General features: G+C 69.1%; 33 protein-coding genes and 1 pseudogene. 10 read left to right on the forward strand and 24 right to left on the reverse strand.

Going from position 1 to position 44,217, the window contains the following annotated elements; all coding sequences use genetic code 11:
- Window positions 1–475: 475 nt before the first annotated feature.
- Complete coding sequence (locus AAHA49_RS16805; protein ID WP_342039065.1) at window positions 476–1,480, forward strand: epimerase; 1,005 nt, start codon at window positions 476–478, stop codon at window positions 1,478–1,480.
- A gap of 128 nt (window positions 1,481–1,608) precedes the next feature.
- Here the strand turns inward: AAHA49_RS16805 and AAHA49_RS16810 are convergent, their stop codons facing one another.
- Entirely contained in the window at window positions 1,609–2,142 is a 534-nt protein-coding gene (locus AAHA49_RS16810; RefSeq protein ID WP_342039066.1) for a MarR family winged helix-turn-helix transcriptional regulator, read from the reverse strand.
- Between the two features lie 178 nt (window positions 2,143–2,320).
- On the opposite strand from AAHA49_RS16810, the gene AAHA49_RS16815 reads away from it, so the two are divergent.
- Window positions 2,321–2,953: a hypothetical protein gene (locus AAHA49_RS16815; protein WP_342039067.1), complete on the forward strand. Its 633-nt coding sequence runs from the start codon at window positions 2,321–2,323 to the stop codon at window positions 2,951–2,953.
- Window positions 2,954–2,972: 19 nt separating this feature from the next.
- Here the strand turns inward: AAHA49_RS16815 and trhO are convergent, their stop codons facing one another.
- Window positions 2,973–3,881, reverse strand: coding sequence for an oxygen-dependent tRNA uridine(34) hydroxylase TrhO (trhO, locus tag AAHA49_RS16820; RefSeq protein ID WP_342039068.1), 909 nt, complete (start codon window positions 3,879–3,881; stop codon window positions 2,973–2,975).
- 234 nt (window positions 3,882–4,115) lie between these two features.
- On the opposite strand from trhO, the gene purL reads away from it, so the two are divergent.
- Window positions 4,116–6,482, forward strand: coding sequence for a phosphoribosylformylglycinamidine synthase subunit PurL (gene purL, locus AAHA49_RS16825; protein ID WP_342039069.1), 2,367 nt, complete (start codon window positions 4,116–4,118; stop codon window positions 6,480–6,482).
- Window positions 6,483–6,563: 81 nt separating this feature from the next.
- Here the strand turns inward: purL and AAHA49_RS16830 are convergent, their stop codons facing one another.
- Together AAHA49_RS16830 and AAHA49_RS16835 are read right to left on the reverse strand one after the other, a co-directional pair.
- Complete coding sequence (locus AAHA49_RS16830; protein ID WP_342039070.1) at window positions 6,564–6,926, reverse strand: hypothetical protein; 363 nt, start codon at window positions 6,924–6,926, stop codon at window positions 6,564–6,566.
- Window positions 6,927–7,066: 140 nt separating this feature from the next.
- Window positions 7,067–8,233: a hypothetical protein gene (locus AAHA49_RS16835; RefSeq protein WP_342039071.1), complete on the reverse strand. Its 1,167-nt coding sequence runs from the start codon at window positions 8,231–8,233 to the stop codon at window positions 7,067–7,069.
- Window positions 8,234–8,544: 311 nt separating this feature from the next.
- Here AAHA49_RS16835 and AAHA49_RS16840 point away from each other — a divergent pair, with 311 nt between their 5' ends.
- A complete protein-coding gene (locus tag AAHA49_RS16840) occupies window positions 8,545–9,774 on the forward strand; it encodes a cobalamin-independent methionine synthase II family protein (RefSeq protein WP_342039072.1) in 1,230 nt (409 codons plus the stop codon).
- Window positions 9,775–9,802: 28 nt separating this feature from the next.
- Here AAHA49_RS16840 and AAHA49_RS16845 read toward each other — a convergent pair whose 3' ends face one another.
- Both AAHA49_RS16845 and betC read right to left on the reverse strand, forming a co-directional pair.
- Entirely contained in the window at window positions 9,803–11,203 is a 1,401-nt protein-coding gene (locus AAHA49_RS16845) for a TIGR01777 family oxidoreductase (RefSeq protein ID WP_342039073.1), read from the reverse strand.
- A 150-nt stretch (window positions 11,204–11,353) separates the two neighbouring features.
- Window positions 11,354–12,976, reverse strand: coding sequence for a choline-sulfatase (betC, locus tag AAHA49_RS16850; RefSeq protein WP_342039074.1), 1,623 nt, complete (start codon window positions 12,974–12,976; stop codon window positions 11,354–11,356).
- A gap of 154 nt (window positions 12,977–13,130) precedes the next feature.
- On the opposite strand from betC, the gene AAHA49_RS16855 reads away from it, so the two are divergent.
- Window positions 13,131–14,081, forward strand: coding sequence for a formylglycine-generating enzyme family protein (locus tag AAHA49_RS16855; RefSeq protein WP_342039075.1), 951 nt, complete (start codon window positions 13,131–13,133; stop codon window positions 14,079–14,081).
- On the opposite strand, the gene AAHA49_RS16860 is transcribed toward AAHA49_RS16855, so the two are convergent.
- The 5 genes and pseudogenes from AAHA49_RS16860 to AAHA49_RS16880 all read right to left on the reverse strand — a co-directional run bounded on the left by AAHA49_RS16860 (window position 14,040) and on the right by AAHA49_RS16880 (window position 22,259).
- The gene (locus tag AAHA49_RS16860) at window positions 14,040–16,244 is read right to left on the reverse strand and encodes a BCCT family transporter (RefSeq protein WP_342039076.1); all 2,205 of its coding nucleotides are present in this window, start codon (window positions 16,242–16,244) and stop codon (window positions 14,040–14,042) included. The genes AAHA49_RS16855 and AAHA49_RS16860 overlap by 42 nt on opposite strands.
- Before the next feature lie 566 nt (window positions 16,245–16,810).
- Entirely contained in the window at window positions 16,811–17,602 is a 792-nt protein-coding gene (locus AAHA49_RS16865; protein WP_342039077.1) for an ABC transporter ATP-binding protein, read from the reverse strand.
- Between the two features lie 3 nt (window positions 17,603–17,605).
- The gene (locus AAHA49_RS16870) at window positions 17,606–18,598 is read right to left on the reverse strand and encodes an ABC transporter permease (RefSeq protein WP_342039078.1); all 993 of its coding nucleotides are present in this window, start codon (window positions 18,596–18,598) and stop codon (window positions 17,606–17,608) included.
- A 162-nt stretch (window positions 18,599–18,760) separates the two neighbouring features.
- Window positions 18,761–19,744, reverse strand: coding sequence for an ABC transporter substrate-binding protein (locus AAHA49_RS16875; RefSeq protein WP_342039079.1), 984 nt, complete (start codon window positions 19,742–19,744; stop codon window positions 18,761–18,763).
- Between the two features lie 261 nt (window positions 19,745–20,005).
- A pseudogene (locus AAHA49_RS16880) lies at window positions 20,006–22,259 on the reverse strand (S9 family peptidase).
- 633 nt (window positions 22,260–22,892) lie between these two features.
- Here AAHA49_RS16880 and AAHA49_RS16885 point away from each other — a divergent pair.
- The 3 genes from AAHA49_RS16885 to AAHA49_RS16895 are packed head-to-tail and all read left to right on the forward strand — an operon-like array spanning window position 22,893 to window position 26,261.
- On the forward strand, window positions 22,893–24,056 hold the full coding sequence (locus tag AAHA49_RS16885) for a Bug family tripartite tricarboxylate transporter substrate binding protein (protein ID WP_236586904.1): 1,164 nt from the start codon (window positions 22,893–22,895) through the stop codon (window positions 24,054–24,056).
- Window positions 24,053–24,730: a tripartite tricarboxylate transporter TctB family protein gene (locus AAHA49_RS16890; protein ID WP_201671612.1), complete on the forward strand. Its 678-nt coding sequence runs from the start codon at window positions 24,053–24,055 to the stop codon at window positions 24,728–24,730. The genes AAHA49_RS16885 and AAHA49_RS16890 overlap by 4 nt, the downstream gene beginning before the upstream one ends.
- Before the next feature lies 1 nt (window position 24,731).
- Entirely contained in the window at window positions 24,732–26,261 is a 1,530-nt protein-coding gene (locus AAHA49_RS16895) for a tripartite tricarboxylate transporter permease (RefSeq protein ID WP_201671621.1), read from the forward strand.
- An 84-nt stretch (window positions 26,262–26,345) separates the two neighbouring features.
- Here AAHA49_RS16895 and AAHA49_RS16900 read toward each other — a convergent pair whose 3' ends face one another.
- Entirely contained in the window at window positions 26,346–27,899 is a 1,554-nt protein-coding gene (locus AAHA49_RS16900; protein WP_201671623.1) for an MFS transporter, read from the reverse strand.
- A 100-nt stretch (window positions 27,900–27,999) separates the two neighbouring features.
- Between AAHA49_RS16900 and AAHA49_RS16905 the strand changes: the two genes are divergently transcribed.
- Window positions 28,000–28,521: a TetR/AcrR family transcriptional regulator gene (locus AAHA49_RS16905; protein ID WP_342039080.1), complete on the forward strand. Its 522-nt coding sequence runs from the start codon at window positions 28,000–28,002 to the stop codon at window positions 28,519–28,521.
- A 204-nt stretch (window positions 28,522–28,725) separates the two neighbouring features.
- Here the strand turns inward: AAHA49_RS16905 and AAHA49_RS16910 are convergent, their stop codons facing one another.
- Window positions 28,726–30,546 carry a flavin-containing monooxygenase gene (locus AAHA49_RS16910; protein ID WP_201671625.1) on the reverse strand — a complete coding sequence of 607 codons (1,821 nt, stop codon included), beginning with the start codon at window positions 30,544–30,546 and terminating at the stop codon, window positions 28,726–28,728.
- 183 nt (window positions 30,547–30,729) lie between these two features.
- Here AAHA49_RS16910 and AAHA49_RS16915 point away from each other — a divergent pair, with 183 nt between their 5' ends.
- Window positions 30,730–31,917: a helix-turn-helix domain-containing protein gene (locus AAHA49_RS16915; RefSeq protein ID WP_342039081.1), complete on the forward strand. Its 1,188-nt coding sequence runs from the start codon at window positions 30,730–30,732 to the stop codon at window positions 31,915–31,917.
- Here AAHA49_RS16915 and AAHA49_RS16920 read toward each other — a convergent pair.
- The 11 genes from AAHA49_RS16920 to AAHA49_RS16970 form a co-directional block, all read right to left on the reverse strand.
- Window positions 31,893–32,360, reverse strand: coding sequence for a VOC family protein (locus AAHA49_RS16920; protein ID WP_201671635.1), 468 nt, complete (start codon window positions 32,358–32,360; stop codon window positions 31,893–31,895). The genes AAHA49_RS16915 and AAHA49_RS16920 overlap by 25 nt on opposite strands.
- Window positions 32,361–32,371: 11 nt before the next feature.
- Window positions 32,372–33,304 carry an AraC family transcriptional regulator gene (locus AAHA49_RS16925; RefSeq protein ID WP_236586907.1) on the reverse strand — a complete coding sequence of 311 codons (933 nt, stop codon included), beginning with the start codon at window positions 33,302–33,304 and terminating at the stop codon, window positions 32,372–32,374.
- Between the two features lie 102 nt (window positions 33,305–33,406).
- The gene (locus AAHA49_RS16930) at window positions 33,407–34,993 is read right to left on the reverse strand and encodes an ATP-binding cassette domain-containing protein (RefSeq protein ID WP_342039082.1); all 1,587 of its coding nucleotides are present in this window, start codon (window positions 34,991–34,993) and stop codon (window positions 33,407–33,409) included.
- Window positions 34,990–36,942, reverse strand: a complete 1,953-nt coding sequence (locus AAHA49_RS16935; RefSeq protein WP_342039083.1) for an ATP-binding cassette domain-containing protein — start codon at window positions 36,940–36,942, stop codon at window positions 34,990–34,992. Before AAHA49_RS16935 ends, AAHA49_RS16930 begins: the two co-directional genes overlap by 4 nt.
- Entirely contained in the window at window positions 36,932–37,324 is a 393-nt protein-coding gene (locus AAHA49_RS16940; RefSeq protein WP_342039084.1) for a hypothetical protein, read from the reverse strand. Before AAHA49_RS16940 ends, AAHA49_RS16935 begins: the two co-directional genes overlap by 11 nt.
- Window positions 37,321–38,385 (reverse strand): cytochrome d ubiquinol oxidase subunit II, encoded by a 1,065-nt coding sequence (locus tag AAHA49_RS16945; protein ID WP_342039085.1) that lies wholly within the window; start codon window positions 38,383–38,385, stop codon window positions 37,321–37,323. Before AAHA49_RS16945 ends, AAHA49_RS16940 begins: the two co-directional genes overlap by 4 nt.
- Window positions 38,382–39,899, reverse strand: a complete 1,518-nt coding sequence (locus AAHA49_RS16950; RefSeq protein WP_342039086.1) for a cytochrome ubiquinol oxidase subunit I — start codon at window positions 39,897–39,899, stop codon at window positions 38,382–38,384. The genes AAHA49_RS16945 and AAHA49_RS16950 overlap by 4 nt, the downstream gene beginning before the upstream one ends.
- A gap of 37 nt (window positions 39,900–39,936) precedes the next feature.
- The gene (locus tag AAHA49_RS16955) at window positions 39,937–40,680 is read right to left on the reverse strand and encodes an SDR family oxidoreductase (protein ID WP_259823862.1); all 744 of its coding nucleotides are present in this window, start codon (window positions 40,678–40,680) and stop codon (window positions 39,937–39,939) included.
- The gene (nhaA, locus tag AAHA49_RS16960) at window positions 40,677–42,590 is read right to left on the reverse strand and encodes a Na+/H+ antiporter NhaA (RefSeq protein WP_342039087.1); all 1,914 of its coding nucleotides are present in this window, start codon (window positions 42,588–42,590) and stop codon (window positions 40,677–40,679) included. The genes AAHA49_RS16955 and nhaA overlap by 4 nt, the downstream gene beginning before the upstream one ends.
- Before the next feature lies 1 nt (window position 42,591).
- Window positions 42,592–43,359 (reverse strand): SDR family oxidoreductase, encoded by a 768-nt coding sequence (locus tag AAHA49_RS16965; protein ID WP_342039088.1) that lies wholly within the window; start codon window positions 43,357–43,359, stop codon window positions 42,592–42,594.
- A gap of 108 nt (window positions 43,360–43,467) precedes the next feature.
- A complete protein-coding gene (locus AAHA49_RS16970) occupies window positions 43,468–44,112 on the reverse strand; it encodes a hydrolase (RefSeq protein WP_009380295.1) in 645 nt (214 codons plus the stop codon).
- Between the last annotated feature and the right edge of the window lie 105 nt (window positions 44,113–44,217).

Consider the following 44,217-nt stretch of genomic DNA (forward strand, 5'->3'; position numbering starts at 1 on the left):
AATTTCTGGCATCACATTGTTCAAACAAACACGCTATTGGATTCTCAAACCACAAACACACACCCACACCACACACAACCAGACGTCATGCACTCGGTGGGGGCATCCACAGGATTGCGTCCACCCGATCCACACTCCCGAACGTCCCGCTCAAACACTGTTTGTGCTGGTGACACCCGGTGGAAACACCCCTTTGTCGTAGTGTTCCCGGTGAGGCGAACGAGATATAACTCTAGACCACCCGAACCCGTCCACGCAACCCGGAAACCAACCAGAACACCGTGACAACCACCACACACGCCGGAGGGCCCGAACGGTCCCCCTGAGAAGAGCCGAATCCGCTGGCTCTGAGCACCCGGGCGAGACCCCGAAGTCGGAGCAGGACTGCCGGTCCAGCGAACCACAGGGCGAGACCCACGCGTCCGGTTCCACTGCGCAGCCGAGGATCCCTTCGACCTGGCGCTAGCGTGGTGCTATGAGCGACTCATCGAAACCACTGGTCCACTCTCCCCTCGCCGTCATCGCCGGCGCCTCGGGATTCATCGGCCGCTCACTCATCGGCCCGCTCGAGGAGTGGGGCTACCGGGTGCGCACGATCGGTCGCGGCGCCTCCGCCGATACCGGATGGGACGACCCGAAAAGCATCAAGGCCGCAATCGACGGCGCCGATCTTCTCATCAACCTCGCCGGGCGCAGCGTCGGGTGTCGGTACACCGATCGGAACCGGCAGGAGATCTGGGACTCCCGCATCCTCACGACCCGAGCACTCCACGACGCGGTCTCCGCCGCCTCGGCGCCGCCTCGGCTGTGGATCAACGCGAGCACGGCGACGATCTACCGGCATGCGACGGATCGTCCCCAGACCGAGTCGACCGGCGAGATCGGGGAGGGCTTCTCCGTCGACGTGGCCACGGGCTGGGAACGCGAGTTCTTCCGCGGTGAGCTGCCGCGCACGCGCCGAGTCGCCGCCCGAATGGCGATCGTGCTCGGCGACGGGGCCGCTCTCAACATGCTCGCGATGGCCGCTCGCTTCGGCGCGGGCGGCCCGCAGCTCGAAGGACGATGGTTCGGACACCGTCGATACCGGGGCATCGGCCCGACCCCGACAGGACCGACTGTCTGGCACGGTCATGCCCCGGCCCACGGTCGCCAGCGATTCAGCTGGATCCACATCGACGACCTCGTCCGCGCGGTCCGGTTCATCGACACGCATCCGGAGATCACCGGCCCCGTCAACCTCTCCAACCCCGGAGTCTCAGACAATGCGACCCTTATGGCCGCACTGCGCCGCGCCGTGCGGATGCCGATCGGCATTCCTGCGCCGAGGTGGCTGCTCGAGACCGGCATGCTCGTGCTCCGACAGGAGTCGGAGCTCGTGCTCAAGAGCCGGTGGGTGCTGCCGGAGCGGCTCGAGGCCGCAGGGTTCGACTTCCGTTGGACCGATGTGCGGGCAGCTGTGAAGAGTCTCCTGCGCCGATGATGCGCTGACGCCGGACATCCGGCACAGATCGGGCTGCGGGCGGTATCCCTCTGCGACCATGCACTCACTGGTCACCGATTGTCCCAGTCGCCTTACCCACCGGCCACTGCCTTTGCCGGCCACCGCGCTCACGCGTCACCCAGCGTCTGCTTCCCCTCGGTCGGCGATTCTCCGGCGGCTTCATTCCGCGCCGACGCCGCATCCCATTCGGCGGGCTCACTGACGAGGATCTGTCCGAGGGTCGCCCGCAGCTCGGCCACCGTCTCGGCGCCGAGGCGGTCATCGAGCCAGGCGTCGAATCGGGTGATCACCGACTCGGCGATCTCGACCCCCTGCCGCCCGGAGTCCGTCAGCCGCACGAGCCGGGCACGCCCGTCAGTGGGGTCGGGGACGACCTCCACGTAGCCGAGCTTCTCGAGATGACGGACCTGCTCCCCCATCGCCTGCTTCGTCATGCTCGTCCGCCTGGCGAGCTCGGAGGACCTCGTTCCCTCCGGGTCGATGACGAGGAACAGCGGCGCATGCGCTGACCGGATCCCCGCCAGTCCCGCCCGCGCGAGGGCATCGTCGAGACCGCCGAGGAGGTGCTGCGCCGTCGACGAGAGTAGCGAACCGAGCGGCAGCGGTCGCTCCCGCAGAGGATTGGTAAAGTCCTTGACCATTTCGTTCGGGCCTCCTATCCTGAAATCAGTCAACCACCTTACCATTCGGGTGTCGGGCGCCAGCTCGGACCGTGGGCACCAGTCCGGTCGCCGGTCACCGGGTCGGGTTTCGGGTACAAAGCCAGGCGTCGCAACGCCAGCCGCCAGGCCACGAAGTACGGGAGTGAACATGGAGCACATGGACAGGTATCGCCTCATCGGCGGTCTCATCTGGACCGCACTCGGCGTCATCGTCGCCGGCGTCGGCGTGCTGCAGGGCGTGACGGTCGGCCCGATCGTCACGGCCCTCACCGCGCTCACCGTCATCGCGGGCGTGGCAGCTCTGACGCGCAGCCGGTGGGCGCGCTGGATCGCGGGTCGCCTCCTGGGCGCGGTCGTCGGGATCGAACTGCTGCTCTCTGTCGCCGATCGCTTCGGACTCCTCGGAGCGCCCGGCGCCCCCGGAGTCTCATGGGGATCGTGGCCGGAGTTCCTCGCCTATATCGGGGTGCTGCTGCCGTGGGCTCCGGGTTCCCTCGTCACCGCCGCCGGGGTGGTCGTGACGATCGCCGAGGCGGCACTCGGCACCCTGCTCATCATCGGTCCGCTGTGGCGCTGGGTCGGCAAACTCGCGGCCGCCCTGCTTCTCTGCTTCCTCATCGCGATGCTGCCGAGTGTCGGCTTCGCCGAGGTGGTCCGCTACGGTGTCGTCCTCCAGATCGGCGCCGTCCTCATCGTCTCGGCGCGCGGCTCCTGGCCCGGACGGGCACGCGCGGCCCGGAAGGACGAGGCCGGTCGGTGGGGACTGAGCGACGAGAGGGCGGCAGCATGATCTGCCGACGAAGGCACGATCAGCCGGCGGCCGCCTCGGCGAGGACGGGCTGCTCGGTGCACTCGAGGCATGCGGGCTGACGGCCGGCGGCGGTGCACTCAGTGCACCGGAGATACTGCTTCCGGCATTCGAGGTTCGCGCAGTTGACGAACTCGGGGGTGGCGGTCCCGCAGGAGATGCAGTGGCCGATCGATTCGGCGCCCTCGCCGAATTCGACGTGCATGCGCTTGTCGAAGACGTAGAGGGAGCCGTCCCAGTAGCCGGTGTTGCCGAAGGTCTCGCCGTAGCGGACGATGCCGCCGTCGAGCTGGTAGACCTCGGAGAAGCCGCGGTTCTTCATGAGCACGGAGAGCACTTCGCAGCGGATGCCGCCGGTGCAGTATGTGACGACGGGCTTGTCCTTGAGGTCGTCGTACTTGCCGGACTCGATCTCGGCGATGAAGTCGCGCGTCGTGTCCGTGTCCGGGACGATCGCGTCCCGGAACTTCCCGATCTGGGCCTCCATCGCGTTGCGGCCGTCGAAGAAGACGACGTCGTCGCGTTCGTCCATGAGCTTGTGCAGTGCACCCGGCTTGAGGTGCACTCCCCCGCCCTGGACGCCGTCGGCGGTCACCGTGATCTCGTCATCGGTGCCGAAGGTGACGAGTTCGGGGCGGACCTTGACGCTCAGCCGCGGAAAGTCATCGCCCTGCCCGTTCGACCATTTGATGTCGGCTCCCCGGAACGGCGCGTACGACTTCGTCGCCCGCACGTACGCCTTGACCTCGCGGATGTCCCCGCCGAGCGTCGCGTTGATCCCGTCCTTGGACACGATGACGCGGCCGGTGAGCCCGAGGCTCTCGGCGAGCGTGTGCTGCCACAGCCGGATCGCTTCGGGATCGGGCAGCGGAGTGAAGACGTAGAACAGGACGATCTTGGGAGTTGCCATGGCCCCCAGTCTAATTTGCCGACCGTTCCCGGCACTAAACGCAGACCTCGACGACGGCCCCACCTCGCCGAGGCGGACCTCCGTCCCAGTTCACGTGGACTCCGCTCCCGGCCTGGTCGGATCCGGCCGCGCCGCCTGGGAGGCCTGCGCCAGGGGCGCGGGCGCGCGGCGTTGCGCGGCCCGGATAAGATGGACCCCGAGCTCCGTGTCGTAGGAAAGGGCCACCCAGAGGACATGTCTGAAAACCTCATCTCCGCGAAATCCGAGTCTGCTCGCGCGGACGATGTCCAGGAGGTCGATCAGACCTCGAAGAAGGTCAAGGAGACGGTCGAGTTCGCCACCGCGAACCCCGATGTCGACCAGCCGTTCGCCGAACTCGGTCTCAAAGCCGACGAATACGCCCGGATCAGGGAGATCCTGGGACGGCGCCCCACCTCGGCGGAATTGGCGATGTACTCGGTCATGTGGTCCGAGCACTGCTCGTACAAGTCCTCGAAGGTCCACCTGTCGAAGTTCGGCGACTACGTCACCGATGAGATGAAGAAGCACCTGCTCGTCGGCATCGGCGAGAACGCCGGCGTCGTCGACATCGGCGACGGCTGGGCGGTGACCTTCAAGGTCGAATCGCACAACCACCCGAGCTACGTCGAACCCCACCAGGGGGCTGCGACCGGTGTGGGTGGCATCGTCCGCGACATCATCTCGATGGGCGCGCGTCCCGTGGCCGTGATGGACCAGCTGCGCTTCGGCGCCGTCGACCACCCCGACACCTCCCGCGTCGTCCACGGCGTCGTCTCAGGCATCAGCCAGTACGGCAACTCACTGGGTCTGCCCAACATCGGCGGCGAAACCGTCTTCGACTCCGTCTATCAGGGAAACCCCCTGGTCAACGCGCTTGCCGTGGGTGTCCTCCGGCATGAGGACATCCGCCTGGCCAATGCCTCGGGCAAGGGCAACAAGGTCGTCCTCTTCGGTGCGCGCACCGGCGGCGACGGCATCGGCGGGGCCTCGATCCTCGCCTCGGAGTCCTTCGACGACACGAAGCCCTCGAAGCGCCCCGCCGTCCAGGTCGGCGACCCGTTCGCGGAGAAGGTGCTCATCGAATGCTGCCTCGAGCTCTTCGGTGCCGGCGTCGTCGAAGGCATCCAGGACCTCGGTGCCGCGGGCATCAGCTGCGCGACCTCGGAGCTCGCCTCGAACGGCGACGGCGGCATGCACATTGCCCTCGACGACGTGCTGCTGCGCGATGACACGCTCACGCCCGAGGAGATCCTCATGTCTGAGTCGCAGGAGCGGATGATGGCCGTCGTCCGCCCCGACCGCCTCGAGGAGTTCATGTCCATCGTCGACAAGTGGGACGTCGAGACCTCCGTCCTCGGCGAGGTCACCGACACCGGTCGCCTCATCATCGAGTGGCACGACGACGTCATCGTCGACGTTCCCCCGCGCTCGGTCGCCCACGACGGGCCCGTCTATCAGCGTCCGATGACCGAACCCTCATGGACCGCCGAGGTGGCCGCGAACACCGTGCAGGCCGCCGACCTCAAGCGCCCGGCCACCGATGAGGAGCTCAAGGCGACGATGGTCGAGCTCGCCGCCTCACCGAACCTTGCGGCGAAGGACTGGATCACCGATCAGTACGACCGCTACGTCCAGGGCAACACCGCTCAGGCGTTCCCCGACGACGCCGGTGTCATCCGCGTCGATGAGGAGACCGGCCTCGGCGTGGCCATCGCCACCGACGCCAACGGCCGCTACGGCTACCTCGACCCCGCCCGGGGTGCGCAGCTGGCTCTCGCCGAGGCGTACCGCAACGTCGCCACGGCCGGCGCGATCCCGCGCGCAGTCACCGACTGCCTCAACTTCGGCTCCCCCGAGGACCCGGAGATCATGTGGCAGTTCGCCGCGGCCGTCGAAGGCCTCGCCGAGGCGTGCCAGGACCTCGGCATCCCCGTGACCGGCGGCAACGTGTCCCTGTACAACCAGACCGGCGGGGTGGCGATCCACCCGACCCCGGTCGTCGGTGTGCTCGGCGTCTTCGACGACGTCGCCCGCCGCACCCCGGCCGGTTGGACGGAGCCGGGTCAGACGATCTACCTGCTCGGCACCACGGAGGACGAGCTCGACGGTTCGGCGTGGGCCGACGTCACTGCCGGCCACCTCGGCGGGGTGCCCCCGAAGTACCGGCCGGAGACCGAGCGGGAGCTTGCGGAGATCCTCATCAACTCCTCGCGCGACGGCATGGTCGACGCCGCCCACGACCTCTCCGAGGGCGGTCTCTCCCAGGCCCTCGTCGAGGCGAGCCTGCGGTTCGGCACGGGAGCCCGCATCTGGCTCGACGAACTGTGCGAACGCGACGGCATCGACGTGTTCACCGCCCTGTTCTCCGAATCGACGGCGCGCGCGATCGTCGCCGTGCCGCGGTCGGAGGAGGTCCGGTTCAAGGACATGTGCACGGCGCGGAACTTCCCGTTCATCCGCATCGGCATGACCGACACGGGCGACGGATCACCCGAGCTCGAGGTCGTCGATCACTTCTCGATCGGCCTCGACGAGCTGCGCACCGCCCACGAGGAGACCCTGCCGAAGCACTTCGGCTGACACATCGCCCACCCAGCATCGGGCCCCGCAGATCCGTCGGACTGCGGGGCTCGGTCGTTTGTGGTGTCGGCTTCACTGTCGTCAGACGCGACCTTGCCCGGATGACCGTCCCGGCGTCACGACTCGTCGCCTGCCGAGCAGCAGGATACCGAGGCCGTAGTAGCCGGCACCCATGAGGATGAAGACCGCGGGCCACAAAGGCGCGATCCGGAACGCGGAGACGACCGCGGCCACCGCGGCGGCACCGATGAGCACGGCAACGACCCAGCGATGCCACGGGCGCTGGGGACTGGCGTCATCATTGCCGCGGACGCAGAGAGCGATCGGCAGGACGGCGAGAACGGCAGCGAGGATGAGCGCTGGGATCGACATCCAGAAAGCGCCGACTCCGATGACTGCGGACCCGACGACTCCGCAGACCAGTCCGACGATCCGATCTCTCATAGGTCCTCTCCCCACAGAACTGTGCTGCTATCCGGCACACACTCGGCTTCTTCGATGGTCACTACGGTAGCAGTGGTGACACTGAGTACGACAATGAAGCAAGCCTGGGACGTGCGTCGTCGGCCAGTGGCAGAGGCCGGTCAGTGGCGGGGGCGGCGCGGGGGCTGGAAGTCGGAGGGCCCAGCCTGTGTGGAGTGCGGACCCTGCTGTCCGGAGTTCTGCGGAGGACGGAACTGTTCGGAGCCGAATGCAGGTGATTGAGAATTGCCGTACTGCGGCGGCGCGTATCCGGGCTGAGATGCGCCCGGCTGGCTGCCACCGTAATGGGCCTGCACGTGGCCGGGCTGACTGTTCGGTGGTTGAGCGCCGAAGGTCTGCTGGTCAAAGGCCTGGCCCACGGGACCGTAGGCCTGCGGATTGCCGAGTCCAGGACCGGCCTGCACCCCCTGTGCGTGTCCGACCTGCCGTGATTCGCCGAAAGTCGGCTGCGCGACGACGGGAGCCGCCCCACCGCGGAGACCGCCGAGGAGGTGGAGGAGTCCCAGCGCACCGAAGATGAGAACCAGGGATGTCCCCTGGAGCAGCCCGGAACCGATCCAATAGGGTGCTCCCGAGGTGAAGGCGACCATCTGACCGAGCGAAGTGACCAGCGGGACGATGAGTCCGCAGCCGGCCGCCACAAGCAGGACCCACCAACGCCGATTCCGCGCGATGCACCACCCGACCAGCTTCGATGCGACGATGACCGCGGAGAACACTCCGAAGACCAACGAGGTCAGCCACACGCCGGAGTCGTACCGATAGGTCGCCTCACTGAGGAGCCTCGAGAGCAGCGGCGAAACGACCATGGAGACAATGCCGGCGAAGACGTAGATCCCACCGCCGATCAGTCGTCTGGCCCAGTTCGTGTTCCGGGCGAAGACGAAGGCTGCCGCGGCGAGAAGAAGGGCCAGGATCCCCGCGAACACACCGATGAACGAGTACACAGACATGTACTCGAAGGCCGACGTGCTCATGAGGATCGGCATGACGATGAGCGACGGCAGGCTGAGGACGATGATCCCTCCCCACAGGAGGAAGCGCGAGAGCCACCCGGGAGTGTTCGGCTGCACCGCACCGACACCGGAGGCCACCGAAACCGCCGGACCGGACGCGGCGATCTGCGGCTGCGGGTAACCGGCCGGTTGGCTCCACCGGCCGGAATCCACGGTGGGCTGAGCCGGACCGTCAGCGGGCTGATTCCAGCCGCCGTCGGGCTGACTCCACGGACCGCCGGGCTGAGTGTCGTACGGGCGCTGATCGCTCATGGCCTCACTCTATGCGTTCGGTGGGGACTCCACGCGGTCGACAGCGGACTTTCCCCGCCGCAGTCTGATTTCCGCAGCCCATCCAGAGCCTCGCACAGAGATCCACGGGCAGGACCCTCCCGGTCCAGCTCTCCTCACCAGACCGTGACCCCTGATGACGACGAGCGACTGCCCGCCGGCTGACGTGTGATTGCCTGAGATCGACCACTCGGCGCCGTTGACTACCCGGCCTCGCTGACCACCCGGTGCCACCGACCGCGCGCCCGGCAACCGACCGCGCCCGGCAACCGACCGAGAGAAGGAGTCCCTCCATGACCACGATCCGCACCTCGCACGCAGGCTCCCTTCCCCGCACACCCGAACTGCTTGAGGCGAACACGGCCAAGCAGGCCCAGACCACCGCCCGTCTCGCAGGTCAGACCGTGACCGATGCCGACGCCCAGCGCTACGACGAGCTCCTGACCGCAAGCGTCGTCGACCTTGTGCAGCGGCAGCGCGACCTCGGGATCTCGATCCCCAACGACGGCGAATACGGACATGCGATGGCCGCGGACTTCGACTACGGCGCGTGGTGGCACTACTCGTTCGCCCGCACCGACGGACTCGAACTCGACGAGGTCGACAAATGGGACGCCCCGCCCGTGCGCTCGGCACCCGGCGCGATCCGCCTCACCAGCTTCGGCGACCGGCGTGACCGCAACCTCTTCGCGGGGGTCTACGCCGATGAGAACGCCGGCACGGACACCGGCGTCCAACCCCAGTTCCCCAAGGCCACCGGCCCGATCAGCTACATCGGCCACGATCAGGTCGCCCGCGACATCGCCAATCTCAAGGCCGGGCTGACGGCCGCCGGCTACGACGAGTCCGCCGGCTACATCAATTCCCTCTCACCCGGTTCTGCCTCGCGCATCGCGAACGAGCACTACGCCACCGAGGAGGAGTTCATCTGGGCGTGGGCCGATGTCCTCCGTGAGGAGTACCTCGCCATCACCGAGGCGGGGCTGACCGTCCAGATCGACGACCCCTCGCTCGCGGAGAACTTCGATCAGATCAATCCCGAACCCAGCTTCGCCGACTACAGGGCCTTCACCCAGATCCGCATCGACGCCCTCAACCACGCCCTGCGCGGCATCGACCCCGCTCAGGTCCGCATCCACACATGCTGGGGATCCTGGCACGGACCTCACGTCACCGACCTGCCGTTCGCCGAGATCGTCGACCAGGTTCTTAACATCAACGCCTCGGGCATCACCTTCGAAGCCGCGAACGCCCGGCATGAGCACGAGTGGCGGATCTGGGAGGACACCGCACTGCCCGAAGGCAAGCACCTCATCCCTGGCATCGTCTCCCATGCGACGAACGTCGTCGAACACCCCGAACTCGTCGCCGAGCGCATCGGGCGCTTCGCCAAGCTCGTCGGCCCTGACAACGTCGTCGCCTCGACCGACTGCGGTCTCGGCGGACGCGTCCATCCGGAGATCGCCGTCGCGAAGTTGCAGTCCCTCGCCGAGGGTGCCGCGCTTGCGTCAGCGCGGTTCTGAGGCCGTGGGCTCAGACTGAGCCCAGCCCTCACGCCCCGGTGCCGAGCTCCTCGACGAGGCAGTCGTTCAGCGTCGGGTGGGCGAACTGGTATCCGGTGTCCTCGAGCTTCGTCGGCAGGACCTTCTGGTCGGCGAGCGCGAGTTCCCGGGCCCCGTCACGTCCGAGGACGAGTTCGGTGACGAATCCGGGCGTCGGGATCCGGGCCGGTCGGTGGAGGTGGGAGGCGAGCGCCTCGGCGAATTCCTTCTGCGTGACGAGCTCCGGACCGACCGCATTGACGGGACCCCGCACATAGTCGGTGAGCGCCGCATGAACGTAGGACCGGGCGAGGTCGTCGAGGGACACCCAGGCCAGCCCCTGCTCCCCGCTGCCCAGACGCCCGCCGGCCCCGGCGAGATAGAGCGGGGCCTGCACCTTGAGGAACCCGCCGAGCGTCGTCAGCGCAATGCCCGAACGGATCGAGACCCACCGGATGCCGGCGTCCTCGACCCGGGCGGCAGCGGCCTCCCAGTCGCGGCAGAGTTCGGCGAGGAATCCGTCCCCGAAGGGCCCGGACTCATCGACCGGCTCCTCGGCGTTCGCGCCGTATGCGCCGACGGCGGAGGCGCAGACGAAGACCTCCGGCCGCTTCGCCTCGGGCAGGGCGCACATCGTCTCGGCGAGCAGCGTCGTCGAGTCGATCCGGGACGACCGGATCTCCTCCTTCGCCTTCTTCGTGAATCGGGTGGCGATCGACTTCCCGCCGAGGTGGATGACCGCATCCGCCCACGCGAGCTGCTGCGGGTTGAGGATCCCGACCTCGGGATCCCAGTGCACTTCGTACGGGAACTTCGGCGCCCGGCGCACGAGCAGTCGGACGAAGTGACCGGCCGTCGAGAACAGGGCGGCGACCTGCCGGCCGACGAGTCCGCTGCCGCCGGCGATGAGGATGTGCTTGCCCTTGCCCATCCGCAGCAGCGGCGCGCTCATCCGCTCGAGGAACGCGAAGTCCATGAGCAGGCGACGCTGACGGGCCTCGAACGTCGCTTCGAGGTAGTGGCTGATGCCGCGGTCGATCGTCTCGAAGCCCTGCGGGGTCATCGAGAATTCGATCGTGTCGGAGATCTGCGAGCCCCCGGCCTCCGAGGTGAATTCGTGGGTGTGCTTCCACTGGCTCAGCGGCCCCTTGCGGAGTTCGTCGACGAAGGAGAACCGCGACGGTCCCTCCGAATGGACGGCGGTGAAGGGACGGCGGACGAGTCCGTAGCTGCCGGGCAGGCTGGCCTTGACCTCGGCGATCGAGCCCGGGGCGAGCGGAGGATAGCTCTCCTGGACGATCTCCTGCGCCCAGTGGGGCGAGACCCGCGTGAGCGCTCCCGGCTGAGCGTGCCAATCGTATGCGGTCTCTGCGGCGAGCGGGACTTCCGAGGTCCACTCGAACTTGGTCATGACATCCCTCCTGTCCTTCCGATCTTGCCACTCGAAGCTTGAAGTGTGATCCACAACTCGCCCAATGCTCGGTGAATACGCACCGAGGCGGTCGCCCGCCGACTGTCGACCGCCTCGGTCCCCATGGTGCCGAGCACCGGAGCCCGGAGCTCACCCGGTCAGGTCGGGGATCTTCCCGAATCGGAACGCCGCCCAGAAGTCCCCACGGACGTACCCGTTGTCGACGGTGGGCTCGAAGTCCCAGTGCCGGACGTGCCCGACCCGGAGGGCCTCGGCGACGAGTCGTCGGCTGCGCTGGGAGGCGAGCACGTGGTCCTCGATGCCGCCGAGGTCGTACCGGGATTCGATCTCCGCGCGCAGCCGCGCGGCGACGTCCGCGTACGCGGGATCCCCGGCCCGGTTGCGCAGCTCGTCGGGATCGGCGTCGAGGTCGAAGAGCAGGTCGGGATCACCCGGGCACACGGTGAGCTTGAGAGGCCCGCGCACGATCGTCACCTGCGGGCGGTACGTGCCCTCGGCGAAATACTCGATGACGATGTCCCGGCCCTCGGGCCCCTGCTCCCCCACCATCTCGCGTCTGGCCGATTCGAGGAGGGAGAGTCCCGAGAGACCCCGATCGGCGCCGGCGATCGGCACCCGCGGCACGGCCGCGACGTCGCCTTCGGTCGTGGCCTGCTCGGCACCGCGGGAATCGGCGTGGTGCGCGGCCCTACCGGCACCGGCGATCTCGAGCAGAGTCGGCGCGAGGTCAAGCAGGGAGACCGGGTTCGCATACCGGCCGGGGGCGACCACCTCGACGGGGCCGGCCATGATGAGCGGAACGCGGGAGGACTGCTCATAGGGCGACATCTTGTACCACAGCCCCTTCTCCCCGAGCATGTCCCCGTGATCACTGGTGACGATGACGACGGTGTTCGCGGCGAGATCGAGATCCCGCAGCCGGTCCATGATCGCCCCGACGTGATCGTCGATCGAGGCCACCGCCGCATAGTACGCGCGGCGGGCCCTGCGCACGTCCGCGCTCGTCGGTTCGGCGACGTCGAGACCGCTCATCGTCCGCAGCCGGTGGGTGTGCGGGTCGGCGGCGATGTCGGGCACCTGGGGATGCGCCGGACCGGGGATGTCCACCTCGGCGAACCGGTCCCAGTGCTCCCGGGGCGGTTCGTACGGGTCGTGCGGGTGGATGAACGTGGTGACCATGAGGAACGGCTGGTCCTCACCGGCGGCCTGGTTCGCTCGCTTCCGATCGCCCAGGTGACGCAGGGTCCGGAAGATCACCTCGTCGTCGAAGTCCTGCTGGACATTCGCCCTCGCCGCACCCGCGGTGAAGACCGGATCGGCTGCGTGATACCACTGAAGCCGGTCGTGAAGCGGCCGCTGCCAGTCGGGGACCATGTCGAGGTCGGCCGGGTAGACATCGGTCGTCAGCCGCTCCTCGAAGCCGTGGTGCTGGTCGGGGCCGATGAAGTGCATGCGGCCGATGAGGGCCGTGTGATAGCCGAGTGCCCGCAGTCGGTGGGCGAAGGTCGGCACCGAGGCAGCGAAGTCGTCGCCGTTGTCGAGGCAGTCAATCTCCGAGGGCAGGCGCCCGGTCATCATCGACGCCCGCGAGGGGGCGCACAGTGGGGTGGTGCAGTAGGCGCGGTCGAAGACGGCGCCGGATTCTGCGAGTTCGTCGATGTGCGGGGTCAGGGCGGCGGCGTCGCCGTAGGCGCCGAGCGCCTGGGCCGCCATCTGGTCGGCTTGGATGACGACGATGTTCGGGGGTTGCATATGCTGGTCACGTCCTTGCAGGAGGGCGCGACCGTCGTCGGGCGCGCCGGAGTCTACGTGGGTGGGGTGGGGAATGGGATCATGCTGCGGTCCCTCGCGGACATCGCCGACCGAGCCCGGCCGGCAGACGCCGACCCCAGCCGAGGTGGGTGTTGTGGGAGAAGAATCCGCCGCCGAGGTGGCTGTGCCGGGCCGGGAACCGTCCCGTTCCGCGGCCGGTCGGCAGGGCGGTGCGGATTGCCGGAACACGAAGCTCATCGCCGCCCTCGCTGAGCACGCGCCGGCCGATCTGGCCATGGTCGGCCTGCCGGGCGGGGTGTTCCGGATGGGCAGTGAGGACGCGCTCGCCTACCCGGAGGAGGGTCCTGTCCGCGAGGTGGAAGTCGACGCCTTCGCGATCGCTCCGACGACGGTCACGGTCGCCGAGTTCGCCGTGTTCGTCGCCTCCACCGGGTACCGCAGCGAGGCGGAGGTCTTCGGTGACTCGCTCGTCTTCGCGGGCCTCCTCGCCGAGGCGGTCCGTGCGCAGTCCCCGGCCGTGGCCCAGACCCCGTGGTGGCGTCAGGTCGCAGGCGCGACATGGCTGCACCCTCGTGGGGCCGGCGCCGAGGCGGGACGTGAGGACGGTCATGGGCCCATCGTCGCACTCCCCGACCATCCCGTCACGCATGTGACGCGACATGACGCGGAGGCTTATGCCGCGTGGGTGGGCGCGCGCCTGCCGACCGAAGCCGAATGGGAGTACGCCGCCCGCGGCGGACTCGACCAGCAGCCCTACCCGTGGGGAGGCGTGCGCGAACCGGGCGGCGTGCCGCGGATGAAGACCTTCGTCGGCGACTTCCCCGAGGCCCCCACCGAACCTGTCGGCACCGTCCCCGCCGACGCCTATCCGGCCAACGGCTTCGGACTGCACACCATGACGGGAAACGTGTGGGAATGGACGAGCGGGGTGTTCGCACCGGACGATGACCGCGCGGTCCTGCGCGGCGGTTCGCACATGTGCCACGCCTCCTACTGCCTGCGGTACCGCACCTCGGCGCGCACCGCAGTCACCCCGGAGACCTCACTCGGTCACACGGGATTTCGCCTCGCCGTCGACGTCTGAGCTCAACGGTCCGGTCGCGGACTCAGCGTCCGAGTCCGACCCGGCGGCCGCCTCGGCGGGGTCGGAGCCGGACCCGGGAGCCGCCTCGGCGGGATCGTCCTCCGTCTCCGGAGTCCACCCGTCCTCCCATTCTCCGGTGCCGTAGTCGTAGCCGACGGGCTCGCCGTCCTCATCCGTGCGCTGGTACCAGTCGGTGTAGACCTCGTCCCCGGAGTCGATGTCGCCGTTCGCCCCGCCGCCGGGTTCGGTCGGCACGACGTGGAGGGCGAAGTCGTCACCGTAGGTCTCCGCGCCGGCGACGACGGCGTTGTCGACGGCGTTCTGCGCGTACCTGCGGCGCAGGGCCATCGGATCGGTGCGCAGCTCCCTCACCCACGCGACGATGATGACGACCATGACGAGGGCGAAGGGGACGGCGGTGACGATGACGAGCTGCTGCAGGCCTTCGAGCGCGCTCGCATCACCGAGGAGGAGCATGACGACGGCGATGCCGGACATGACCAGACCCCAGAACACGACGACCCACTTCCGGGGCTCCTGATCGCCGCGGCTGGTGAGCATGCCCATGACCACGGAGGCGGAGTCCGCCGAGGTGATGAAGAAGATCGCGAGGACGACGATCGCGACCGCCGGCAGCCACCCGACGAAGGGCAGGTTGTCGATGAGGGTGAAGAACACCTCGGGGGCCGCCATCGTCTCGGTGAAGCCGGCCGCACCCTCTCGGTACATCCAGATCGAGGTGCCGCCCATGATCCCATAGGCGACGAAGAGCAGGGTCGAGGGGATGAAGATCGTGCCGAGGATGAACTGCCGGATCGAACGGCCGCGGGAGATGCGGGCGATGAACGTGCCGACGAACGGCGACCACGAGATCCACCACGCCCAGTAGTAGACGGTCCACACCGACTGGAACTCCTGTGTCTCCTGCCCCCACGACAGGGACCGGCCCATGAGGTCGAAGAACGAACCGAGGTACTCCATGAGCGCCGAGGGCAGGAGATTGAGCAGGAACAGGGTGGGGCCGAGGAAGAGGACGAGGGCGACGATGCCGATCGTGAGCACGATGTTGATCGACGAGAGGTAGCGGATGCCGCGGGAGACCCCGGAGACGGCGGAGATGATGAAGCCGATCGTGAGCACGCAGATGATGAGGACGAGCATCGTGTTCGTCATCGGGCCGATGCCGGAGACGATCGAGACGCCGGTGCCGATCTGCATCGCGGCGATCCCGAGGGCCGCGGCGGAGCCGAAGAGGGTCGCGACGATCGCGAAGATGTCGACGAGCTTGCCGGCGAAGCCCTCCGTCTGACGCTGGCCGAAGAGGGTGCGGAAAATCGAGGAGAGCAGCAGGGACCGGCCCCGCCGGTAGGCGGCGTAGGCGATCGCGCCGCCGACGAGGGCGTACATCGCCCACGCGTGGAAGCCCCAGTGGTAGTACGTCTGGGCCATCGCCCCGTGGAGGGCCTCGGTCGTCTCGGGGTCGTTCGTCAGCGGCGGCGGGGTGATGAAGTAGGTGAGCGGTTCGGAGGGTCCGAAGAAGAGGACGCCGATGCCGATGCCCGCGGCGAAGAGCATCGCCACCCATGCGAAGGTGCTGAACTCGGCCTTCTCCCCGTCCTTGCCCAGCGGGATCCGCCCGTACGGGGAGAACGCGAGGATGAGGAGGGAGACGAGGACGACGATGGCGACGAGGTTGAAGAACCAGCCGACGTTGAGCGTCGACCAGTCGAAGGCGGTCTTCGCCACCGAGGCGACGCTGCCGGGATCGGTGATGCCCCAGATGACGAACGCCACCGTCAGAGACCCGGCGATCGCGAAGATCACTGTGTCGAGGGAGTAGCGTCGCCGCTGCTCGTCGATGGCGATGCCGGGGACGAGGATCGGGTGGATGTCGTGCGGGTACTGGGCGTTCGGGCCCTCGGGAGCCGGGTCGGCTGCCTCGTTGGGGCGCTTGGGGCGGGCATAGTCAAGGGCGCCGAGGCGTTTGCCGGTGCCCTTGCCCACCCGTTTCGCATCGTTGCCCACGCGTTTCGCATCGGCCTTGAGCCGGTCGCGGGCTGCCCGGCGCGCGGTGGTGTGCTCGGGCGGGGTGCCGTTAACGGTGGTGGGCGGGGTGTCGCTTCCCGGGGTGTGCGGGGTGTCGTTCGCCGAGTCATCGGACATGACGAAGGGCCTTTCTCAGTCGTCGTTCTCTCGTGGTTCGTGCGCGTGTGGCCTGTGCGAGTTCGGTCTGCGCGCGGCCGCTCTCTGCGTGTGCGGTCTGTGCGCGTGTGGCCTGTGCGAGTTCGGTCTGCGCGCGTGTGGTCGGTGCGCGCGCCTTCACGGACCGGTCGACGGCGGCGACGAATACGGCTGTCCGGCGCACCGTGTCCGACCTGCGCGCCAAGTCCGCCGGGGGCACCTGCTCGGCCCGGCACACCTGGTCTGACGGAGGTCACGTGCGGGGTTCAGAACGTCCCGCCGCTCGGATCGACTGCCTTCGGGGTCGCCGGTTGACGACAGTGCGACTTGGCATCTCCGAAGCGGCTCATGGTCTGTGAGGCTAACAGCATCGCCGAGGCTTCTCAAAGGCGCGCTGACGCATTCGGTCGCATCCGGGGCTCGACCCCGCAAAAGAGACGGCCGGTCCGCGAGATCGCGGACCGGCCGTTCCAGTGCCCGGCTCCGGCGGGCAGCGCATGCAGCTGCGCCAGGTGTTCAGTCGGGCATCGTGCTCTGTCGGGCAGCCCTCAGTTGAGCAGCGCCCGGTCTCCGAGCGAGGCCCCCTTGAGCTTCGAGAACTCCCCGAGGAGGGTCTCGACGGTGAGGGTCTTCTTCGCCTCGGCGTCGGCTTCGTAGATGATGCGTCCCTCGTGCATCATGATCAGCCGGTTGCCCAGCGCGATCGCCTGCTCCATGTTGTGGGTGACCATGAGCGTGGTCAGCCCGTCGGCGGCGACGATCTTCTCCGTCAGCTCCGTCACCAGTGCTGCCCGCTGCGGGTCGAGGGCGGCCGTGTGCTCGTCGAGGAGGAGGATCCGCGGCTGGGTGAACCCGGCCATGAGCAGGCTCAGCGCCTGCCGCTGACCGCCCGAGAGCAGCCCGACCTTCGTCTTCAGCCGGTTCTCGAGTCCGAGTTCGAGCGTTTCGAGTTCCGCACGGAACTTCTTCCGCCTCGCCGAGGTGGTCCCCCGCCCCAGCCCGCGCCGACGTCCGCGCTTGAGGGCGAGCGAGAGGTTCTGTTCGATCGTCAGGTCCGGTGCGGTGCCGGCCATCGGGTCCTGGAACACCCGCCCGAGGTAGGCGGCACGATGGTACTCGCGCTTCTTCGACACCTCGGCGCCGTCGATGGTGATCGACCCGGAGTCGATGGGCAGGCGCCCGGAGATCGTGTTGAGCAGGGTCGACTTGCCGGCGCCGTTCGAGCCGATGACGGTGACGAAATCGGATTCGGAGAGGGTGAGCGAGAGCCCTTGGAGGGCTTTGCGCTCATTGACGGTGCCGGGGAAGAACGTCTTCGAGATCGTGTCGATGGTCAGCATCGCTCAGCCCTCCTTGACCGTCGAGGCAGTACCCGCCGTACCCTGGCCGGTGGCGGCCGGTGCCCCGTGGAGGGCGGCCGGATCATCAGTGGTGCCCGGCGGCAGCTTCGCCGGGGCCCGGTTGCCCCGGGAGCCGAACGACGGGATCCGTTTGAGGAAGCCCCACCTCGGCAGGAGAAGGGCGATGATGACGAGGAGCGCGGTGGTCAGCTTCATGTCATCGGTGTTCAGTCCCGCCCGCAGCGCGAGGAAGATGATGATCCGGTAGATGACGGATCCGAGGATCGCGCCGAGGCTGGACATGAAGATGTTCCGGTTGCCGAAGATCGCCTGCCCGAGGATGACCGAGGCGAGGCCGACGAGGATGAGGCCGATGCCCATGCTGATGTCGGCGAAGCCCTGGTACTGCGCGATGAGCGCCCCGCACAGGGCGACGAGCCCGTTGGACAGGGCGAGTGTGAGCATCGTCGTGTTGTCGGTGTTGACGCCGAGGCTGCGGATCATCTCGCGGTTGTTGCCGGTGGCCTGGATGGCCAATCCGAGATCGGTGGTGAGGAACCAGTCGACGAGGAACTTGAGCACGAGGACGAAGGCGATGAGGATCGCGATCGACACCCAGGTGCCCAGCCACATGTTCTCCCGCAGCGGGGTGAAGACGGTGTCCTCACGCAGCAGGGAGAGGTTCGCGGCCCCCATGATCCGCAGGTTGATCGACCACAGGCCGATCATCGTGAGGATGCCGGCGAGGAGACCGTCGATGCCGCCCTTGGTGTGGAGGAGGCCGGTGATGAAACCGGCGACGAGGCCCGCGCCGATTGCGGCGAGGGTGGCGAGGAACGGGTTGACCCCGGCGATGATGAGGGAGGCCGCGGTGGCCCCGCCGGTGGTGAAGCTTCCGTCGACGGTGAGGTCGGGGAAGTTGAGGACCTTGAAGGTGAGGTAGACGCCCAAGGCCATGGCTGCGTAGATGAGCCCGAGCTCCAGTGCTCCGTACATTGCTGTCCGATCGTGTCGTCAGGGGCGGGTGCCGGCAGGTGAACCGGGTCCGCCCCGAGTGGTGGTGCCGTGTCAGCCGGGGTTCCGGCACCGCCGCACGGCACGGCGGAAGACGCCGGCGGACCCGCGGAGACCTGGGGTCCCCGCGGGTCCGCCGCGGTCTCACTCGATGACTTTGTCGGCCTCGTCGACGAGCTTCTGCGGGATCTCGACACCCTGCTTCTTCGCCGCCGCCGGGTTGACGACGAGTTCGAGGGTGTCACTGGTCTCGACGGGAAGGTCGGCGGGCTTGGCCCCGTCCTGGAGGATCTTCAGCGCCATCTTCCCGGTCTGCTCACCGAGCTTCGTGTAGTCGATGCCGCGGGTGATCGCCGCACCCTGCTCGACCTGTCCGGCCTCCGAACCGACGAGCAGCGCCTGGTTCTTCTCCGCGGCCTGGACCATCGTCGTCACAGCGGAGACGACGTTGTTGTCGGTGGGCACGTAGTAGGCGTCGACCTTGCCGAGGGAGTCCACGGCCTGACCGAGCTCGCCCGAGTTCGCGATCGTCGCTTCCTTGATCTCGAGGCCCATGCCCTTCGCGGCCTCCTTCGCGAGGTCGACCTGGACCTGCGAGTTGACCTCACCGGAGCTGTAGACGATGCCGACGGTCTTCGCGTCCGGCTTGACGTCCTTGACCAGCTGCAGCTGATCGGCGACGGGGTTGAGGTCCGAGGTGCCGGTGACGTTGCCGCCGGGCGCCTCGTTCGACTGGACGAGACCGGCTTCGACCGGATCGGTCACAGCGGTGAAGAGGACCGGCTTGTCGGTGATCGCCTGCGCCGCTGCCTGCGCGGCGGGGGTGGCGACGGCGAGCACGAGGTCGAGGTCGGAGCTGGCGAAGTTCTGTGCGATCGACGTCGCGTTTGCCTGTTCGCCGTTGGCGTTCTGCTCATCCCAGTCGACTTCGACTCCTGCGTCCTCGAACGACTTCTTGAAGCCGGAGGTCGCGGCGTCGAGCGCCGGGTGCTGGACGAGCTGGGAGATGCCGATGCTGTAGGAGTCCCCTCCGCCCTCACCTCCGCCGCTGTCACCGCCGGCACACGCGGACACCGCAGCCATCGAGCCGACGGCGACGATCGCGACAGCCAGTTGCTTGAGACGCATACTTCTCCCCTTTGAAAAATTCGGTCCGGCACCTGCGGACCGCAACGAACCCATGCGCGTCCTCGATCGTCTCCGTCGTCGGCGACGATCAAGGCATCAGCCGTCCCCACCCGGACTTCGCCCTCTCCGATGAGGGCGAAGTCCGGGTGGGGACGACTGCCATAGTGACCACTCTATTCGGCACCTGAGGCGCCAGTGGCCCGAATCACGCTTTGGGGACGTTTCGTCAGCAGATCGTTATCTGCCGAGCCGAACGTCCGCTCAGGGCTCGATGACGACGTCGGAACGTCCCAGAACCCCGAGCATCCACGCGAAGTCGAAGGCCGTCTCCTTCCACGCGTCGTAGCGCCCCGACGCGCCGCCGTGCCCGGCGGCCATCTCGGTCCGCAGGATCACGTCGGCGCCGACCTCGCGCAGACGGGCCACCCATTTGGCCGGCTCGACGTAGAGGACGCGGGTGTCGTTGAGTGAGGTCACGGCGAGGATCTTCGGGTGGGCCGCCTCGGCGACGTTCTCATAGGGGGTGTAGGAGCGCATGTACTCATACACCTCGGGGTCGTGGAGCGGGTCGCCCCACTCCTCCCATTCGATGACGGTGAGCGGAAGCTCGGGCATGAGGATCGAGGTGAGCGCATCGACGAAGGGCACGTGCGCGCTCACACCGGCGAAGAGCTCGGGGGCCATGTTGACGATCGCGCCCATAAGAAGGCCGCCGGCGGACCCACCGGTGGCGACGAGTTGCTCCGGGGTCGTCCATCCCGCCTCGACGAGGTGGCGTGCGACCGCGATGAAGTCGGTGAAGGTGGTCACCTTCGCCGTCGTCTTGCCCTCGTCGTACCAGTGCCGGCCCATCTCCCCGCCGCCGCGGACGTGGGCGATCGCGTAGACGACCCCGCGGTCGAGCAGCGAGAGCCGGGCGACGGAGAAGTACGGGTCGACACTGATCTCGTACGATCCGTAGCCGTAGAGGATGAGCGGCGCCGAGGCGGTCGGCAGACCCTCCTCGTCGACGTCGACGAGGTCGGTGCGGTAGACCAGCGAGACGGGGATGCGGGTGCCGTCGGAGGCACTCGCCCACACGAGGCTCTCCCCGTAGGCGCCGAGGTCGACGGAGCCGAGCACGGGCTGGCGCTTGAGGACCGTGTCGGTGCCGGTGGCGACATCGTGCTGGTAGACGACGGCCGGGGTCGACATCGAGGTGAAGGTCAGGCGCACGGTCGGCTGGTCGAACTCGGGGTTGGGCCCGAATCCGAGGGTGCCCGTCTCCCTGTCGAAGGGCAGCTCGACAAGCGGCGCGTACGGGACCGTCGGGTCGCCGGTGAGACGGACGATGCCGACTCGGGCGAAGCCGCCTCGGCGATAGGAGATGACGACGAAGTCGGCGAACGCGTCGACCTCCTCGATGCGCAGCCCGGAGACGTCGGCGAGCACCCGCCGTCCGGTCGTCGTCGGATCCGCACCGGTGCCCGCGGGTTCGTCAACGGCATCGACGGTCTCGGTCGCGTCCCCGGTCGGATCGGCGGCCGGGACGTCGACGATGTCGAAGTCGGCGCGGTCGCGGTTGTGGGTGATGAGGAAGCGGTCCTCGCCCGAGACGACGGCGTGTTCGACGGAGTACTCGACCCCGTCGACCCGGGGCCAGATCTCCTGCGGGGCCGCCTCGAGGTCGTCGCCGCGCAGCCGCCAGTACCCGGTCGTCGTCTTCGAGCCGGTGACGATGAAGAGGTAGCGCTCGGACCGGGAGAAGCCGACGCCGACGAAGAACCGCTCGTCGGGTTCGTGGAAGATGCAGACGTCTTCGGCGCCGCTCGCCGCAGGGGCGGCGGTCGGGTCGGTCGCTGAGGCGTCACAGGCGACGGCGCCGGCGCCGTGGCCNGCCTGTGACCGTGTGGCGCCAGACCTTCTCCGGACGCCATGCCTCGTCGACGGTCGTGTAGAAGACGAACCGGCCGCTCGGGTCGAGCGTCGCGCCGGCGAACGTGTTCTCGATCCGGTCTGGCAGGTCTTCCCCGGTGGAGAGGTCGCGGATGCGCAGGACGAAGCGTTCGTCGCCGGCGGTGTCGACGCCGTAGAGGAGGTAGCGGCCGTCCTCGGTGAGGGAGAACGTGCCGAGTGAGAAGAAGTCCGTGCCGCGCGCCGCCTGGTTCGAGTCGAAGACGACCTCTTCGCCGGGCAGCGGATCCTCGCCGATCTCCGGGGGAGTCCAGTCGCCGTCGTCGGCTGCAGGGACGCGGACGTGGATGCCGTAGTCGAGGCCGGCCCTTGTCCGCGTGAAGTACCAGTAGCCGCCGCGCCGCGTCGGCACGGACATGTCGGTCTCCTTGATGCGGTTCTTGATCTCGGTGAAGATCGCCTCGCGCAGCGGTTCGAGCTCGGCGGTCTGCGCCTCGGTCCACGCGTTCTCCGCCTCGAGGTGGGCGATGACCTCGGGCGAGTCCTTCTCCCGCATCCACTCGTAGTCGTCGACGAAGGTGTGGCCGTGGTGGGTGCGCTCGTGTGGGATCTTCTTCGCCACCGGCGCCGAGGTGGGCGCGGGCGCCGAGTTCCCGGACCTGTCCGCGGCGGGCGTTGTGGGCGAACCGGACGCAGCAGCAGCTGAGGTGGATGCCGCGGTGGCGGACGCAGGGGTGGCGGTCGCAGGGGCGGGTGTCGAAGAATCGGATGTCGACGAGTCGGCAGCGGACTTCGAGGGGTCGGAAGACGTCATGCCCCCACCATAGCCACCGTTCGCCTCCGCCGGTCACGTCCCGCCCCAATTCCCCGGTCCCCGCCCGCACCGGTTGCCTGTTCACTGCCCCGCCGCGATTTCCTGGTCACTGCGCCGCGGTCGGTTTCCTGGTCGCTGCCCGCCCGATTCACTGGTCGCTGCGTCGAGGTCGGCGGGGCGAATCGGGCCCCCTCGCCTCGGCGGGGTGACCAGCAAATCGCGCGCACCTCGGTGGAGTGACCAGCAAATCGCGCCCACCGATCGTCGTTGCGCCATAAATGAGCAGAATGCGCAGAAGGCGCACAACGCGCGAAACGAGATCAATGCGCTCAAACAGGCACCGTGACCTGGGCCACAATAGAATCGGTCGCACATATGTCGGTGAGGCCGAGCGCCGCCGCCGGCACACATACACGTCTTCGATGATGAAGAAGGGACCCGATGATGCAGTCCTCCGGCGACAGCCCGCCCGGCAGCCCCGACCCCGGCAGCCCCGATCCCGGCAGCCCCGATCCCGGCAGCCCCGATCCCGGCGGCACCGGCCCTGGCAGCACTGGCTCAGACGACACCGACCCCTCCCCCAACGCCGCAAACCCCGGCAACAGGAACTCCGGCGTCTCCCGGCGCATGTTCGGTCGGATCGCCTACGGCGTCGTCGCCGTCGCCGCGATCGGTACGGCGACGGGATACTCGATCCGGTCCGCCTCGGCGAAGGGAGATCTCTCCTCCAACCTCACGCTCATCGCCCCGGCCGGCGCCGGCGGCGGCTGGGACGGATTCGCCCGCGAGACGCAGCAGGCGATGCGGGCGACCCGCACGGCGAACAACGCGCAGGTCGTCAACATCCCCGGCGCGGGCGGGACCATCGGCCTCGGCAAGTTCTCGACGATGCACGGACGCGCGGACACGATCCTCGCCACGGGCACCGCGATGGTCGGCGGAATCGCCCTCAACGACTCCCCCGTCGGCTTCGACGACACGACGCTGCTCGCCCGCGTCGCCGAGGACTACGACGTCCTCATCGCCGCCGCCGACTCCCCGTACAACACCCTCGAGGACGTCATGACCGCATGGCAGAAGGACCCCGAAGGCTTCGTGTGGACAGGCGGGTCGGCCGGTTCGGTCGACCATCTCACGATCGCCCAGCTCGCGCAGCTCGGCGGGATCCCCGGCTCGTCGATCACCTACATCCCCAAGTCCGGCGGCGGCGAGTCGATCCAGACCCTGCTCTCGGGCACCACCGACTTCGCCTCGACCGGGTTCAACGAGGTCTCCGACCAGATCGAGGCCGGGCGCGTCAAGGCGATCGGCATCGCCGCCCCCGAACGCCTTCCGGGCTTCGAGGACATCCCGACGATGAGCGAGCAGGGCTTCGAGGTCACCCTGACGAACTGGCGCGGCTGGCTCGGCGCCCCCGGCATCACCGCCGACGAGACCGCGGAGCTCGTCGGCATGCTCGAGGCGACCCGCAACAGCGCCGAATGGAAGGACGCCCTGACCCGCAACCAGTGGACGGACGTGTGGCTGACCGGTCAGGCGTTCGCCGACTTCATCGTCGAAGACACCAAGCGCATCGAAGCGCTTCTTGAGGAGTTGGGACTGTGAGCACGACAACGGACACACCCGCACGGACCCGGACGGGCCACCTCGGCGAGGGGACCTGGTGGCACGGCCGCTCGGGTCTGCTCGTCCCGCTCATCCTCGGTGCGTTCTCGACGTACCTGCTCATCGGGATCCTCACGATGGAGGTCGCCGAGGACTCCGATCCGCCCGGCCCGCAGTTCTTCCCGATGATCATCATGGTCCTCGGGTACGTGATCACGGTCCTCCTCGTCCTCGCGATCATCCGCAATCCCGAACCCGTCGACGCCGACACGGCCGCCCCCGCCGAGGCGAGGGAGGAGAAGGCGTTCTCCACCCCGGTGACCTCGGCCGTCGCCGCCTCCCGGCTGTCCCCGCACGAGGAGGACGAGCCGAGTGCGGATCGTCGAGCCCTCGCCGAGGCGCGCGCTGCGGACGCGAGTCATCGGACCCATTCAGACTTCACGTCCCTGGCCTGGGCGGTCGGCGGCTTCGCCGCGTTCGCCGGGATCCTCGAGTTCGCCGGGTGGATCATCGCCGCCGCCCTCCTCTTCTGGTGCGTGGCCCGCGCGATGGGATCGATGCGCCCGCTCTTCGACCTCACGCTCGCGCTGACGTTCTCCTCTCTCGTCTACCTCGCCTTCGCGGTCCTCCTCGGACTCAATCTGCCCTCGGGTCTGCTCGGAGGGGGGTTCTGACATGGATGCTCTCTCCTCCCTCATGGAAGGGTTCACCCACGCGCTCACCCCGATGAACCTGCTCTGGGTGCTCGTCGGCTGCTTCCTCGGCACCGCTGTCGGTGTGCTCCCGGGTCTCGGCTCGTCGATGGCTGTGGCGCTGCTCCTGCCGATGACCTTCGCCCTCGACCCGACGGGCGCGTTCATCATGTTCGCCGGCGTCTACTTCGGCGGGCTCTTCGGCGATTCGACGATGGCGATACTCATGAACACCCCTGGCCAGGCCTCGGCGATCGCCTCGACGTTCGAGGGCCACAAGATGGCCCGGGCCGGCAGGGCCCCGCAGGCGCTCGCGACAGCGGCGATCGGGGCGTTCATCGGCGGGTTCGTCTCGTGCTTCCTCGTCGTCTTCATCGGGCCCCTGCTCGCGGACCTCTCGGCGAACTTCGGTCCCGCCGAGTTCTTCGCGCTCGCACTCTTCGCCTTCGTCGCGACCTCCTCGGTGGTCGCCGACTCCGTGCTCAAGGGGCTCATGGCGCTCCTCCTCGGCATCGGGATCTCGGTCATCGGCATCGACTCGGTCTCGGGCACGGAGCGGTTCACGTTCGGGGTGCCCGAGCTCTTCGACGGTGTCTCGCTCGTCACGGTCACCGTCGGCATGCTCGCCCTCGGCGAGGTCTTCTACATCGCCTCCCGGATCAGGCGGAAGGCCGCCGACAACACGATCAACGCCTCGGGCCGGCCGTTCCTCTCGGGACGCGAATTCAAGGAGGCGCTGCCGGCGTGGCTGCGCGGCACGGCGATCGGCCTGCCCTTCGGCGTCGTCCCCGTCGGCGGAGCGGACGTGCCGACCTTCATGGCCTACGGGCTCGAGCGCAAGCTCGACTCCCGCCGGGCGGACCCGCAGTTCGGCAAGGGCGCGATCCGCGGCCTCGCCGCCCCGGAGGCTGCCGGCAGTGCGACGACGGGCATCGCGATGGGCGCGCTCTTCGCGCTCGGGCTGCCGATCTCGGCGACCGCGGCGATCATGCTCGCCGCATTCCGCCAGTACGGTCTGCAGCCGGGGCCGCTGCTCTTCGACCGGGCACCCGAGCTCGTGTGGGCCCTCATCGCGAGCTTCTTCATCGCGATGATCGTCCTCCTCATCATCAACCTGCCGTTCGCGCCGCTGTGGGCGAAGCTGCTACTCATCCCCGAGCCCTACCTCTACGGCGGCATCGCCGTGTTCTGCGGGCTCGGCATCTATGCGACCTCGGCGTCGACGTTCGAGCTCTTCGTCCTCCTCGGGATCGCGATCATCAGCTTCGTCCTCAAACGCTACGGCGTTCCGCTGGCGCCGCTGATGATCGGCATGGTGCTCGGTCCGCTCGCCGAGACGAACCTCCGCGACGCGCTGCTCGCCTCGGGCAATGACCTCTCGGTGCTCATCTCCTCGCCGATCGCCGTCGTCCTCTACCTCATCCTCATCGCCGCCCTCATCTACACGGGCACCGGCCGGGTCCTCGCCCGCCGGCGGCAGCGGGCGAAAGCCGAGGCCCTCGCCGCTCGCTGACCGCGGGGATGTGAGGCACCGAAGCGCCGAGGTGGGGCGGACGATCAAGTCCTCCCCACCTCGGCGCTTCTCATCGTGGGAACGTCAGTGCGCGGACACGGGCTCCCGCACCTCAGCGGCCTCAGTCTGCGGTCCGCGGCCGGCGCCCTTGAGGCCGAAGGCCGTGAGGACGGCGGCGGTGAGGACGACGACGGTCGCACCCCCGGCCGCCCACTGCACGCCGAGGTCGAAGGCGCGCACAACGATGTCGGCGAGCTCATCGCCGAGGCGGCCGCCGATCTCACCGGCGCGCTCGAGCGCGGATCCGAGCGTCTCGAACGCCGGATCCTCGGCCCTCTCGCCGAGGTGGGAGGCGAGCTGGCGACCGAAGACCATCGTCGTCAGGCCGCCGAGGACGGCCGTGCCCATGACCGAGCCGAACTCGTAGGCGGTCTCGGAGATCGCCGAGGCGGCTCCGGCCTTGTCCGCCGGCACCGCGGAGAGGATGAGGTCGTTGGTGATCACCTCGGCGGTGCCGATGCCGGCGCCGAGGACGATGAAGGAGATGATCATGCCGGGCACGCTCGGCTCCGGGGTGAAGGCGACGAAGCCGAGGCCGGTCGCATTGAGGGCGAGCGCGGCGGGGACGACGATGCGCGGCTGGATCCGGGCGACGAGCGGGACGGCGAGGTAGCCGGCCGCGATCGACATGATCAGTCCGGGGACCAGGGCGAGCGCGGCCTCGACCGGGGAGAGGCCGAGGACGAGCTGGAGGACCTGCGTGCCGAAGTAGAGGAACCCGGCCAGCCCCATGAGGCTGAGCAGGTTCGCCGTCACCGCCGAGGTGAACACGGCGTTGGCGAAGAGCCGGACGTCGAGCATCGGGTTGGCGGACGCCAGCTGCCGGCGGACGAAGAGGAACCCGGCGATGAGCGAGACGATGACCGCTGCGACGAGGAGCCAGTCGATGCCCTCGGACATCCCGTGCTTGATCGCGAAGACGAGCGGGGTGAGCGTGAGCATCGAGAGCACGATCGAGAGGGGATCGATGGGGCCGGGATTCGGGTCGCGGGACTCCGGCAGGAGGAGGAGCGCAGCGGGGATGAAGAGCGCGATGAGGGGGAGGTTGATGAAGAAGATCGAGCTCCAGTGGAAGTGCTCGAGGAGGACGCCGCCGACGACGGGACCGAGCGCGGCGCCTCCGCCGAAGAGCGCGGCCCACGTCGCGATCGCGATCCGCCGGTCCCTGGCGTCGAGGAAGATGTTGCGGATGAGCGAGAGCGTCGAGGGCATGAGCGTGGCGCCGAAGACGCCGAGGAGGGCGCGGGCGACGATGAGCATCTCCGGGGTCGTCGAGAACGCCGCAAGCAGGGACGCGGCCCCGAAGCCGATGGCACCGATGACGAGGAGGAGCCGGCGCCCGAAGCGGTCGCCGATGCTGCCCATCGCGACGAGGAGTCCGGCGAGCATGAGCGCATAGATGTCGACGATCCACAGCAGCTGGGTGCCTGTGGGGTGGAGGCCGGTGCTGATCGCCGGCAGGGCGAAGCCGAGCACCGTGTTGTCGATCGAGATGAGGAGGACAGGGATCATCAGCACAGCCAGGCCGAGCCATTCACGCCGGCCGGCGCGCACAGGTGGAGTCTGCGTTGTGAACATGTTTCAACTGTACCGTCTAGACGGTATAGTTCCAAGGTCTGGGGCGACGGTGAGGCCGGACTCACAGTCGGTGCGCAGTATCTCGGTTAGGCTCGTGTCCATGGCACGGAATTCCGCCGATACGAGGGAGAAGCTCCTCGACGCCTTCGACAGGCTCCTCGAACAGCACGGCACCGCAGGGGCGACGCTCGACGCCGTCGCCGCCGAGGCGGGAGTGTCCAAGGGCGGTCTGCTCTACCACTTCGGGTCGAAGGCGAAGCTCGTTCAGGGCAGCCTCGACCGCTTGCGCCGCCTTGTCGACGCCGACATCGCGGCGATGCGATCCTCCGAACTCGGCCCCCACATCTACTACCTCGAGACCTCGGCGGAGATGGGCACACCGCTCGACCTCAGCCTCATCGCCGCGAGCCGCCTCGCGCAGGAGCACGAGGAGGCGCGGGTGGCGCTGCGGGAGACGCGCGAGCAGTGGTTCGCCGTCCTCAACGACCACCTCGGCGACCCGCACCTGGCGATGACGATCCAGCTCATCGGCGACGGAATGTACCTCAACCAGAACTTCGGGCTCTCGGAGTCCGAGGCGCTCGTCCACGTCAAGGACGTCCTGGCCCGCCTCGGGCTGTAGGGCGGCGGGCGCGCCTGGGCCCGGCGGGTGTCTGGACGTGAGCGGCCCCGGAACAGACACAAGCCGAGGACGCTGAGTGTCGATCTGCGACTCGCGAATCGACACCCAGCGTCCTCAGCTCCGCCCCCCCAAGGGCGACCACGCCCCAAGGGCGAAAGCCCCGAGGGCGACCACCCCACCCCGGAGTGGCCGCCCCACGACCCCTCACCCGAGGTGGTGGACCTCCTGCAGCCGGTAGACGGGGGTGTCCATCCCCTCGAACCGGGCCTTGAGCTGGAGAGCCAGGTAGAGCGAGTAGTGCCGCGACTGGTGGAGGTTACCGCCCTGGAACCAGAGGTTCTCCTGCTGAGTGGGCTTCCACATGTTGCGCTGTTCGCCTTCCCACGGGCCGGGGTCCTTCGTCGTGTCCGAGCCCAGTCCCCAGCACTTGCCGACCCGATCGGCGGTCTCCTGATCGACGAGGTCGGCGACCCAGCCGTTCATCGACCCGTACCCGGTGGCGTAGACGACGAGGTCGGCGGGCAGCTCCGTGCCGTCATCGAGCACCACGGCATCCTCGCTCAGATGATCGACCTGTCCCTTCGCGAGGCGCACCTTGCCGTCGGCGACGAGTTCGGCGGCACCGACGTCGATGTAGTAGCCCGAGCCTCGGCGCAGGTACTTGAGGAACAGCCCGGACCCGTCGTCACCGAAGTCGAGGTCGAACCCGGCCTCCTCCATCCGCCGGTAGAAGTCGGCGTCGCGCTCCTTCATCTGCTCGTAGAGGGGGATCTGGAACTCGTGCATGATCCGGTAGGGCAGGGACGCGAAGATGAGGTCGGCCTTCTCCGTCGTCACCCCGGCGGCGACCGCCTCCTCCGAGTAGAGCGCGCCGAGGCCGATCTCCATGAGCGAATCGCTCTTGACGATGTGTGTGCTCGACCGTTGGACCATGGTGACGTCGGCACCGTTCTCGTAGAGGGCGCCGCAGATGTCGAAGGCGGAGTTGTTGCTGCCGATGACGACGACCCGCTTCCCCCCGTACGCGTCCGGGCCAGGGTGCTGCGAGGAGTGCTGCTGCTCGCCGCGGAAGACCTCGCTGCCGGGGAAGCTCGGGATGTTCGGCTTGCCCGACATGCCCGTGGCCATGACGAGGTGCGTGGGAGTGAGCGTGATCGTCTCCCCGCCGCGTTCGACCTCCACCGTCCACTGCCCTGCCGCCTCGTCATAGCTCGCCGAGGTGGCCGTCGTCGACGACCAGTACGGGATCTCCATCACCCGGGTGTAGAACTCCAGCCAGTCCGCGATCTTGTCCTTCGGGGCGAACACCGGCCAGTTGTCGGGGAACTTGAGGTAGGGCAGATGGTCGTACCAGACGGGGTCGTGCAGGCACAGCGACTTGTACCGTGACCGCCACTGGTCCCCGGGCCGCTCCCAGCGGTCGATGACGAGCGCAGGCACCCCGAGCTGCCGCAGTCGGGCCCCGAGCGCGATCCCGCCCTGTCCCCCGCCGACGACGAGCACGTACGGGTGGGCGGTTTCGCCCCACGCGGCGTCCTCCTCGGCGCGCTTCTCCGACCAGCTCTTCCGCTGCGGATCGACCCCGTGCTCGGCGCCCTTGACCCGGCGGATGCCGCGCGGCTCCTCGTGACCGGTGAGCTCCTGGAGCGAGGTGAGCAGGGTCCACGCCTTCGTCCCGTCCTCGTCGATGAGGCGGACGAGTCCCTTGCCCCGCCCCACCGAGGTGGTGAAGGTGAACCAGGCCGTCGTCACTCCGTCGGCGGTCTCCGCGGGTTCGGCGAGCGCGAAGTCGCTCGGATCGACGCGGTCGAGGGTCTCCTGGAGTAGGTCACGGATCCCGTCATGGTTCTCCGTAGTCGTGAGATTCCACGAGAAGGACACGAGGTCCCTCCAGAAGCTGGTGGCGGCGAAGAGCCCCACCGCTGCCTCGATGTCCCGGCTGCCGAGGGTCGAGGCGAAGTCGTTCAGCCATCCGGTGGCGATGTCGTCGGCCGTGAGCTGGGGACGGTCCACTGTCATTGTCATGATGCACTCCTCGTCGTTGAGCGGTGTGCGATCACGCTATGCTCCGGGGTCCGCCGTCGAAAGGGTTGCACTCGGTTGCATCACCGCTGCCCGAGCCCCGGCTCCATACACACGCCGAAACGGTGCGCCGACCGCCACCCCGACTTCACGGCCACTCCGATCCCGAGGCCCTATACTCGTGGCATGCCTCAGCCGGACCTGGCGCATCTCGCCAGGGATCTGACCAGGATCCACGATGCCGTGGTCACCGGCGGTCCGCCGCCGTCGCCGCCGCGGGACATCGTTGCGCGCTCGTGGCAGCGGATGCTCCGCCTCGGCCTCGACCCCGGCGGGGGCAATCGTCGGGTCCACTCCGCCGAGGCGGACGTCGAGTCCCGCCGGCACCGTTCGCGGCTGCGCCTCATCGTCGACGAACTCAGGTCGGTCCTCCTCCGCACCCCTGCCTCGGCGGGCTTCATCCTCGTCGTCACCGACGCCGACGGCGTCATCCTCTGGCGCGACGGCGCCTCCCGGGCCAAGCGGCAGGCGGACGGACTCGGCTTCGTCGAGGGCGCCCACTGGTCGGAATCGGTGGTCGGGACGAACGCGATCGGCACCGCGTTGGCCGAGGAGGCCCCGGTCCAGCTCTTCTCCGCCGAGCACTTCGAGACCTCCCAGCACCCCTGGTACTGCAGCGCCGTGCCCATCCACGACCCGAGCGACGGGCAGCTGCTCGGAGTCGTCGACATCAGCGGCCCCGCCCTCACCCTCCATCCGACGGTGCAGTCCCTGGTCACCACGGCCGTCCGCCTCGCCGAGGCGCGGCTCCTCCTCGGTCATCAGGAGCGCCTGGGCGGTCTGCGCGACCGGTACTCGCCGATGCTCAGCGCCAGCAGGGAGCCGGCGCTCATCGTCGACGACGACGGCTGGGTCGCCTACCGGCAGGGTGTGACGACCCGGGAGCGGATCGAGGCGCCGACCCCGGAGCGCACGGTGCTCATCCCCGGTGCCGGACTCTGCCTGCCCGAGCGCGTGACCGGCGGCTGGGTGCTGCGTCCTGCCGGAGACCGGCAGACCTCGGTGACCCTGCGACTCGAGACCGATCCCGCGGTCCTCGACGTCGCCTCCTCAGCGGATCCGCTCGTCGTCCCCCTCACCCCGCGCCGCGCGCAGATCCTCGCCGCGATCACCTCGGCGGGGCAGGCGGGCCTGAGCGCCTCAGCGCTGAGCACCCTTCTCTACGGGGATGCCGACCACGTCGTCACCGTCCGTGCCGAGGTCTCGCGTCTGCGCCGCTCGATCGGCGCCCTCATCGCCACCCGCCCCTACCGGTGGGCCGATGGTGTGAACGCCCGGATCGAGGGTGCTCAGCCGCGGCCGGCGCCCCGGTAGGTGCCGAAGTTCCACAGCACGCCCTCGGGGTCGGTGACGCTGAAGTCCCGGGACCCGTAGTCCTTCTCGCTCGGACCGCTGACCACAGTGGCCCCGGCGGCGACGGCCTGATCGAAGAGCGCATCGACGTCGTCGACGGCGATGTAGACCGAGCCGCTGGCGATGCCGACGTCGGACATCACGCTCCCGTCGTCGCGGGCGGACCCGAGCATGATCCCTCCCCCGCCCGGCCACGTGAGTTCGGCGTGGTCGACGAGACCGGGATCGTCGGGGTTCGTGTATTCGGCGGTGACCTCGAAGCCGAATGCCGAGCGGAGGAAGGCGATCGCCGCCTTCGCGTCCCGGTAGCGGAAAGCCGGCCAGATGTTCGCCTCTCCCCTCGCCGAGGCGGCCGTGCCGTTTCCGTCGGTCGTGGTCGAATCGGTTGTGGGGTTCGTCGTCATGGTTCGTCCTCTCATCGCGGGTGGATGGCACCAGCCTCGCGCACCGCACCCGCCGGTGTCTTGGACGAATGGGAACGAGTCGGTTCGACGCTCGACCCGCGCGCGGCCACGGGGTCCGAGCGCAGCCACGCGGTCGGGGAGGTCCCCGCGAAGGCAGCGAAGTCCCGGTCGAGATGGGACTGGTCGGCATAGCCGCAGGCGGCGGCCACCTCGGCGAGAGTCGGGGACGCACCATTGCCCGCACCGTCCGCACGGCCTGCACTCTCGTCCCGGCCGGTGCTCCCAGCGTTGCCGGCGATCATCCGCCTGGCCCGGTCGAACCGGATGACACGGGCGGCCTCCTTCGGGCCGATGCCGAGCTCGGCGCGGAAGCGGGCGCTGAGGTGACGCCGGCTCCACCCGACCTCCTCGGCGAGGGCACCGATCGGGAGACGACCCCGGCTGCGGACGATCTGGGTCCAGGCCCGGCCGACCTCGGGGCGCGGGGAGGCATCGTCGCTGAGCACGCGCAGGAGCACCGCGTCGACCGCAGCGAACCGATCCGCCCAGGTGGCGGCGGCGTTGACGCGGTCGTGAAGTTCGGCGGCGAGCGGGCGGGAGACGGCGTCGAGGCCGACGGTCCGGTGGGTGAGCTCGGCGGCGGTGAGGGCGAAGAGGGCGCGCGGGGCGAACGGGGAGACGTTGATCTGGATGCCCGTCATCGTCCCGTTGTGGCGGATGCGGGTCGGGCGCAGGTGGAGGCCCGCGAGGAGGACGTCGAAGCGTCCCGCATCGACCTGGCGCAGCGGCTCGCCGATCGTGACGATGAACGTCAGCGCCCCCGACGGCAGACCGAGGTGCGTCCCCGCGGGGACGCCGCTGATGTCGTAGCCGACATAGTCGCCGAGGTAGGGACGCAGCCGCGGATGCGGAGCGCGGATCCGGTCGTCGTCCGGTGCGGACATGGGGGCAGTCTAACCCGCTCGCGGCGCGGGGTCACTGGGCGCCGGCGGGCGTGGACGTGACCGGTCGCCGGCGGGCGCGGAGGTCACCGGCCGGGATGCAGGTCAGCGTGGGCTGCCGGCATCGGTCGGCCCGTCGGTGCCGGTTGGCACGTCGGCGTCGGCGGGCACGCGGGTTCCGGCAGCTTCGCTGCGGCTGAGGTCGAGGACGAACTCGACTCCCGGTGGGCTGCGGTGGGCGGCGACGATGATCGTCGCGGCCGGGAGTCGGGTGCGGATGAACTCGAGCATCCGCACGAACGAGCCGGTGTCGAGACCGAGATCGGGCTCGTCGACGAGAAGGACATCCGGTGCCGTGACGACGGCGCGGGCGATGACGAGGCGCCGCGTCTCTCCGCGGGAGAGCGCACGCCCGCCGATTCCCGTGCGCGTGTCCGGGGTGATGTCGTCGTCCAGCCCGAGGGCGGTGAGAACCCCGGCGAGGTCAGCCGGGGTGAGCTCGGTCGGCGCGCCGAGGCGGAGGTTCGCTGCGATCGTGCCGGTGAAGAGGAACTCGTCGTCGGCGACGTGCGCGACGGAGGGGACCGCGGCGGTGCGCTCGGCGGCGGTCGCGGTCCCGGCACCGCGCACCGCCTCGGCGATGGAGGTGAGCAGGGTCGATTTGCCCGCGCCGGACGGACCGATGATCGCCGCGCTCCCACCGGGCGGGATCGCGAGCAGCGTGCCCGAACCGGTACCAGCCCCGAGGGTGATCGTGCCGTCGGCGGCGACGCCGACCGGGCGCGGGGGCACGGGGACACGGCTGGGATCGCTGATTCGGCGGGCCCGGTGTCCGCGGAGTCGTTCGAGGTGGGGGACGATGGCGCTGATCGCGACTGTGCGCTCGAGGACGCCGAACGCGAGGCAGACGATCATGACGAAGAGCGGAACCACGGCGAGATCGCCGACCCCGAGCGAGGCGGCGCTGACGACGATGACGGCGCCGAACGCGAGACCACCGGCGAGTGCGGTGACCACCTGTCGGCGCAGCTGTCGGGAATCGCGGCGCTGCTCGGCGGCGGTGAGGTCGTGGAGGTGTTCGAGGATCCGCGCGCGCAGCAGGGGCGCAGCTCCCAGCGACTCGAGTTCGGGGGCGGCGTCCATGCTCGCGAGCACCTCGGCGCGCAGGCGACCGCGGCCGGGGTCGGACTCGGCGGGGAGGATCGCGAGCGCGAGGAGGGTCACCGCCCCGATGACGAGCGGGATGACGGCGGGCGGAGCGGTGAGGAGGATGACGACGACCGCCGTGAGGATCGCGCTCACGGTGACGACGAGCGGGGCGGTGACGCGGAGCACCCGCTCCCCTTCGTCCTGGGCCTCGGTGAGCAGGCGGTCGACCGTCCGGTCGTCGACGGGTCGGGCACCGGCGGCCGTGAGATCGTCGAAGACGCGGAGGCGGTCGCGGGTCGTGTCGGCGAGGGCTGCTCGGTGGAGGAGGACGTTCTGTCCGTAACCGGCGCCGATGCGGCCGAGGGCGAGGAGGCGGACGATGCCGCTCGGCGTCGGGTAGGAGAAGGTCGCGAGCAGGCCGAGACCGGCGAGCGCGCAGGCGGCGAGATACCACCCGGAGACGGCGAGCAGACCGAGCGCGCAGAGCTCGGCGGCGACGGCGACGGTGAGCGCGAGGACGTGCCTGCGGGGTCGGTTCCTCATGCCGTGCCCCCGCCCACTCGGGTCTGCACGTCGAGGAGTCCGGTGCGCAGTTCCCACGCGTGCTCGGCGGCAGTCGTCACCGCCGGCGAGTGGGTCGCGATGACGACGGTGCGCCCCGCCCCGACCCGGCGCAGGGTGCGGAGGATCTCCGCTTCCGTCTCGTGGTCGAGGTGGGCGGTCGGTTCGTCAAGGACCCAGAGGTCGCGGTCGGCGGCGAGGAGGCGGGCGAGCGCGACGCGCCGCCTCTCCCCTGCCGAGAGCACGCGGCCGCGGCGGCCGAGGACGGTGCCGATGCCCTCGGGCAGATCGGCGAGCACCTGCTCGAGGCCGGCGTCGTGGGCAGCCGTGCGGATCGCGTCGGGGCTGATCGTCGGATCGCCGAGGCCGATGTTCTCGGCGAGGGTGGCCTCGAGGATGACGGTGTCCGCTCCGAGCCAGCCGTGGGAGGTGCCCGATCCGTGACCGCCGTCGGACGTGTCCCCACTGTCCATGGCACCGGCCCCACGCCTCATCACCTCGACCGACCCTGCCGTCGGAATCCGGGTGCCGGCGACGAGCTGGAGCAGCGTCGTCTTGCCCGACCCGGACGGTCCGCTGATCGCCGTCCACTCCCCGGCCGGGATCGTGAGGTCGAGGTCGTCGAGGATGACGGCATCCACTTCGAGGACGCTCACGCCCCACAGGTCGACGCGCGGGGCGAGCGCGGCGCGACGCGGGGCCGAAATCCGGTCAGGTCCGGGGTCGGTGCCGCCCTCCGGGGTCAGAGTCGTGCCGGGGGCGGGCTCGGCACCGGGGTACGGCGCCGGGGTCGTGCCCGTCGCGGCATCGGGGCCAGGCTCGGCGGCATCGGGCCGTGGCTCCGCGGCGGCAGAGCCTGGCCGTGCGGACTCGTCCTCGTCCCCCGCCGCCTCGTCCGCGACCCCCGCCGTTTCGTCCTCGACCCGCGCAGCCTCGCGGATCGCGCGCGCGGCGACGAGCGCGTCGTCACGATCGTGGAAGCCCCTGGCCGCCCGCTGCGCGGGAGCGAAGTACGCGGGGCAGAGGAGGAGGACGAAGAGCGCCTCGCCGAGGTCGAGGCCGGGCGCCCCCGGAAGGGTGACGAAGCCGAGGAGGACGAGACCCGTGTACGTCGCCGACACCGCGATCGCGAACGTCACCGCGACGTCCATGACCGCCCCGGAGAGGAACGCGTAGGAGAGGACTCTCAAGGTCGAAGCCTCGAGCCGCGTGGACGACCGGTCGAGGACCGCGCGCCTCCGAGCCACTGCGCGGAGGCTGACGAGGGTCGGCAGGCCGCGCACGCTCTCGGTGATGACGGCCGAGAGTCGACGGGTTGCGGCGAGCTGCCTCTCCCCTGCGGTCACCGTCGCCTGGCCGGCGAGTCGGAGATTGAGCGGCAGCAGCAGTGTGCAGACGGTGAGGAGGACCGCGACCGGCCAGTGGACGAGGGCGACGGCACCGAGGATGAGCAGCGTCGACGGCACGGCCGCGACGCGCAGCGGCCGCGTTCCCGAGAGATAGCCGGCGACGACCGGGGCGTGGTCGATGAGGACGTCGGCGGCCTCCGTCGCGGGTGTCCGTCCCGCCGCGGCGAGGAGGGCGGGGACGAGGTCGGTGAGGATCCGCGTGCTCACCCGCTCGCGTCCGGCTGCCGCCAGGCGCGCGGCGAGCGCCCGGAAGAGCAGGCGCACCGGTGCGGCCGCCGCGGCGACCATGAGCAGGCCGACGACGCCGCCCGCTCCCGTCATCCACGCCGTGACCCCGGCGCCGAGGAATGCCCATTGGCCGATGAGCGCCCCCGTCGCGGCGACCTCGGTGAGTCCCGAGAGCCGGAACAGCGTCCGACCCGGTCCCGCCTGCGAGGCGATCCAGTCCATCGCCGACGCGTCCCGCATCGGGGCAGGAGGCTGGGAGGTCGCCGAGGTGGCTGCTCCCCGATCAGGCGCCATCGTCGTCGTGGTCGTCCTCGTGGGCGCGGCGCCGTTCGTCGCGGATGAAGACGACGGCGGCGAAGACGACGATGGCGAGGATCGCCGCCCTGTTGATCCACTGCGAACCGACTTCCGGATAGCCGGAGTACATGTTCATGCTGATCGTGTAGAGGATGATGCCGAGCAGCACGAGGCCGATCCGGCGGAGGATCCGCGTCCCGCGCCCCGCCGTCTCACCGGGCGTGCCCGACCGGTGCGTCGACGACTCCGACCGGTGCGTCGACGTCCCCGACTGCTCCGGTCCGTGCCCGCCAGGCTTTCGCGGCTCCGGGTCCCGCTGCTCCGGGTCCCGCTGCTCCGGGTCCCGCTGCTCCGGCTCGTGTGGGATCGGGTCGCTCATGATCGCGGCACCTCCGTCTCGCTCTCGGCCGCACTCCCCGCCGGGCGCGTGCTCCCCGCCTCGGTGCTGCCCGGGATCGCGTCCTGGTAGAGGGGACCGGAGAACGTGCGGTGGGCGAAGACCGTGTAGAAGACGATGAGGAGGATGTTGATGCCCACCCCGATGAGCAGGGCGTAGAGGGCGAGGCTCGGCGCCGCTGCGTCCTCGACGGTGACGCCGGGACTGAGGATGACGGGATAGCGGCCGACGACGATCGCGGCGAGGACTGCGCCGACCATGATCAGGGCCGACCGGTATCCCCCGGTGCGCCGCGGCCCGGGGCCGAGCTGCCGCCATGCGAGGATCGCCGCCGCCAGAGCGAGGGCGAGCAGGGCGGTGACGATGACGCCCTGGACTCCCGACCAGGTCAGCGGGGCATCCGTCGTCCCGAGCAGGACAACGATGACGGCGAGGACGACGGCTGCCGCGGCGACGAGCGAGCGGCTCGTGCGCACCGCGAGCGGGGAGTCGACCTTGGTGCGCATGAACGCCGCCCCGAGTGCCGTGTAGACGGCGACGACGCCGATGACGACGACGATCGTGAAGAGCACCGAAGCGGCGTCCCACGGGGTGGTCGGACCGACGAAGTCTCCCTCGGCGTCGAGGGTGAGCTCCCGCGCGAGGCCCGCGAGCGCCACACCCTGGGCGATCGCCGCACCGAGCGAGGCGACCGCGAAGGCCCGCACCCACACCTCGGCGGTGTCGTGCCGGTGCGAGATGAGCTCGGTGGAGAAGCCGCGGACGATGAGGCAGAAGAGCATGACGATGAGCGGGAGGTAGAGGTGCGGCAGGGCCGCGCCGTAGACGGCGGGGAATCCGGCCCACAGCGAGACGCCGAGGAGGATGAGCCACGATTCGTTGATGTCCCACGTCTGCGCGACGACCTCGACGCCCTCGCGGCGGCGCCGACGATCGCGTTCGACGAGCAGGAAGATGCCGATGCCGAGGTCGTAGCCGTCGAGGACGATGTACATCGTCAGGCAGAGGACGGGGACGATGAGCCACACGTCGGCGATGGTCATGACTCCGCCCTTCCTTCGGCCGCCTCGGCGTTCCCGTCCGTCATCGGCGGGCTCCCGCCGCCCACCGGGCTCCCTCCGCCCACCGGGGTGCCCCCGCTCCCCACCGACGCGGAAGCGGCGGCACCTGTGGACCCGGCGGCCGCCTCGGCGTCGAGATCATCGAGATCATCGTCGTCGGCGATGATGGCTCCGGGACGGTCATGCTCGGGTCCGCGGCGCACGGCCCAGACGATGTAGCCGATGTAGGCGGCGAGCATGACGGCGTAGAGGACGACGAACCCGATGACGGAGAAGACGAGGTGGGCGGGGGCGAGGTCGGAGACGGCATCCTCGGTGCGCAGACGGCCGTAGACGACCCACGGCTGGCGCCCGGTCTCTGCGGTCACCCAGCCGCCGATGATCGCGAGGATCCCCACGGGTGCCGACCACAGGCAGACCTTGTGGAAGCGGTGGGAGGTGAAGAGGCGCCCGCGCAGGCGGAGGACGACGCCGGCCATGGCGATGCCGAAGAGGACCATCGACCCGTAGAACATCAGCCGGAAGCCCCAGAACGTCATCCACATCGGCGGCTGCAGGTCCGGATCGGGTTCGACGTCGTTCAGGCCCGGAAGGAAGTTCTGGCCGGTGAGATCCTGTCCGATGAGCGCGCCGAGGAAGGGCACCTCGACGTCCGCGAGGTTCTCCTGGTCGGCCTGATCGGTGACGATGAGGAGGTTGTAGCCGTTGCTGTCCGTCTGCCAGTGTCCCTCGATCGCCGCGAACTTGGGCATCTGGTGTTCGACGACGACCTCGAGGGCGACGTCATCGCCGACGGAGATCTGGAGGGGCAGGAGGACAGCGAGGACGCCGATCGCCATCGAGAACGACCGCTTCGCGAAGGGCAGCGAGCGCCCGCGGATGAGGTACCACGCGGCGATGCCGATGATGAAGGTCGATGCGGAGATGAGCACCGCGAGGAACATGTGGAGGAAGCGCAGCGGGAAGGACGGGTTGAAGATGATCTCGAGCCAGTTCGTCGGGACGAAGGTGCCGTCCTCGGCGATGGCGAAGCCGGCAGGAGTCTGCATCCACGAGTTCGCGATGAGGATCCATGTCGTCGACAGCAGGGTGCCGATCGAGACGAGGAGGGTCGAGACGAACATCGTCCGCTCCTTCACCCGCCCGTCGCCGTAGAGGAGGATGCCGATGAATCCGGCTTCGACGAAGAACGCGGTGACGACCTCCATCGCGATGATCGGTCCGATGATCGGACCGGTGACCCGGGAGAACACACCCCAGTTGAGTCCGAACTCGAAGGTGAGCACGGCACCGGCGACGACGCCGAGGGCGAAGCCGACCCCGAAGATCCGCCGCCAGAACCGGAACATCTGCAGGTAGACCGGACGCCTGGTCTTCCAGTACAGCCCGTAGACGACGGTGAGGAACACCGAGAGCCCCACCGTCATCGCCGGGAACATGATGTGGAAGATCGCGGTGAGCGCGAACTGCAGCCGGGAGAGGTCCTCGAGGGTCATCGCCCTCGCCCTCCCCGCCGGGTTCGCCGTCGCATGGTCATGCCCAGCCCTGTGCGGTCGCGACGATGTCGAGGTCGCCGAGGTGGACTCCGGCAGGTTGGTCGAGAGTGAACTCGATGACGTGGGCGACGTCGTCGGGAAGGAGCAGACCTTCGCCGAGCTGCGTGTACTCCTGCTCGAGCCCGCCGAGGAATTCGGCGAACGCTCCCCGGATGTACCCGGGCGCGATGTTCGACACGCGCACGTTCCGCTCTCGCAGTTCGATGCGCAGGTGGTCGGCGAAGGCCTTGAGCGCCGCCGAGCACGCGCCGTAGATCGTCGCATCGTCGAAGTAGGCCTGGTCGGCGATCGATCCGATCGTGATGACGTCGGCCCGCTCTCCCGCCTCGGCGGTGGCCTCCAAGGACGGGAGGACGGCGTGGACGATGTGGACGGCACCGGTGATGTTCGTCGTCAGCACTTCTTTCCACTTCGCGAACTCGGTGTCGGGGAAGGAGCCGACATAGGTGACGCCGGCGCACGCGATCACCGAGGCGCATCGCGGCCACCGCTGCCGGATCGTGGCGCCGAGCTCGGCCAGGCCCGCCAGATCGGCGACGTCCTGCTCGAAGTACGTCAGCTTCGGATGGTCGGCGAACTCATCCGGGAGCGGGTTCCGGTCGATGACGACGACCGAGTCCCCCCGGTCGAGCAGCCGCCTGGCCGTGGCCAGGCCGACGCCCCGGGCTCCTCCGGTGATGACGTGGGGGACCTCCGCCGAGGCGGTCGTCGGTTCTGTCATGCTGACCTCCCCGCGCTCGCCTGGACGGGTGCGCCGCCCTGCACGGCGCAGTCCGAGGTGAGGATGTGGTCGGGTCGGGTCTTCGGATCCGGGGCCTCGGCACGGGTCGCGTCGAGGTCGGCGATGATCGCGTTCGGTTCCATGTCCCCCTTGTAGAGCAGACCGTTGACGAAGAGGACGGGCCCCCGAGTCAGCCCCATGTTCTCGGCGTCGAGGTAGTCCTCGTCGACGCGGCCGAGGTGGTTGCCGCGGCGCAGGTCGTCTTCGACGCGGCTGAGGTTGGCGCCGATGTTGACGCTGGCGCGCAGGAGTTCGCGATTGTCCAAGCTGCGTTCCTCACTGATCTCGTTGAGTTCGTGGCGCATCGGCCAGAAGAGCTTGCGCTGCTGGGCGGCGACGGCCTCGAGGGCTTCGGCTGTCTGCTCGGGCGCGCCCTCGGCGGTGGGGCGGATGTGGCGGAAGACGAAGTTGATGTCGCCCTCGTAGTGGTCGATGACCTGGTCGAGGATCTCCTCCGTGTTCGCGTCGTCGAGGCCGCCGAAGGAGCCGTAGACCGTCAGGGAGTTCTTCGCCTCGGGCGGTCCGTAGATGTGGTCGCGCTCGGGGTCGATCGGCCGGTTGAGCTGGACCCGGGCGGGCGCGTGCCTGCGGTCGTAGCGGGCGGTCAGCTGCAGGCTGATGACGCCGATGAGCGCGGCGAGCGCGGACGCGGTGAGGATGCCGATGCGGGCGTCGGACTGGGCGACCGGGTCGGTGATCGCGAGGTCGACGATGAAGAGGGAGATCGTGAACCCGATGCCGGTGAGCATCGCACCCGAGGCGATGTGCCGGGGGCGCAGCGCCTCGGAGAGCTCGCCGATGTGCAGGCGACGCCCGAGCATCGTCGCACCGAAGATGCCGACGAACTTGCCGAAGACAAGACCGGCGATGACGCCCCAGGTCAGAGCCGACCCGAACGCGTGGGACAGCGACTCCGGGGTGATGAGGACGCCGGCGTTGACGAGCGCGAAGACCGGGACGATGACGAGGCTGACGACGCGGCGCAGGGAGAGCTGGAACCGGTCGTTGATCGACACGGAGCGGAGGATGCCCTCGGCGGCGGACATCCCGCGTTCGGCGTTGGGGCTGCGGCGGAAGCTCTGCGTGAGGTCCTCCGCCTCGTCGACGAGCTGGTGCTTCGGCGGGAAGACGGGCAGGATCAGGCCGAGGATGACACCGGCGATCGTCGCGTGGACCCCGGACTGGAGGACGGCGAACCAGAGGAAGACCCCGAGGATCGCGTAGACGAGGCCGCGCCACGCCTGCATCCTCTGGACGAACCAGGTCACCGCCGCCAGGGCTGCGGCGATGCCGAGCCAGAGCAGGTCGATGTCCTCGGTGTAGAAGAACGCGATGACGGCCAGCGCCCCGATGTCGTCGACGACCGCGAGGGCGAGGATGAACACCCGCAGCTGGGCGGGGATGCGCGAACCGAAGGCGGCGAGGATGCCGACGATGAACGCGGTGTCGGTGGAGATGACGACACCCCACGCCCCCACCTCGGGGGTGCCGCGGGTGATGGCGACGAAGATGAGGGCGGGGACGATGAGGCCGGCCACCGCGCCGACGATCGGCAGGGCCGCGCGCTTCCACGACCGCAGTTCGCCGAGGACGACGTCCTTCTTCACCTCGAGGGTGACGAGGAAGAAGAAGGCCATCATCACGGCATCGTTGATCCAGTGCTGAAGCGACATCTCGAGTTCGGATCCACCGGCGACGAAGCCGAACTCCGTCTTGATGACCGTGTTGTAGCTGTCCGGGGAGAGGTTGGCCCACAGCAGCGCGATCACCGTGGCCGCAAGGAGGACGACGGCGCCGGCGCTCTCCGTGCGGAAGAACCCTGCGAGTCCTCTGCTCAAGCGTGTGACCATGTCAGCTCCTCACCGGTCGGATGGTGGCGGCGGCGAGGTTCGACCGTGCGGGAAGGCCGATCATGAACTTCACGAGGTGGGCGACGCTTCCCGGGTCGATCGAGGAGAACTCGTCGGCGCGTTCGAGGAACCGCTGGTAGTGCTCGGTGTCGCTCATGTCGGCGCCGAGTTCGGAGGTGACGTAGAACGGGGCGATGTGGTGCACCCGCACACCGCGTTCGCCGTACTCGGCGCGCAGGTGCTTGGCGAGCTGTTCGACGGAGGTCGCCATCGCAGAGAAGACCGCGTAGCTCTTCGCGCGCTGCGGTGCCGGGGCCGAGCCGACGAAGATGAGGTCGGCCCGGTGCCCGGTCTCGCCGATCCGGAGCAGCCCGTCGGCGAAGGTCTGCGCGGTGTAGAGGGCACCCTCGACGTTCGTCATGATCATCGCCTTCCACTCTGAGGGCACCGCCTGCTCGAAGTCGCCGGCGCGCATGACGCCGGCTGAGACCATGACGAGGTCCGGGTCAGCACCGAAGCGGTCACGGATGGCGTCGCGGGCCTCGACGAGGTCGAAGGGCTGGGTGACATCGGCACGGACGGGCAGGGTGAGGTCGGGCGCGTCGAGCTGTTCGGCGAGCCGCTCGAGTCGACGGAGGTTGCGGGCGAGCATCGCGGTCCGGATTCCCTGGCCGACGAGAGCTCTGCTCACAGCAGCGCCGATCGCACCGGTCGCTCCGGTGACCAGGGCGATGCGCTCTTCGGGAGGGGCCTGAGCGTTGTCGGTCATGCGGTCATCTCTCCTGGTCAGCGGTAATGCGATTCAGTTGTCAGCAGCGGCAGGGTTCGCTGCGGCGGCCGGATCCCGGTTGCTTGGGGCGGTCCGGGCGCTGCCGCCTCAGTTCCCGAAGGTGTCGCCGATCGCGCGTCGACGCTGGAAGTAGTCGTTGATGATCGTGCGGTAGCGGTCGGAGTCGGACCGGGCCCAGTTGCGCATGAGCTCGGCTCCGAAGGCGAGCGAGGTGATCGGGTGCGCTCCGGCGGTGACCATCCTCGTCACCGCCGAGTTGTGGGCGTCGTCCGAGACTCCGCCGACGGCGTCGATGACGGGGTAGACCTCGTAGCCCTCTTTGAGGAGGTCGAGGGTGGGGAAGGTGAGGCAGACTTCGGTCCACAGGCCGGCGAGGACGATCTTCTTCCGCCCGGTCGCCTCGATGGCGGCACGGAAGTCCGCGTCCTCCCACGAGTTCACGCCTGTGCGGTCGATCTCCTCGAGGTCGGGGAGCTCGTCCTTGATCTCGGAGATCGTGCCGGTGTTGACGCCGAGGTCGACGCCGACGGTCGAGAGCACCGTGGGGATCTCGTAGGCGCGGGAGAGCTTGGCCAGGGTGACGACGCCGAGGAGGATCTCATCGCGGGTCGTCGACCCGACTGTCGAGAACTGCTCGGGCTGATAGTCGATGAGCGCGATGGCGCAGTTGCTGGGGGTGAGCAGGTGGTCACTAGCCGGATCGCGGACGGGTTCGGGCTGGTTCTTCGGCATGGCGTCCTCCTGAGGGGATGAGGGGCTCATCGTAATTGAGAGTGTAGAACCGGTCTGAAGCCACCGGACTCGAGCAGACACCTCGCGATGTAATGCGTGAGGTTG

Source organism: Brevibacterium ammoniilyticum, assembly GCF_038429965.1.
GTDB lineage: Bacteria > Actinomycetota > Actinomycetes > Actinomycetales > Brevibacteriaceae > Brevibacterium > Brevibacterium ammoniilyticum.

Bases quoted from the DNA above. Each gene is read 5' to 3' on its own strand.
- AAHA49_RS16805 (WP_342039065.1), top strand. From the start codon at position 476: ATGAGCGACTCATCGAAACCACTGGTCCACTCTCCCCTCGCCGTCATC.
- AAHA49_RS16810 (WP_342039066.1), bottom strand. From the start codon at position 2,142: ATGGTCAAGGACTTTACCAATCCTCTGCGGGAGCGACCGCTGCCGCTC.
- AAHA49_RS16815 (WP_342039067.1), top strand. From the start codon at position 2,321: ATGGACAGGTATCGCCTCATCGGCGGTCTCATCTGGACCGCACTCGGC.
- trhO (WP_342039068.1), bottom strand. From the start codon at position 3,881: ATGGCAACTCCCAAGATCGTCCTGTTCTACGTCTTCACTCCGCTGCCC.
- purL (WP_342039069.1), top strand. From the start codon at position 4,116: ATGTCTGAAAACCTCATCTCCGCGAAATCCGAGTCTGCTCGCGCGGAC.
- AAHA49_RS16830 (WP_342039070.1), bottom strand. From the start codon at position 6,926: ATGAGAGATCGGATCGTCGGACTGGTCTGCGGAGTCGTCGGGTCCGCA.
- AAHA49_RS16835 (WP_342039071.1), bottom strand. From the start codon at position 8,233: ATGAGCGATCAGCGCCCGTACGACACTCAGCCCGGCGGTCCGTGGAGT.
- AAHA49_RS16840 (WP_342039072.1), top strand. From the start codon at position 8,545: ATGACCACGATCCGCACCTCGCACGCAGGCTCCCTTCCCCGCACACCC.
- AAHA49_RS16845 (WP_342039073.1), bottom strand. From the start codon at position 11,203: ATGACCAAGTTCGAGTGGACCTCGGAAGTCCCGCTCGCCGCAGAGACC.
- betC (WP_342039074.1), bottom strand. From the start codon at position 12,976: ATGCAACCCCCGAACATCGTCGTCATCCAAGCCGACCAGATGGCGGCC.
- AAHA49_RS16860 (WP_342039076.1), bottom strand. From the start codon at position 16,244: ATGTCCGATGACTCGGCGAACGACACCCCGCACACCCCGGGAAGCGAC.
- AAHA49_RS16865 (WP_342039077.1), bottom strand. From the start codon at position 17,602: ATGCTGACCATCGACACGATCTCGAAGACGTTCTTCCCCGGCACCGTC.
- AAHA49_RS16870 (WP_342039078.1), bottom strand. From the start codon at position 18,598: ATGTACGGAGCACTGGAGCTCGGGCTCATCTACGCAGCCATGGCCTTG.
- AAHA49_RS16875 (WP_342039079.1), bottom strand. From the start codon at position 19,744: ATGCGTCTCAAGCAACTGGCTGTCGCGATCGTCGCCGTCGGCTCGATG.
- AAHA49_RS16885 (WP_236586904.1), top strand. From the start codon at position 22,893: ATGATGCAGTCCTCCGGCGACAGCCCGCCCGGCAGCCCCGACCCCGGC.
- AAHA49_RS16895 (WP_201671621.1), top strand. From the start codon at position 24,732: ATGGATGCTCTCTCCTCCCTCATGGAAGGGTTCACCCACGCGCTCACC.
- AAHA49_RS16900 (WP_201671623.1), bottom strand. From the start codon at position 27,899: ATGTTCACAACGCAGACTCCACCTGTGCGCGCCGGCCGGCGTGAATGG.
- AAHA49_RS16905 (WP_342039080.1), top strand. From the start codon at position 28,000: ATGGCACGGAATTCCGCCGATACGAGGGAGAAGCTCCTCGACGCCTTC.
- AAHA49_RS16910 (WP_201671625.1), bottom strand. From the start codon at position 30,546: ATGACAATGACAGTGGACCGTCCCCAGCTCACGGCCGACGACATCGCC.
- AAHA49_RS16915 (WP_342039081.1), top strand. From the start codon at position 30,730: ATGCCTCAGCCGGACCTGGCGCATCTCGCCAGGGATCTGACCAGGATC.
- AAHA49_RS16920 (WP_201671635.1), bottom strand. From the start codon at position 32,360: ATGACGACGAACCCCACAACCGATTCGACCACGACCGACGGAAACGGC.
- AAHA49_RS16925 (WP_236586907.1), bottom strand. From the start codon at position 33,304: ATGTCCGCACCGGACGACGACCGGATCCGCGCTCCGCATCCGCGGCTG.
- AAHA49_RS16930 (WP_342039082.1), bottom strand. From the start codon at position 34,993: ATGAGGAACCGACCCCGCAGGCACGTCCTCGCGCTCACCGTCGCCGTC.
- AAHA49_RS16935 (WP_342039083.1), bottom strand. From the start codon at position 36,942: ATGGCGCCTGATCGGGGAGCAGCCACCTCGGCGACCTCCCAGCCTCCT.
- AAHA49_RS16940 (WP_342039084.1), bottom strand. From the start codon at position 37,324: ATGAGCGACCCGATCCCACACGAGCCGGAGCAGCGGGACCCGGAGCAG.
- AAHA49_RS16945 (WP_342039085.1), bottom strand. From the start codon at position 38,385: ATGACCATCGCCGACGTGTGGCTCATCGTCCCCGTCCTCTGCCTGACG.
- AAHA49_RS16950 (WP_342039086.1), bottom strand. From the start codon at position 39,899: ATGACCCTCGAGGACCTCTCCCGGCTGCAGTTCGCGCTCACCGCGATC.
- AAHA49_RS16955 (WP_259823862.1), bottom strand. From the start codon at position 40,680: ATGACAGAACCGACGACCGCCTCGGCGGAGGTCCCCCACGTCATCACC.
- nhaA (WP_342039087.1), bottom strand. From the start codon at position 42,590: ATGGTCACACGCTTGAGCAGAGGACTCGCAGGGTTCTTCCGCACGGAG.
- AAHA49_RS16965 (WP_342039088.1), bottom strand. From the start codon at position 43,359: ATGACCGACAACGCTCAGGCCCCTCCCGAAGAGCGCATCGCCCTGGTC.
- AAHA49_RS16970 (WP_009380295.1), bottom strand. From the start codon at position 44,112: ATGCCGAAGAACCAGCCCGAACCCGTCCGCGATCCGGCTAGTGACCAC.